Annotated in this window: 43 protein-coding genes and 1 pseudogene (1 of these 44 running past the window's edge); 37 read left to right on the forward strand and 7 right to left on the reverse strand. The window is 49.5% G+C overall.

The window, feature by feature from the left end:
• Positions 1-397: 397 nt before the first annotated feature.
• Positions 398-1,438, reverse strand: coding sequence for a LacI family DNA-binding transcriptional regulator (locus LCF57_RS26430; RefSeq protein WP_226003320.1), 1,041 nt, complete (start codon positions 1,436-1,438; stop codon positions 398-400).
• Positions 1,439-1,967: 529 nt separating this feature from the next.
• Between LCF57_RS26430 and nifB the strand changes: the two genes are divergently transcribed.
• From nifB to LCF57_RS26490, 12 genes are all read left to right on the forward strand, one after another.
• A complete protein-coding gene (nifB, locus tag LCF57_RS26435) occupies positions 1,968-3,467 on the forward strand; it encodes a nitrogenase cofactor biosynthesis protein NifB (RefSeq protein WP_226003321.1) in 1,500 nt (499 codons plus the stop codon).
• Between the two features lie 6 nt (positions 3,468-3,473).
• A complete protein-coding gene (gene nifH, locus LCF57_RS26440; RefSeq protein WP_226003322.1) occupies positions 3,474-4,340 on the forward strand; it encodes a nitrogenase iron protein in 867 nt (288 codons plus the stop codon).
• Positions 4,341-4,426: 86 nt separating this feature from the next.
• On the forward strand, positions 4,427-5,875 hold the full coding sequence (gene nifD / locus LCF57_RS26445; protein WP_226003323.1) for a nitrogenase molybdenum-iron protein alpha chain: 1,449 nt from the start codon (positions 4,427-4,429) through the stop codon (positions 5,873-5,875).
• Complete coding sequence (gene nifK / locus LCF57_RS26450) at positions 5,872-7,401, forward strand: nitrogenase molybdenum-iron protein subunit beta (RefSeq protein ID WP_226003324.1); 1,530 nt, start codon at positions 5,872-5,874, stop codon at positions 7,399-7,401. Before nifD ends, nifK begins: the two co-directional genes overlap by 4 nt.
• A gap of 77 nt (positions 7,402-7,478) precedes the next feature.
• Positions 7,479-8,840 carry a nitrogenase iron-molybdenum cofactor biosynthesis protein NifE gene (gene nifE, locus LCF57_RS26455; RefSeq protein ID WP_226003325.1) on the forward strand — a complete coding sequence of 454 codons (1,362 nt, stop codon included), beginning with the start codon at positions 7,479-7,481 and terminating at the stop codon, positions 8,838-8,840.
• Positions 8,830-10,137: a nitrogenase iron-molybdenum cofactor biosynthesis protein NifN gene (gene nifN / locus LCF57_RS26460; protein WP_226003326.1), complete on the forward strand. Its 1,308-nt coding sequence runs from the start codon at positions 8,830-8,832 to the stop codon at positions 10,135-10,137. Before nifE ends, nifN begins: the two co-directional genes overlap by 11 nt.
• Positions 10,134-10,523 carry a NifB/NifX family molybdenum-iron cluster-binding protein gene (locus LCF57_RS26465; protein WP_226003327.1) on the forward strand — a complete coding sequence of 130 codons (390 nt, stop codon included), beginning with the start codon at positions 10,134-10,136 and terminating at the stop codon, positions 10,521-10,523. Before nifN ends, LCF57_RS26465 begins: the two co-directional genes overlap by 4 nt.
• A 93-nt stretch (positions 10,524-10,616) precedes the next feature.
• Complete coding sequence (locus LCF57_RS26470) at positions 10,617-11,381, forward strand: HesA/MoeB/ThiF family protein (protein WP_226003328.1); 765 nt, start codon at positions 10,617-10,619, stop codon at positions 11,379-11,381.
• Entirely contained in the window at positions 11,359-12,495 is a 1,137-nt protein-coding gene (locus LCF57_RS26475; RefSeq protein ID WP_226003329.1) for a homocysteine methyltransferase, read from the forward strand. Before LCF57_RS26470 ends, LCF57_RS26475 begins: the two co-directional genes overlap by 23 nt.
• Positions 12,496-12,784: 289 nt before the next feature.
• Positions 12,785-14,521: an ABC transporter ATP-binding protein gene (locus LCF57_RS26480; RefSeq protein WP_226003421.1), complete on the forward strand. Its 1,737-nt coding sequence runs from the start codon at positions 12,785-12,787 to the stop codon at positions 14,519-14,521.
• A complete protein-coding gene (locus LCF57_RS26485) occupies positions 14,502-16,331 on the forward strand; it encodes an ABC transporter ATP-binding protein (RefSeq protein WP_226003330.1) in 1,830 nt (609 codons plus the stop codon). The genes LCF57_RS26480 and LCF57_RS26485 overlap by 20 nt, the downstream gene beginning before the upstream one ends.
• A gap of 280 nt (positions 16,332-16,611) precedes the next feature.
• Positions 16,612-17,268, forward strand: a complete 657-nt coding sequence (locus LCF57_RS26490) for a DJ-1/PfpI family protein (protein ID WP_226003331.1) — start codon at positions 16,612-16,614, stop codon at positions 17,266-17,268.
• 104 nt (positions 17,269-17,372) lie between these two features.
• On the opposite strand, the gene LCF57_RS26495 is transcribed toward LCF57_RS26490, so the two are convergent.
• On the reverse strand, positions 17,373-18,674 hold the full coding sequence (locus LCF57_RS26495; RefSeq protein WP_226003332.1) for a dicarboxylate/amino acid:cation symporter: 1,302 nt from the start codon (positions 18,672-18,674) through the stop codon (positions 17,373-17,375).
• Positions 18,675-18,789: 115 nt separating this feature from the next.
• Positions 18,790-19,824, reverse strand: a complete 1,035-nt coding sequence (locus tag LCF57_RS26500) for a DctP family TRAP transporter solute-binding subunit (protein WP_226003333.1) — start codon at positions 19,822-19,824, stop codon at positions 18,790-18,792.
• Positions 19,825-19,911: 87 nt separating this feature from the next.
• Here LCF57_RS26500 and LCF57_RS26505 point away from each other — a divergent pair, with 87 nt between their 5' ends.
• The 12 genes from LCF57_RS26505 (at position 19,912) to LCF57_RS26560 (ending at position 37,651) form a co-directional block, all read left to right on the forward strand.
• On the forward strand, positions 19,912-21,519 hold the full coding sequence (locus tag LCF57_RS26505; protein ID WP_226003334.1) for a sensor histidine kinase: 1,608 nt from the start codon (positions 19,912-19,914) through the stop codon (positions 21,517-21,519).
• Positions 21,503-22,258 (forward strand): response regulator, encoded by a 756-nt coding sequence (locus LCF57_RS26510; RefSeq protein WP_226003335.1) that lies wholly within the window; start codon positions 21,503-21,505, stop codon positions 22,256-22,258. The genes LCF57_RS26505 and LCF57_RS26510 overlap by 17 nt, the downstream gene beginning before the upstream one ends.
• A gap of 135 nt (positions 22,259-22,393) precedes the next feature.
• Positions 22,394-23,797, forward strand: a complete 1,404-nt coding sequence (locus LCF57_RS26515) for an NAD-dependent malic enzyme (protein ID WP_226003336.1) — start codon at positions 22,394-22,396, stop codon at positions 23,795-23,797.
• Between the two features lie 127 nt (positions 23,798-23,924).
• Positions 23,925-24,827, forward strand: a complete 903-nt coding sequence (locus LCF57_RS26520) for an AraC family transcriptional regulator (RefSeq protein ID WP_226003337.1) — start codon at positions 23,925-23,927, stop codon at positions 24,825-24,827.
• Positions 24,828-24,984: 157 nt separating this feature from the next.
• Positions 24,985-26,499 carry an alpha-glucosidase/alpha-galactosidase gene (locus LCF57_RS26525; RefSeq protein ID WP_226003338.1) on the forward strand — a complete coding sequence of 505 codons (1,515 nt, stop codon included), beginning with the start codon at positions 24,985-24,987 and terminating at the stop codon, positions 26,497-26,499.
• A gap of 603 nt (positions 26,500-27,102) precedes the next feature.
• Positions 27,103-29,274, forward strand: coding sequence for a glycoside hydrolase family 6 protein (locus tag LCF57_RS26530; protein ID WP_226003339.1), 2,172 nt, complete (start codon positions 27,103-27,105; stop codon positions 29,272-29,274).
• 172 nt (positions 29,275-29,446) lie between these two features.
• Complete coding sequence (locus LCF57_RS26535) at positions 29,447-30,382, forward strand: nucleoside hydrolase (protein WP_226003340.1); 936 nt, start codon at positions 29,447-29,449, stop codon at positions 30,380-30,382.
• A 161-nt stretch (positions 30,383-30,543) separates the two neighbouring features.
• Positions 30,544-33,183, forward strand: coding sequence for a PAS domain S-box protein (locus tag LCF57_RS26540; RefSeq protein ID WP_226003341.1), 2,640 nt, complete (start codon positions 30,544-30,546; stop codon positions 33,181-33,183).
• A 196-nt stretch (positions 33,184-33,379) separates the two neighbouring features.
• On the forward strand, positions 33,380-33,769 hold the full coding sequence (locus tag LCF57_RS26545) for a GntR family transcriptional regulator (protein ID WP_226003342.1): 390 nt from the start codon (positions 33,380-33,382) through the stop codon (positions 33,767-33,769).
• A complete protein-coding gene (locus LCF57_RS26550) occupies positions 33,762-34,664 on the forward strand; it encodes an ABC transporter ATP-binding protein (protein WP_226003343.1) in 903 nt (300 codons plus the stop codon). The genes LCF57_RS26545 and LCF57_RS26550 overlap by 8 nt, the downstream gene beginning before the upstream one ends.
• On the forward strand, positions 34,639-36,738 hold the full coding sequence (locus LCF57_RS26555; RefSeq protein WP_226003344.1) for an ABC transporter permease subunit: 2,100 nt from the start codon (positions 34,639-34,641) through the stop codon (positions 36,736-36,738). The genes LCF57_RS26550 and LCF57_RS26555 overlap by 26 nt, the downstream gene beginning before the upstream one ends.
• Before the next feature lie 148 nt (positions 36,739-36,886).
• Positions 36,887-37,651, forward strand: coding sequence for a class I SAM-dependent methyltransferase (locus LCF57_RS26560; RefSeq protein ID WP_226003345.1), 765 nt, complete (start codon positions 36,887-36,889; stop codon positions 37,649-37,651).
• Positions 37,652-37,708: 57 nt separating this feature from the next.
• Here LCF57_RS26560 and LCF57_RS26565 read toward each other — a convergent pair whose 3' ends face one another.
• Positions 37,709-37,981 carry a hypothetical protein gene (locus LCF57_RS26565; protein WP_226003346.1) on the reverse strand — a complete coding sequence of 91 codons (273 nt, stop codon included), beginning with the start codon at positions 37,979-37,981 and terminating at the stop codon, positions 37,709-37,711.
• Between the two features lie 98 nt (positions 37,982-38,079).
• Here LCF57_RS26565 and LCF57_RS26570 point away from each other — a divergent pair, with 98 nt between their 5' ends.
• The 4 genes from LCF57_RS26570 (at position 38,080) to LCF57_RS26585 (ending at position 42,442) form a co-directional block, all read left to right on the forward strand.
• A complete protein-coding gene (locus LCF57_RS26570; RefSeq protein WP_226003347.1) occupies positions 38,080-39,534 on the forward strand; it encodes a PstS family phosphate ABC transporter substrate-binding protein in 1,455 nt (484 codons plus the stop codon).
• Positions 39,535-39,690: 156 nt separating this feature from the next.
• On the forward strand, positions 39,691-40,989 hold the full coding sequence (locus LCF57_RS26575; protein WP_226003348.1) for a hypothetical protein: 1,299 nt from the start codon (positions 39,691-39,693) through the stop codon (positions 40,987-40,989).
• Between the two features lie 26 nt (positions 40,990-41,015).
• Entirely contained in the window at positions 41,016-41,891 is an 876-nt protein-coding gene (locus LCF57_RS26580; protein WP_226003349.1) for an aldo/keto reductase, read from the forward strand.
• Between the two features lie 14 nt (positions 41,892-41,905).
• Positions 41,906-42,442, forward strand: coding sequence for a mismatch-specific DNA-glycosylase (locus tag LCF57_RS26585; protein ID WP_226003350.1), 537 nt, complete (start codon positions 41,906-41,908; stop codon positions 42,440-42,442).
• Positions 42,443-42,548: 106 nt separating this feature from the next.
• On the opposite strand, the gene ald is transcribed toward LCF57_RS26585, so the two are convergent.
• Complete coding sequence (ald, locus tag LCF57_RS26590) at positions 42,549-43,679, reverse strand: alanine dehydrogenase (RefSeq protein ID WP_226003351.1); 1,131 nt, start codon at positions 43,677-43,679, stop codon at positions 42,549-42,551.
• A gap of 313 nt (positions 43,680-43,992) precedes the next feature.
• On the opposite strand from ald, the gene LCF57_RS26595 reads away from it, so the two are divergent.
• The 7 genes and pseudogenes from LCF57_RS26595 (at position 43,993) to LCF57_RS26625 (ending at position 53,870) form a co-directional block, all read left to right on the forward strand.
• Positions 43,993-45,657 (forward strand): PucR family transcriptional regulator, encoded by a 1,665-nt coding sequence (locus LCF57_RS26595; RefSeq protein ID WP_226003352.1) that lies wholly within the window; start codon positions 43,993-43,995, stop codon positions 45,655-45,657.
• Between the two features lie 101 nt (positions 45,658-45,758).
• On the forward strand, positions 45,759-47,276 hold the full coding sequence (locus LCF57_RS26600) for a copper amine oxidase N-terminal domain-containing protein (protein WP_226003353.1): 1,518 nt from the start codon (positions 45,759-45,761) through the stop codon (positions 47,274-47,276).
• A gap of 300 nt (positions 47,277-47,576) precedes the next feature.
• Positions 47,577-48,875, forward strand: coding sequence for a galactokinase (locus LCF57_RS26605; protein WP_226003354.1), 1,299 nt, complete (start codon positions 47,577-47,579; stop codon positions 48,873-48,875).
• Positions 48,876-49,043: 168 nt separating this feature from the next.
• Positions 49,044-49,961: a PD-(D/E)XK nuclease family protein gene (locus LCF57_RS26610; protein WP_226003355.1), complete on the forward strand. Its 918-nt coding sequence runs from the start codon at positions 49,044-49,046 to the stop codon at positions 49,959-49,961.
• 233 nt (positions 49,962-50,194) lie between these two features.
• Entirely contained in the window at positions 50,195-50,854 is a 660-nt protein-coding gene (locus LCF57_RS26615; protein WP_226003356.1) for an SGNH/GDSL hydrolase family protein, read from the forward strand.
• Positions 50,855-50,995: 141 nt separating this feature from the next.
• Positions 50,996-52,339 (forward strand): annotated as a pseudogene (locus LCF57_RS26620) (hemolysin family protein).
• 259 nt (positions 52,340-52,598) lie between these two features.
• Positions 52,599-53,870 (forward strand): methyl-accepting chemotaxis protein, encoded by a 1,272-nt coding sequence (locus LCF57_RS26625; protein ID WP_226003357.1) that lies wholly within the window; start codon positions 52,599-52,601, stop codon positions 53,868-53,870.
• Between the two features lie 89 nt (positions 53,871-53,959).
• Here the strand turns inward: LCF57_RS26625 and LCF57_RS26630 are convergent, their stop codons facing one another.
• The gene (locus LCF57_RS26630) at positions 53,960-54,172 is read right to left on the reverse strand and encodes a hypothetical protein (protein ID WP_226003358.1); all 213 of its coding nucleotides are present in this window, start codon (positions 54,170-54,172) and stop codon (positions 53,960-53,962) included.
• A gap of 142 nt (positions 54,173-54,314) precedes the next feature.
• Between LCF57_RS26630 and LCF57_RS26635 the strand changes: the two genes are divergently transcribed.
• Positions 54,315-55,118: a TIGR02206 family membrane protein gene (locus LCF57_RS26635; protein WP_226003359.1), complete on the forward strand. Its 804-nt coding sequence runs from the start codon at positions 54,315-54,317 to the stop codon at positions 55,116-55,118.
• A gap of 172 nt (positions 55,119-55,290) precedes the next feature.
• On the opposite strand, the gene LCF57_RS26640 is transcribed toward LCF57_RS26635, so the two are convergent.
• Positions 55,291-56,082 (reverse strand): SDR family oxidoreductase, encoded by a 792-nt coding sequence (locus LCF57_RS26640; protein WP_226003360.1) that lies wholly within the window; start codon positions 56,080-56,082, stop codon positions 55,291-55,293.
• A 210-nt stretch (positions 56,083-56,292) separates the two neighbouring features.
• Here LCF57_RS26640 and LCF57_RS26645 point away from each other — a divergent pair, with 210 nt between their 5' ends.
• On the forward strand, positions 56,293-57,671 hold the 5' portion of the coding sequence (locus tag LCF57_RS26645) for an N-acyl-D-glucosamine 2-epimerase (protein ID WP_226003422.1). Its footprint extends 55 nt past the window's final position; 1,379 of the gene's 1,434 nt are visible here — the first part of the coding sequence; its start codon is at positions 56,293-56,295; its stop codon lies beyond the right edge, outside the window.

Below are 57,671 nucleotides of genomic sequence, written 5' to 3' on the forward strand. Positions count from 1 at the left end.
ATTTCTGTCCTTTTTTAGCCATACAAATATCCCCTTCAAGTTCACTCAATCCTCATGATACCATGCGGACTTTTTTGAGTGTCTACTTGAAGGGGATAATACCACTACTTACTTAGGGGCTTGCCTTTTTGCATTTTTAGAGTCTTTCAAGCGGCTCGTACCATCCACCAGAGATAGATGTTTAATAGCTTTAGAAAAGCACTGAAAATGGGGAATCTGCTGAAAGCAGCGAGAGAGGACGGAACGATTGCGAAAAAGCGTCAGCGGTCGCCTTTGTATCCGGATTTTTACCACTAAGCCACTAAATAAAATCTGGATACAACAGCGATTGGAGCAACGTTCCGTTCGCGGAGCGTCGTCAGAACACCTTTTTTACTCCTACTCCTGCTCTTATGCACTATTGTAATATCGGAGTGGACTCTCTATATATCGGCTCTGTTTTGATATGTGTGATTTGATAAGGTCTGGAAGGATCTTTGACCCGCGCCAGTAGCATCTCAGCTGCCGTAATACCCATCTCGTTGTTGTAAATATGGACGGTAGATAGATGAGGCTCCACAATCCGGGATTCAGGAGCATTATCAAATCCAAACACGGCAATATCCGCAGGAATTTTCATGTTTTTATTTTTGAGCGCTTTCATGACACTGACGGCAATAAAATCATTGGCGCACACAAACGCAGACGGCAACTCGTTCATCCCCTCCAACTGTTTATCCATCCAATCCGACTCGGAGAAAAAATTTCGGTCGTGGTCGATGATACAACAGGATAAATCCACAGTAAGACCGGCTTCAATTAAAGCTCTGTTATATCCAACCCACCGCTCGTTGAAGCTTTTGCAATGCTTATAATCCCCAACAAAACCGATCCGCGTAAATCCGCCCTGAATCAGGCTTTTGGTAACAGAATAAACGCTATGCTCATTTTCCATCAACAATAAATCCGCTTTCAAATCAGGATAAAAAATGTCCACCGAGCAATCGATAAAGATCGTGGGCAGTCCCAAACTCGTAACGAGTTCACTATATTGTGGATCAAACATTTCAATACAAATGATTCCATCGGCCTTGGAGGCTTCAAAATTATTAGGAAGTGCTCCTGCATATAATTCATTTTCCCGCACAATATGAATCGACAGGTTATACCCTTCCGCGCTGATTCTTTTCTCCAGACCACTGATGAGCAAGGAGCCAAAATGCGAGCTGTTCGGCAGATTGCATGTGAACAGGGCGATGTTACCTTGTTTTTTCGGAATGATGCTCTCTGTTTCCACATAGGCAAATTGCTTATATTTGAGTTCTATCGCTTTTTTTATGACTTTGTTCCGAGTCTCAATCGGGACGCTGTCACTTCCATTAATTGCTTTGGAAGCAGTGTTTCGGGAGATTCCCAAAGCATCGGCGATATCTTGAATAGTAACTTTTTCTTTCCTCATGGACAGGTTCCACCTTCGCTTATATATGATTGTCGGTGAGGTACGGTCGCCTTTCCGAATTCTCGTATAGACCTAAAAATGTATCCTAAATGTATAATAGTTCGCATGAAATAGCAATGTTCGTGTTACAAATGATCAATTAATTTTTACGTTTGTAAAGTAAATTAGTAACTTCGTTTAACTCTATTGCTTTGAAAGAGGGGAGTGCAGACGGCCGATTCGAGGATTGGCAGGTGCTTGCCAAGGTTCCGAGGTTCGTTTTGCCGGAAATGTTTCATCCTCCGTCTGTGCGGACTCTCTTTTTTATGTCCTGATGTCATTGAGAAAATGAAATGTAACCGCACACATGTTAACAATGCGATATATTACCTGACGTAAAAATTGACACATATGTGAAATGAGGACAAATGTCAGAGATTTCATGGAGAAGCGAATTGACTGGATTTGCCTCTGTCTCTAAGATGTAATTATATTCCAGACCAAATTAGAGATTTGTGTAAGGGAATATAACGTGGAGAGGAGGGAATGAATGGACTCTTTAGCTGATCTCTCGGAAACCCCCTTAGCATTAGAAACTCTCAGACGACATCCCTGTTATAACGAAGAGGCACATCGCTATTTTGCGCGCATTCATCTTCCGGTAGCTCCGGCATGCAATATTCAGTGCCATTATTGCAACCGCAAATTCGATTGCGTCAATGAAAGCCGTCCCGGCGTGGTCAGTGAACTGCTCACGCCGGAGCAGGCGGCACGCAAGACCTATGGCGTAGCGGCTCAGCTCATGCAGCTGTCCGTTGTCGGCATAGCGGGACCTGGAGATCCGCTGGCCAATGCAGACGCAACCTTCGATACCTTCCGCCGGGTCCGTGAGACAGTTAAGGATGTCATATTCTGTCTCAGTACGAATGGACTTACCTTGATCAAGCATGTCGACAGGATTGTAGAGTTGGGTATTTCGCATGTCACGATCACGATCAATGCTGTAGATCCAGTCGTGGGAAGCCGCATTTATGGATGGGTCCACGATGAAGGAAAACGTTATACCGGAGAGGAGGGCGCGCGGCTGTTGATTGACCGCCAGCTTGCAGGCTTGAAGATGCTGGCTTCAAGAGGCGTATTGTGCAAGGTGAACTCGGTACTGATTCCCGAAGTCAACGATGCCCATCTGCCGGAGGTAGCCAGGGTGGTCAAGGAGCATGGCGCAGTGATTCACAACATTATGCCGCTCATCATCGCTCCCGGCAGCCGGTATGAGCAGGAAGGGATGCAGGCCCCTCGTCCCCGTCTGGTGCGGCAGCTGCAGGAGCAATGTGCTGACGCGGGAGCCGTTATTATGCGCCATTGCCGTCAGTGCAGGGCGGATGCAATCGGCCTGCTGGGCGAGGATCGCAATCAGGATTTTACATGGGAGAACATAGCGGCCGCTCCTCCCATGGATGAAGGGGCAAGGGCACAATTTCAGAAAGAACTGGATGAGAAGGTGAGAGTAAGGATGGAACGCAAGGAGGGACAATCGCACCCCAAACAATCGTCAACCGCGGCTGGCTGTAGCTGTCCGTTATCGGGAGGTGAGCCTGAATCAAGCTTTACCTCAAAACCGGTCCTGATCGCTGTGGCCAGTCGTGGCGGAGGAAAGGTGAATCAGCATTTCGGCCGTGCCAAGGAGTTCATGATCTATGAAAGCGACGGGACGATTGTCAATTTCGTAGGCATCCGCAAGGTGCAATCCTACTGTCACGGGAAAGCCGATTGCAATGGGGATAAGGCCGAGACGATGAAGGAGATCCTTTCCATGGTGCATGACTGTGCATTGCTGCTGTCGGCCGGCATAGGTGAGGCCCCCAAAGAGGCATTGCAGGAAGCTGGCGTGCTGCCTATTGTATGCGGCGGGGATATTGAGGAATCCGTTCTGGAATATGTAAAATTTCTGCGTTATATGTATCCTGTGCAGAGCAGTGAGGGAAGTAAGCGCAATAAGAGAGCTAAGGGCATTCATTCAGATTCACCCATTGAACATTTTGGAGGCTGAGAAGATATGAGACAAATAGCGTTTTACGGTAAGGGCGGTATTGGCAAATCGACGACCTCGCAGAATACATTGGCTCAGCTCGCGACCAAATTCAAACAAAAAATTATGATCGTAGGCTGTGATCCCAAGGCAGACTCCACCCGTCTAATTCTGAATACGAAGGCCCAGCAGACAGTACTGCATCTGGCGGCTGAAAGGGGTACGGTGGAGGATTTGGAGCTGGAGGATGTTGTCCAGAAGGGCTTCGGTGACATCCTGAATGTGGAATGCGGCGGGCCAGAGCCCGGTGTCGGCTGTGCAGGGCGCGGAATTATCACAGCCATTAATTTTTTGGAGGAAGAGGGAGCCTACGAAGGGCTGGATTTTGTGTCCTACGATGTACTGGGGGACGTAGTGTGCGGAGGCTTCGCTATGCCGATCCGGGAGAAGAAGGCTCAGGAAATCTATATTGTATGCTCAGGTGAAATGATGGCCATGTACGCTGCCAACAATATTGCGCGCGGGATCTTAAAGTACGCCAACAGCGGCGGGGTGCGTTTGGGCGGCTTAATCTGCAACAGTCGGAATACGGACCGGGAAGCAGATTTGATTACAGAGCTTGCAAGAAGACTGAATACGCAGATGATCCACTTTTTGCCGCGTGATAATGTTGTGCAGCATGCTGAGCTGCGCCGTATGACCGTTACTCAATACAGCCCGGACCATAAGCAGGCTGCGGAGTATGAAGAGCTGGCAGGTAAAATTTTGAATAACGATATGCTAACGGTTCCCACTCCCATTTCCATGGAAGAGCTGGAGGAGCTGTTGATGGAATTCGGCATTATTGAGGATGAAGAGACCGCAATTAAAAAAGCTGAGGCGTCAGGGCAGTAGACCGCAGCCAGAAGGCTTAATGACGGAAACATCGGATGATGGTGGGGAGCTGAACGCGCAGCTTGCAGGAGGGAGGAATAGGCCAAATGAGCAGTATTGTGGATAAGGGAAAGCAGATCGTAGAGGAGATACTGGAGGTATATCCCCAGAAGTCAAAGAAGGACCGGACCAAGCATTTTGAGATCGCGGATGAGGAGCTTGTGAACTGCGGAACCTGTTCCATCAAGTCCAACATGAAATCACGACCCGGCGTCATGACGGCGAGGGGCTGCGCTTATGCAGGGTCCAAGGGTGTGGTATGGGGCCCGATTAAAGACATGGTGCACATTAGCCATGGTCCCATCGGCTGCGGACAATACAGCTGGGGTACCCGACGCAATTATGCGAATGGGGTATTGGGAATCAATAATTTTACCGCTATGCAGATTACAAGCAATTTTCAGGAAAAGGATATCGTGTTTGGCGGAGATAAGAAACTGGAGGTGATCTGCAGGGAAATTAAGGAGATGTTCCCGCTGGCTAAGGGCATCTCCGTACAATCTGAATGTCCGGTTGGACTGATTGGTGATGATATCGGGGCTGTGGCCAAGAAGATGACAGAGGAGCTGGGCATTCCAGTCATTCCTGTACGCTGTGAGGGCTTTCGCGGGGTGAGTCAGTCTCTGGGCCATCACATTGCCAATGATGCTATCCGCGATTTTCTGATGGGTCGCCGCGAGCTGAAGGAGTGCGGGCCTTATGATGTCTCCATTATCGGGGACTATAATATTGGCGGAGATGCCTGGGCCTCACGCATTTTGCTGGAGGAAATGGGACTGCGGGTCATAGCGCAGTGGTCGGGTGACGGCACGATCAATGAGCTGGGCATTGCCCATAAATCCAAGCTCAACCTGATCCATTGTCATCGTTCAATGAATTATATGTGTACAACGATGGAGCAGGAATACGGAATTCCCTGGATGGAATATAACTTCTTTGGCCCGACCAAGACGGTGGAGAGCCTAAGGGCGATTGCCGCCCGCTTTGACGAAACGATTCAGGAGAAATGTGAGCAGGTCATCGCCCAATATATGCCGCAGATGGAGGAGGTCATCCGTAAATATCGCCCCCGGCTGGAAGGTAAAAAGGTGATGCTTCTGATTGGCGGGCTGCGGGCAAGGCATACCATCGGTGCCTATGAGGATCTGGGTATGGAAATTGTGGCTACTGGCTATGAATTTGCCCATAAGGATGATTACGAAAAAACGTTTCCCGATGTAAAGGAAGGCACGATTTTGTACGATGATCCAACGGCCTATGAACTGGAGGAATTGGCCCAGCGACTGAATATTGACTTGATGGGCGCCGGAGTCAAGGAGAAATATGTGTATCACAAAATGGGCATTCCCTTCCGCCAAATGCACTCCTGGGATTACAGCGGGCCTTATCATGGCTTTGACGGCTTCAAGATTTTTGCACGTGATATGGATATGACCATTAACAGTCCAGTATGGAGCCTGCTGCCGTCCCGGCAAATTGCGGAGGTGTCGATATGAGCGAGCGTCTGAATATTGTCGATCACAATCAGCTGTTTCGGCAGGATAAATATGTGCGCCAGCGTGAGGGAAAACGAGCCTTCGAGGCCCCTTGCTCGCCGGAGGAGGTTACCGCCACCCTGGAGTACACCAAGACGACGGAATACAAGGACAAGAATTTCGCCCGTACAGCCGTAGTCGTGAACCCGGCCAAGGCTTGTCAGCCGCTGGGAGCGATCATGGCTGCGCTGGGCTTCGAAAAAACGCTCCCGTTCATTCATGGCTCACAGGGCTGCACGGCCTATTTCCGCAGCCATCTTGCCCGCCACTTTAAAGAGCCAGTTCCTGCTGTATCCACCTCGATGACCGAGGATGCCGCCGTATTCGGCGGCATGCGCAACCTGATTGACGGTATGGAGAACTGCATCGCCTTGTATAAGCCGGAGATGATTGCCGTATGCACGACCTGTATGGCAGAGGTGATCGGGGATGATCTGTCCGCCTTCCTGGCCAATGCCCGTCAGGAGGGAGCCCTTCCCGAGGATATGCCTGTTCCTTTTGCCAATACCCCCAGCTTTTCCGGTTCACACATTACAGGCTATGATGCCATGCTGCGCTCTGTACTGGAGACGCTGTATAGCAAGTCAGGCCGGACGCCGCAGCCTGGTCATGAATTGAAGCTGAATGTACTGCTTGGGTTTGAGGGGTATACGGGCAATTTTGCAGAAATGCGGCGTATACTGGGATTGTTTGGCGTACCGTATACCATTCTGGGCGACCACAGCAGTAATTTTGATTCAGGCGCTGCTGGGGAGTACAGCTACTATTATGGGGGAACGCCGCTTGAGGATGTAACCAAAGCCGCAGACGCTGCCGGTACGTTGGCGATCCAGCAGCACTCTCTTCGTAAAACATTGGGTTATATAAAGCGAACCTGGGGGCAACAGGTGTCCTCCATCTCCACTCCGCTGGGCATCCGCGCTACAGATCGCTTGCTTGAAGAGATCAGCCGGCTGTCCGGAATCGAAATTCCCGAGGCATTGAAGCAGGAGCGCGCCCGAACTCTCGATGCCATGATGGATTCGCATGCTTATCTGCACGGCAAACGTGTGGCTATGGCGGGAGACCCGGATACGCTCATCGGCTTAATTGGCTTTTGTCTGGAGCTGGGCATGGAGCCGGTGCACATTGTCTGTTCCAATGGGGACCGGAAATTTGAGAAGGAAGCAGAGCGTCTGCTGAAGTCCAGTCCCTACGGTGCAGAAGCAAAGGTGCATTGCGGTCAGGATTTGTGGCATATGCGTTCGCTGCTGTTCGAGGACCCGGTGGACCTGGCTATTGGCAGCTCTCATTTGAAGTTTGCGGCCAAAGAGGCGAACATTCCTCTGCTGCGTGTGGGCTTCCCGATCTTCGACAGACATCATATGCATCGTTATCCGATTATCGGCTATCAGGGGGCGTTGAATCTGCTTACCCAATTCGTAAATACCGTACTGGATGTCATGGAGGAGCAGGCTCCGGATCACAGCTTTGATCTGGTACGCTAATCGGTGTAGCGCGTAGATGGAAGTTGGTTGCTGGACTTGTGACAATGGATTCTATCTGAAATAAGGGGGTTGTGCTGATGGAGGCGGCTGTGTCTAACGGAAGGCTGGAGGTATCCTGCGGCAACAAAATTCCCAAAAGCACGCCCTGTCCCCGGCCTGTGCCGGGGGAGGCTTCGGGTGGCTGCTCCTTTGACGGGGCCCAGATTACACTGATCCCCATTGCAGATGCGGCTCATTTGGTGCATGGACCGATTGCGTGTCTCGGCAACAGCTGGGAGAGCAGAGGCAGCTTGTCCAGCGGTCCGGAGCTGTCGGCGTATGGCTTCACTACGGATCTTGGAGAACAGGACATCATTTTTGGTGGTGAACAGAAGCTGCATGAATCGATTCGCTACATTGTCAGACGTTTTGCGCCTCCGGCAGTGTTCGTCTATACAACATGCGTCACAGCCCTCACCGGTGAAGATATCGAGGGGGTATGCAAGGCTGAATCGGAGCGGCTGGGAACGCCGATCATTCCGGTGAACAGCCCGGGATTTGTGGGCAGCAAGAATCTCGGGACCCGGCTGGCCGGAGATGTGCTGCTCCAGCATGTTATCGGCAGCACCGAGCCGGAACAGACGACCTCCCATGATGTCAATCTCATCGGGGAATACAATATAGCGGGCGAGATGTGGCATATCGAGCGGCTGATGCAGCAGACGGGAATGAGTATTCTGTCCCGAATTACCGGGGACGGCCGATTCCGTGAGGTGGGCTGGGCGCACCGCGCCAAGGTCAATATGGTCGTATGCAGCCGGGCTTTGCTGGGTCTGGCGGTGCAAATGGAGCGCAAATACGGCATTCCTTATTTTGAGGGTTCATTTTACGGAGCAAAGGAAACGAGTTATTCCTTGCGGCAGATGGCCTACCTGACCGGAGATCGTGAAGTGGAACGACGAGTGGATAAGCTGGCCGCACGGGAGGAAATGAGGCTCTCGCTGGAGCTAGAGCCCTACCGCAAGCAGCTGAAAGGTAAGCGGGCAGTGCTCTATACCGGAGGTGTGAAGAGCTGGTCTGTCATTACGGCTTTGCAGGAGCTGGGCATTAAGGTGGTTGGGGTAGGGACGAATAAGAGCACTGCCGAGGATGTATCCCGGATTGCTGCCCGTATCGGGGATGATGCGGAATACATCCCGGAAGGCGGCGCCCGGCAGATCCTCAAGACCGTACGGAGCCGCAAGGCCGACATGGTCATTGCCGGGGGACGGAACATGTATATGGCGATTAAGGAACAGATTCCTTTTGTGGACATCAATCAGGAGCGGCACAAGGCTTATGCGGGCTATGATGGGCTATTGTCCCTGGCGAAACAGCTTGTACATACGCTGCAGCATCCGGTATGGGAGCTGACCGCCAAATTGGCTCCATGGGAGGAGGAGACGGAATTTGCCGATTAAATCCGCCACGAAGCCTGTGAGTGTCAACCCGCTCAAGGTAGGACAGCCTTTGGGCGGCGTGCTGGCTCTGCAGGGGATATATCGCTCAATGCCTTTGCTGCACGGCGCTCAGGGCTGCTCGGCCTTCTCCAAGGCGCTGCTGACCCGCCATTTTCGAGAGCCGATCGCCGTTCAGACCTCGGCGCTGCAAGAGATGGACGTTATATTTGACGCAGACCGGAATCTGGAGGAGGCGCTGGATCATATCTGGTCCAAGCACCACCCGGATGTCATCGGCGTTATCAGCACGGCCCTTACCGAGGTGGCCGGCGTTGATTTTCAATCCAGAGTAAAGGCATTCAAGCGAGAACGGGCATTGAAGGACAGTCTGTTGTTTTCTGTATCTCTGCCTGATTTTCACGGTTCCCTGGAGACGGGCTACAGCAGTACAGTAGAAGCGCTAATGGATGCCGTACTCGGATTGGCCGGAGGAAAGTCTCCCAAAAAACAGCGCCGGACGCAGGTCAATCTGCTGCCGGCTTCTTATCTGACTGCCGGAGATGTCATGGAAATCAAGGATATTATCGCTTCCTTCGGCCTGGAGGTTATTTCGCTCCCTGATATCTCTACTTCCTTGTCCGGTCACCTGCTGACAGGCTTTTCCCCTTTGACAAGAGGGGGAACTCCGCTGGATTCAGCCTGCCAGATGCTGGAGTCTTCCTGCACTATTGCCATTGGCGCAAGCATGGAGCGTCCGGCACGCAGGCTGACTCATGCCGCAGGCATTCCCTATCACTTGTTCGATGGTCTGTCTGGCTTGGCTGCGAGCGATGCGTTCATACATTTCCTGCAGAAGATCAGTCGCGAGCCAGCCCCCGTCCGTTTCCGCTGGCAGCGTGAAAATCTGTTGGACAGCATGCTGGATGCCCATTTCTATTATTCCGGCGCTTCGGCTGTAGTGGCGCTTGAACCGGATCATATGCTGTCGACCGCAGCCTGGCTAGAGGAGATGGGAGTGGAACTGAAGCGGCTAGTTACAACCTGCAGCACGCCCGCTTTGCTGAAGACAGAACGGGAAATCTGGATCGGTGATCTGGATGATGCAGAGGAGAGCGCGCAGGGCGTGGATTTGTGGATCAGCAATTCGCATGGAAGAAAGGGAGCGGTACGGGCCGGCGCCTCATTCGTACCGGCAGGCTTGCCGGTGTATGACGAGCTGGGCGCCCATACATCCGTAAGCGTCGGATACCGTGGAACCATGGAGTGGGTGAACAAGGTGGGCAATGTATTGCTTGCCGAAAGGGGGAAGGGAGGATGAAGGTTGCATTTGCGACGGAAGACGGGGTGCTTGTGAATGCTCATTTTGGGCAGAGCCCCATGTTCACTGTTTTCGAAATTCGGCTCTCAGGCGTCCAGTTCCTGGAGCATCGGCAGTTAGCCCCTGGCAGCGATGAGAACGAAGCGGGCAAAATCGCCAGCCGAATTGGCTTGATCGAGGACTGTGCCCTGATCTTCCTGGTACAGATCGGCGCTTCGGCCGCTGCACAGGTTACCAAACGGACCATTATGCCTGTAAAGGTAGCCTACGGCAGCTCCATTGAGGAGCAGGTCCAGCGTCTCCAAAATATGCTGGCTCGCAATCCGCCCATGTGGCTTGCCAAAATCTTGCATGCTGAGGAGGGCAGCGGCAAGGTCGAATCATAAGCCTTCTGTAAGAAAGAGCGACGATATGTAGTGTCAAGATCATGCGGAACGAATATCTTTAAGGCGGGAGTCGCACATGGAGGGGGTGGACGAATGGTACGGCTGCTGGAAGACAGCAGATACGGACGCCAGTTGAAGCTGCTGGGAATGGAAGGTCAGAACAGACTAAAGCAGGCCACTGTCATGGTTGCAGGCATTGGAGGATTGGGAGGGACAGCGGCCATGTACCTGGCCGCTGCCGGAGTAGGAAAGCTGATATTGGCCCATGAGGGCGTAATTCATCTGCCCGATATGAATCGGCAGGTGCTGATGGACAGCGGACGAATCGGCGAGGAACGGATGGAGACAGCATTGCAGCATTTGCATCGTATCAATCCGGAGACCGAGCTTGTGGGCCACGCCCACAGAATCACGGAGAAATTCTCCGGGCCATGGGTAGAGGCGGCAGATCTCGTGATTGATGCGCGATATGACTTTCCCGAAAGATATACGCTGAACAGGCTGTGTGTTCGATATGACAGACCGATGATAGAAGCCGCCATGTACGGCTATGAAGTATCGTTGATGACCATTATTCCCGGCAGGACGGCATGCCTGGAATGTCTCTACCCGGAAGGAGGGCAGCCTTGGGAGCCTCTGGGATTCCCGGTCCTGGGAGCCACCTCCGGCTTGATTGGCTGCATGGCCGCACTGGAAGCAGTCAAATGGATTACAGATGCGGGCAATCTGTTTACTGACCGCATGCACCGTATGAATGTGCTGGATATGAGCAGCTGCAGCATAGCCGTCAAGCGCAATCCGCGTTGTCCGTGCTGCGGAACAGGAGGGGATACAGATGAGTCAATTGCACATTTGTGATACGACGCTTCGTGACGGAGAACAGGCTCCGGGCGTTGCCTTTTCGGCGAAGGAGAAAGCAGAAATTGCCATCATGCTGGATCTGGCGGGGGTGGAGCAGGCTGAGATCGGAATTCCGGCAATGGGGGAGGCAGAGTGCAGGTCTATTGCCAGGATTGCCGCTCTCGGACTTCAGATGAAGCTAATGACCTGGAACCGCGCAGTGTTCTCGGATATTGATGCAGCGCAATCGACGGGTGTCGACTGGGCCCATATTTCGGTTCCCGTATCGACGGTGCAGATGAAGGCCAAGCTGGGTATGACTCCTGTGCAGGTGACAGAGCTGATCCGCAAGTCTGTCGATTACGGTCTGTGTAAAGGATTGACTGTCTCCGTAGGCTTTGAGGATGCTTCAAGGGCAGATGATCTGTTCCTGGAGCAGCTGGCGAATCAGCTCTACAGGGATGGTATCCGGCGGTTCAGATATGCCGATACGCTGTCCGTTCACCATCCCGATGCCATAGCGGCCCGCATAGGCAGGCTTGTATCGCGTGTCCCGCAGGATGTGGAGCTCGAGATCCACTGCCATAACGATTATGGCCTAGCGCTTGCCAATACCCTGGCAGCTTTGCAGGCGGGAGCTGTCTGGGCCAGTACCACGGTGTCTGGCCTTGGGGAAAGGGCAGGCAATACGGCGCTGGAGGAGGTAGTGATGTCATGGAGGGACTTATATGAGGGAACCTGCAGCGTTCGCCCCGAGCTGCTGAACCCGCTGGCTGCACTGGTGTCCAAAGCCTCCAACCGAGTCATTCCCGAGGGCAAGCCAATTGTAGGAGATATGGTATTCGCTCATGAATCCGGCATACATATCAATGGTCTGTTGAAGGAGCGTTCCGCCTACCAGGCCCTTGATCCGACCGAGCTGGGTACTGACCATTCGTTCGTGCTCGGCAAGCATTCGGGCAGAAGTGCAGTTCAATATATGCTGGAGCAGGAGGGAATCAAGGCAGGCTCCGATGAAATCCAATTCCTGCTGGAGCGGCTTCGCCTGGTCGGTGAAGACCCGAAGCGGGTCATCTACAGCAAGGACTTAAAGCACTGGCTGGAGCATTATCCGGCAGAACTGTCGAACTAATCAAAAAGCGTTTCTGTCCGGTGAGTGTGCCGTGACTGGAACGCTTTCTTTCATATAACCTCCAACGCCAATGGAGGTTTATTCGTTCTGTTGTTTTTTACATATCATGTTATGGCTGCAAGCGAAGTCTCGAATTTGCTGGTTAAACGAAGTCGTTCAGAGGGGTATAATACAATATAGTGCTGTATAAAGTTCGTATAAATGGTTTTGCGGCAGGTTCGATTCATATGACGATTAGATGCTGATCTGGAAGGACGGCTGCCTGGCAATTGGAGGAATGCTTGTGAGGATGATGTTTTCTTTTCTAAAAAAATATCGGGTTCCAGCTATCGCAGCGCTCGTGATGATGCTGCTGGAACTGACGGTGGAGTTATCGCAGCCATATTTGATCTCCAAAATCATTGATGAGGGTATCCGGCAGCAGGATTTGTCCATTGTCTGGTTATGGGGCGGTGTGCTGGTAGGGAGTGCCGTTATCGCCTTTATGGCGGGCATTGCCAGCTCCTTTTTTGCTTCACATGCAAGTCAGGGCTTTGGCTATGATTTACGGGAAACGCTGTACCGCAAGGTCCAGTCCTTTTCCTATCCGGTGTTTAAGCGTTTTGCCACCTCATCGCTGATTACACGTTTGACGGGGGATGTTACGCAAGTACAGGATACGGTGTTTATGAGCCTGCGGTTTATGACACGGGTTCCGCTGGTGGTCATCGGCAGTATTGTGATGGCATTGGTCGTACATTTCAGGCTTGGTTTGCTGCTGGCGATTATGGCGCCGGTGCTATTTGTGTTTGTGTTAGTGATGATGCGGCGGACGATCACTTTGTTTAAAGGCGTTCAGCGTCGTCTGGATGATGTGAACGGGGTGATTCAGGAGAATCTGACCGGGATTCGGCTGATTCGGGTGTTTGTGCGGATGCGGCATGAAATCGAGCGTTTTGCCCATTATGGAAGCGAATTGATGAAAGGGACGGTATCTGCTCTACGCTGGACAGAAACGACGATGCCGTTCATTTTGTTTACGATGAACGTGGGAATTATCGCGGTGCTTTGGTTTGGAAGAGGACAAATTTCCACAGGGGATGCGAGTGTAGGACAGGTAGTCGCAGTCGTCAATTATTCCTTGCGGACGATTGGGGCTTTGTCTGCCTTGTCCGGCATCGTGGTCGTGTTTTCCCGGGCGACCGCATCTACGGGACGGATTCGAGAGGTACTGGAAACACATCATGAAGAATATGGAGCGGGTGCGTCTACTCCAACACATAATACGCCAATTGAGGGACAGGTGGAATTGGAACGGGTGAGCTTTCATTATCCGGGCAGCGATTTGGCCGTACTAAAGGATGTTACTTTTAAGGCTGGGCCAGGTGAGCGTATAGCTATTATGGGGGCGACGGGCTCGGGTAAGTCCTCGCTTGTGCAGCTGATTACACGTCTGTATGAAGAAGATGCCGGTCATGTGCGCTTTGACGGAAAGGATGCGCATGAGCTGGACGCTTCCATACTGCGTGAGGCCATTGGCTATGTACCGCAGGAGGTGCTGTTATTCACCGGGTCGATTCGCGACAATATTGCTTGGGGGCTGGAGAATGCCAGCCTGGAGCAGATTCAGGAGGCCGCCCGGATGGCGCAAATTCATGATACGATTGAACGCCTGCCGCAAGGCTATGATACCTTGCTCGGGCAGCGCGGCGTCAATCTGTCCGGCGGTCAGAAGCAGCGGCTATCCATTGCCCGTGCGCTGGTGCGCCGTCCGGCGATACTTATTCTGGACGACAGCACGAGTGCGCTGGATGTTCGAACCGAAGCAGCGCTGCTGAAAGCGCTGGATGGCCTGTCCTGCACGACATTTCTCATTACACAGAAGATCAGCTCGACCGCATCGGCGGATCAGATTTTACTGCTGGATGAGGGTCGTCTAATCGCGAGCGGAAGTCATGAGCATCTCATGAATAGCTCAGAACTGTATCGACGCATCTATGAATCGCAATACGGAAAGGAGGAGTCGCATGCTCAAGGAACTCATTGATCCGTTCCGTCAGCCGACACCATCGTCTGGTGTACTGCGTAATCCGGCAGGCGCCGAAGGACGCCGCAAGGCCAAGGCGAAGAACTGGTCCGGTACGCTAGGTCGGATATGGGCTTATCTGGCCCGCCGCAAGGCCAAGCTGATGCTGGTGCTGTTTATGGTCATGCTCAGCTCGGGGCTGGCTCTATTGGGTCCGTATTTGGTCGGCGTAGCGGTGGATGATTTTCTCGAAGGTCCGGGTGGACGCACGTGGATTTATTTTCTGATTGGATTAGCGACTGTATATCTGCTCAACTCGCTGACCTCCTGGCTGCAAAATATCTGGATGATTGAAATCGCCCAAGAGACTGTATACCGGATGCGTTTTGATCTGTTTTCGCATTTGCATCGGCTGCCGATTCCTTTTTACGGCAAACGTCAACAGGGAGAGATCATGAGCCGCCTGACCAATGATATCGAAAATGTCAGTTCTACGCTGAACAGCTCGGCTATTCAAATTTTTTCGAGCATATTGACGCTGGTCGGTACCCTTGCAGTCATGCTGTGGTTAAGTCCTTTGATGACACTGCTGACCTTTATCGTAGTGCCGCTAATGGCGTCCGGGATGCGTTGGATTACACGCCGGACCGGGCCTTTATATAAGGAACGCCAGAACAACCTGGGCGAACTGAATGGTTATATTGAAGAAACGCTGTCCGGGCAGCAGATTATTAAAGCATTTTCACAGGAAAAGAGAGTCATCCACGGTTTTGGTGAGCGGAGTAATCGCATTCGTCTGTCGGGCTTCTGGGCGCAAACCATCTCCGGCTTTATCCCCAAGCTGATGAACGGACTGAACAACCTCAGCTTTGCCATTGTAGCGGGGATCGGCGGGATTTTGGCGATTCACGGCTCCATTACCATAGGTACGATTATTGTATTCGTAGAGTATGCCCGCCAGTTCACCAGACCGCTAAACGATTTGGCTAACCAGTGGAACACACTGTTGTCTGCCATTGCCGGAGCTGAGCGTGTATTTGAAATATTGGATGAGGATGAAGAGTCCAAGGACGAGCAAGGTGCAATGGCTCTGAAGCATGTAGAAGGAGCCGTACGATTTACCGATGTTTCCTTCGGCTATGATGCAGGGAGCGATACGCTGGAGGGTATTTCCTTTGAAGCCAAGCCTGGCGAAATGATCGCGCTGGTCGGTCCAACCGGGGCTGGAAAAACAACGCTGATTCAGCTGATTTCCAGGTTCTACACTCCTGATAAGGGAACGATTACGTTGGACGGGCGCGACATTACGACCATACAGCGTGAAAGCTTGCGCTCCCATATGGCGTTTGTGTTGCAGGATTCCTTCCTATTTCAGGGAACAATCCGTGACAACATCCGCTTTGGCAGGCTGGATGCCACGGACGAGGAGGTTGAGGAGGCATCCAGGCTGGCGAATGCTCATTCCTTTATCATGCGGATGAAGGACGGGTACAACAAGGTATTGGAGGCCAACGGTAGCGGCATCAGCCAAGGACAAAAACAGCTGCTGGCTATCGCCCGCGCTATTTTGGCGAATCCTGCAATTCTTGTCCTCGACGAGGCAACCAGCAGCATTGATACCATTACCGAGATCAAAATACAAGAAGGACTGGAGCGGCTCATGCAGGGTCGAACAAGTTTCGTCATCGCGCATCGGCTGAATACCATTCGTCAGGCTGATCGGATTTTGGTCTTGAAGGATGGTCGTCTGGAGGAACAGGGCTCTCATGATGAGCTGCTGACCCATAAAGGCTTTTACAGCGACTTATATTATGGTCAGTTGAGAAAGTAAAGCTCTTAAGCTGGCTCTCGATAAACAGATTTGCAGGCATGATGGAGTTAGCTTTTATGATGCTAAAAAGGACTACCCTGGGGGTAGCCCTTTTTAAGTGCGCCTTTTTACAGGTATGTACTATTAAAGGTTTACATGGGCATTTCTCAATCAATATTTGTGACAAGAGGCGTTTGAAATTAAGATACTGCTTTCGCAATATTTAATATACCCATACCCCGTATATGTATGATAGTATTGGTGTGCAAGAATAAAATCCCACTTCAAAGGAGAGATCATCATGAAAATCGCAATCATGCTTTTCGATGGAATCACCGCATTAGATGCAATTGGTCCATACGATGTATTTGCTGCTACACTGAAATGTGAAGTGAAGTTTGTCGCTAAGAAAAAAGGGTTAATCAAACTGGATTCAAATATGGGATATTTGCATGCCGATTATAGTTTTTCTGAAGTTACTTCAGCTGATATTCTTGTTGTTCCAGGTTGCAGTCCGCCAAATTATAAAACTCCAATGAATGACGAAGAAACGTTAAATTGGATTCGCCAAATACATGAAACTACGAAATGGACCACATCGGTTTGTAACGGCTCTCTGATTTTGAGCGCCGCAGGCTTGTTAAATGGAACCGTAGCCACCAGTCATTGGGGTTCCTTAGACCTGCTCCAATCTCTTGGAACCATTCCAACAGATGAGAGAGTGGTTCGTCAGGGCAAAATCGTCACAGCAGCCGGTGTCTCCTCTGGTATTGATATGGCACTCCAGCTAATAGCATGGGAATTGGGAGAAGATATGAGTAAAGGAGTCCAGTTGATTTTGGAATACGATCCTCAGCCTCCGTTTGACACGGGTTCACCAAAGAAAGCACCTGCTTTATTGGTAGAACAAATAAGAGGTATGTTACAAGAGTTTGCAAAACGGGAGCCAAATGTGTAAATCAAGAATACTGGAAAGCATTTTGTCCTTTCCTCTGTTAAAACCTTGTTCCGTTGAACGTAAAAAAGAGCCGTAAACCGGCTCTATCATAAAGCATTGCCTTATTATACAGATTTCGTAATCGGGCTGTTCAAGGGACGGGCTTCAAGCTCAGCCGACGCTGGGGCCATCTCCGCCTGTCTGCCCGGATGAAACTCATTTTCTGATTTGGCGACAATGACGGTAGCGACTCCGTTACCAATCAGATTGGTGATGGCGCGTGCTTCTGACATGAAGCGGTCCACTCCGAGCAGCAGCGCCATTCCCGCCAGCGGAATGGAAGGGAACGCCGCGAGTGTGGCTGCCAGCGTGATAAATCCGGAGCCCGTAACGCCCGCTGCTCCCTTTGAGGTCAGCATAAGGATGCCGAGCAGTGTCAGCTGCTGCCATAGGGTCATATCCACGCCGGAGGCCTGGGCTACGAAAATGGCGGCCATGGACAAATAGATTGCCGTACCATCTAGGTTAAACGAGTAGCCTGTTGGAATGACCAGGCCGACCACCGATTTGGAGCAGCCGTATTTCTCCATTTTGTCCATCATCCGTGGCAGAGCCGACTCGGAGGAGGAAGTACCGAGTACAAGTAATATTTCTTCTTTGATATAAGCGATAAACTTGAAAATACTGAAACCGTACATGCGAGCAATCAGACCGAGCACAATGATTATAAACAGAGCCATGGTCAGGTAAACGGAGCCCATCAGCTTGCCGAGAGAGGTTAACGACCCGATGCCGAATTTACCAATGGTGTATGACATGGCACCAAATGCGGCGATTGGCGATAATTTCATGACCATATTGACGATACCGAAGAAGGCGTGAGACAGCTTGTCGAACAGGACAATGACGGGTTTAGCTTGCTCTCCCATGGCCGTCAGTGACAGCCCGAAGAGGATGGCAAAGAACAGGATAGGCAGTAATTCTCCACCTGCCATAGCGCTTACTACATTTTCAGGTATAATGCCAACGATGAAATCAACGAATCCATGACTTGATTCCGCTGCTTTTTGAGCATATTGAGATACGTCTCCGGTTGCCTTGCTCACATCAATACCGGCGCCCGGTCTTACGAGGTTAACCACGAGCAGACCAATGGCTAGCGCAATTGTGGTAACGATTTCAAAATAGAGAAGCGCCTTTCCGCCAATACGACCGACCTTTTTCATGTCCCCCATGCTGGCAATTCCGTGCACAACCGTAAAAAATACAATGGGAGCGATGACCATTTTAATGAGCTTAATAAAGGCGTCTCCGAGCACTTTTAGCTTTTCGCCTGTTGTAGGAAAAAAGTGACCCAGAAGAATGCCCAGAACAATAGCGATAACGACCTGAACCGTCAAGTTTTTTAAATTAATTCTCAGTCTCATAGGGATACGCTCTCGCTTTCTTTTTGTTTTTTGAAAACGCTTTATTTTCGTACCCCCAGTGTAAAAGCTACGTTCTTGGCAAACAAGAATACGGTCATAACGTTCTTTTTGGTCTTTAAGGTCCCTGAATCATATCCATCAGATCCGACCCAATGACGGGCGTGAACTCCGGATAGAGTACACGCAGACGCTCCCTCCACAGCTTGCGCTCATCGTCGGACAGATAGGTAATTTGGATGTCTCCAGTCTGTTGCAGCTGATTAAGCCGATTGGCATTTTCATCGGTTTTCTGCTTGTTCCAACGCGTCGTTTCCTCAAGTGCCTCTTGCAGCACCAGCTTAGCGTCACTTGGGAGGCGATCCCAATAGGATTTGTTAAATATGACGGCATATCCCAGATAGCTGTGGTTGCTAATGGTCATATAGTGTTGTACCTGGTAAAATCGTTTGGTAAAAATATTGGATATCGTGTTCTCCTGTCCGTCTGCCGTTCGCGTTTCTAGGCTGTGGTATATTTCATTGAAAGGAGTGCTAATGGTTGATGCACCAAGCGCTTCAAACTGACGTTGCAACACCTGGCTTGGCTGGATACGGAATTTCAAGCCCGCAAAGTCTGCGGGTTTGCCAATTGGACGGGCGTTATTCGTGATCTGTCGAAAGCCATTGGACCAGAAGGCAACGCCTTTCATGCCATAGGGGTCAAGTGTTTGCGATAACCGCTTGCCCAATTCTCCGTTCAGTGCCTGATCGACTTCAGCCTGATCCTCAAAGGCAAACGGAAGATCCATCACCAGCCAGGCTGGGTCAATCGCGTTCAAATTGGAAAACGAAGGAGCGATCATCTGGATTTCTCCTCGCTGAAGTGCGGCAACTTCCGTGGTTTCTGAATAGCGCATCCCATTGGGGAACACTTGAATCTCAATCCGATCGTTGGATTTTTCTTTCACCCGCTGTGCAAAATAAGCGGCGGCCAGCCCTTTGGGCGAGTTTTCAGCTACCACATGACTAAATTTGATTACGATCCGATCTTTAAGACCGGTAAATTCATTATCATAAGGGAGCTCTTCGTTAAAATTTTTTTGAAAACCAATTACATAAGCCGTTAGGATACCCAGTACGAGCAAAACACCAAATCCAGCAGCTCTTTTCACAAAGTAACCTCCCATCTGTTGCTATTTTAGACCCATTATTCCACAATGATATTCAAAGGTAAACGGTTTAAAGGGAAGGTGAAGAGGATGAACAGACTTCGCATATACTGGAAAATAATGATACTTTCATTTGGAGTCGTTCTTTTTTCTCTTTTGATCGGCGGTCTTTTTCTGTTTGGCAGTGCCACCCGGCTCAAGGAAGAAGAACTCAAACAACGGCTTACGATTACGGCCCAGACGGTTGCAAACCTGCCGGACGTAGTGAATAGAATTAACGACCCGAATGCTTCTGACGTGATTGCACCTATGGCGGACAAAATTCGGATATTAAACGATGCGGCTTATATCGTCGTGCTCGATATGAACCGCAAACGGTTGTCTCATCCGCTTTGGGAGCGAATCGGCGGAACGTTTGAGGCTCGGGATGATGATGCTGCATTTGCTGAACATACGTATGTCTCCAAAGTACGCAGTGAAGCAGGCATTGGCTTGCGTTCCTTTGTGCCGATTATGAATGCTTCCTCGGAGCAGGTGGGCGTCGTCGTGGCGGGCGGCCTGCTGCCAGGCGTGACAGAGATTATCCGTCAGGAGAAGCAATCCATCCTCATCACTTCGTTGCTGTCGCTGATGTTTGGTGTGATTGGCTCCGCATTGCTGGCCCGTCATATTAAGCTGCAAATGTTCAACCTCGAGCCGCAGGAGATTGCGAGAATGTTTCGCGAGCGAAGCGCTGCCTTTCAGGCGATGCACGAGGGTGTCATTGCCATTGACCGCAACTGCATGATTACCATTTTCAACGAACGAGCCAAGCAAATCTTCCACGTACACCGTGATGTAGTGGGCTTGCCGATCCGTGAGGTCATCCCGGATACCCGTTTGCCGGAGGTGCTGGATGCGGGAGTTGCTATTCTGAGCCAGGAGCTAAAAATTGGCGGAACCATTATTTGGAGCAATCGGATTCCCATTCGCGAACAGGGAATTACGATGGGGGCAATCTCCATATTTCAGGACAAGACCGAGGTGACGAGAATGGCCGAGGAGCTCACAGGTGTCAAAGAGTTTGTTCATGCGCTTCGTGCACAAAATCATGAGCATATGAACAAAATGCATACCGTCGCCGGCTTACTTCAGCTTGGGCAGCAGAATGAGGCTTTGAGCTATCTGTTTGAGGTAACCGAGCAACAGGAGGAGATTACACGCTTCCTTCAACGGCATTTCGACGATGACGGAGTTGCAGGTCTGCTATTGGGTAAAATTAGCCGTGGTAAAGAGCTTGGCATTGATATTAGGATTGATCCTGACAGCAGGATGAATCAATTTCCCCGGCTGATTGACCGACATGATTTTGTGCTGTTACTCGGAAATTTGATTGAAAATGCCTTTGATGCACTGGCGGATACAGAAGTAGGCTCCAAGGAGATTTATATCAGCATCCAGCAGGATGACGAATATATGTCCATATTGGTCGAGGATAATGGCTGTGGAATGTCGGAGACGACGAAGGAACGAATGCTCGAACGTGGATTTACGACCAAGGACGGAGAGAGCCGCGGCATGGGGCTGCATTTACTGAGCGGGATTGTCACCAAGGGGAACGGTCGCCTGACATGCGAATCTTCACTTGGCTTGGGAACTTCGATCGAGATTCTATTCCCGTTGAAGGAGAGAGGGAACGACAATGAGCAAACAGATTAAATCACTTTTTCGTGTGCTGCTGGTCGAGGATGACCCGATGGTACAAGAGGTGAATCGGCTTTTTATCGAACAGGTTGACGGGTTTAAGGTTGTAGGTCTGGCTTCCAATGGGCTTCGCGGATTAGAGCTGATTGAGGAGCTAAAGCCTGATCTGATTTTTCTGGACGTGTTCATGCCATCGCTCGATGGGATAGCGACCTTACAGCGTATCCGTTCCATGGCATTGCCTGTAGACGTAGTTGTCGTGACGGCTGCGAAGGATACGGAGACGATCCGCGAAATGATGCGAAACGGAGCGTTCGATTATATCATTAAGCCGTTCAAGGTAGAGCGTATCCATCATACACTGGAGCGTTACCGGGTACAGCAGGCTGGATTATGGGCGGAAGAAGTAGGAACCCAGGAAGAGCTGGACCTCATTATGCAAAATAGAGAAGCCGCCAAGGAAGCCGTAGTGCCTGCTCCTGTATATGAGGAATGGGCGATGTCTTACGATGAGCTGCCAAAGGGCTTGAATGCAGCTACCCTGAAGCAGGTGCTTGCGGTCATGGAGCAGCATGGTGGCAAGCTATCTGCTGAAGATACCGCGGAGGGAGTAGGGATTGCCCGTGTAACGGCAAGAAGATATCTGGATTATCTGGAGAAAAGAGGGATCGTACGCCTTGTTGTGCATTATGGCGGGGTCGGTCGTCCCGTTAATCGGTATGAGCTGCTACGTGAACAAAATGACCATAAGTAACAATATGGACAAAAGCTTCCCAACGCTTTTATGAAAGCGATACCATGTAACAGCAAGGGAACTGGATAAAGCTTCAATACACGTGTCTGTCTTTGGACCGCACATGTGCTATGAATAGAATAGGAGCGGATGTACATGGCCTTTAATAGTCTGATTCTTCGATTGGAGCTCGTTCATTCTAAAGTAAACTTTGGTGAGGTCGCATCAGCCATCAGCCGTGCTGGGGGAGACATTACTTCCATTGATGTTATTCGTCCCGGACAGGATTCGTCCGTTCGTGACATCACAGTTCACGTCGCTGAAATAGCAGAGGCATCGCTAATCGAATCACTCAAGTCGTTAGCAGGCATTCAACTCATTAACGTTTCTGACCGCACGTTTCTCGCGCACCTGGGAGGGAAAATATCAGTCCAGCCCAATTTGCCGATTAAAAATCGGGATGATCTGTCGCGGGTATATACGCCGGGAGTGGCCCGAGTCTGTACGTCCATTCATGAAAATCCGAAAAAAGCGTACTCCCTGACCATCAAACGAAATACTGTCGCGGTTGTCACCGATGGCACCGCTGTGCTTGGGCTTGGCGATATCGGCCCACATGCGGCTGCACCCGTGATGGAAGGCAAAGCGATGCTGTTCAAGCAGCTGGCGGGAGTCGATGCATTCCCCATTTGTCTGGACACGAAGGATACGGAGGAAATCATTCGTACGATTAAGGCGATCAGCCCAATTTTCGGAGGAATTAATTTAGAGGACATCAGTTCTCCACGTTGTTTCGAGATCGAAACCCGTCTGGCTGAAGAATTAGATATTCCGGTTTTCCACGACGATCAGCATGGGACGGCGGTGGTTGTGATTGCCGGGCTGCTGAATGCACTGAAGGTGGTCGGTAAGCGGATCGAAAATGTTCGGGTCGTTGTGAACGGAATAGGAGCCGCAGGCGTGTCCATATGTAAAATGCTGCTCGCCGCAGGGGTGAGCCGCCTTGTTCCGGTAGACCGGGATGGAGCCATTATAAGAGGTGGAACCTATCCATATCCAATGTGGCAGTGGCTGGCAGATCAGCCTCAAGTAGAGTCACAGTCAGGCACATTAAAGGAGGTTATTCGGGACGCGGATGTGTTCATCGGCGTGTCGCGAGCGAATCTGCTGAATGCCTTGGATGTACAGCGTATGGCGGCGAACAGCATTGTTTTTGCTATGGCTAATCCGCAACCGGAAATTGCTCCCGAGGAAGCCATTCCCCATGTCCGTGTATTTGCAACGGGGCGTAGCGACTATCCCAACCAGATCAACAATGTGCTGGTGTTTCCGGGGATATTCAGAGGAGCGCTTGATTGCCGGGCGCGCCACATCAACGAGCCGATGAAATTAGCCGCCGCCCGTGCCATTGCTTCCGTCGTGAGTGAACGGGAATTAAACGAGCAGTACATTATTCCAAGCATTTTCAATGAACAAGTTGTTACCGAGGTGAGGAAGTCTGTGATTGAAGCGGCTATTCTGACGGGAACGGCCCGGCGTATTCCACCGGATTTCAGATAGGCAAAGGATTTTAGATAGTCCGGTGGAGCAAAATAGAATAACACGGCTGGGTCTGTTAAACTGTGAAAATAGAGCTGTTGCAGATACGCTGTCGTGTTGAGTTTATCTATTTTGTGGAGGTATGGGGATGAACGGAAGTCTGTTTGAGCTGCGTTTGCGGGACGGGGATTATACTCCCCGTTTTTTTGCTTATTATTATAAGCAATGGCATGACTATACGATGCCGTACCACGATCATCATTCCACAGAAATTATGTACATGATTTCCGGTCTGTGTCGGGTGGATGTGCAAACGGGAGAGAAGGCGGATGAAAGCATTACGCTGCGTAAAGGCGAGTTTATCATGCTGGACGCAGGCGTACCACACCGACTGGTGGTGGAAGGAGAACAATCTTGCCGGATGCTGAATGTGGAGTTTGGTTTTACGGAGGGGATGAGTGTAGGACCGTCCATCCGGCAAATGGCAGCGGAGGAGCAGGAGATCACAGCCTTCATGTCGCGTCCATTCCCGTATCTGGTGTTGTCGGACCCGGAAGAGGTATATTTTACGCTGAAAAGTCTCGTGTTGGAGCTGGATCAACGAAAAGAACATCCGGGTGCAATGGCAGAACTGCTTTTTATGCAATTGCTGGTGCGAATTGCGCGTCTACGGGCAGAGGCAGAGCGCAGCAACACGCAGCAAACGGACATGTACATCAAACGCTGCCTTGAATTTCTCCATCTCAACTATGACCGGGATATTGTGGTCAAGGATATGGCAGCAGCTGTGAATCTGCATCCAGGGTATTTGCACCGTATTTTCAAGAAACATACCGGACAAACACTTACTGCTTATTTGACCATGCTGCGAATGGACAAGGCCCGGATGCTGCTTCAGCAAACGGACATTCCCATTCAGGAAATTGCCGATTACGTAGGTGTAGGCAGCAGACAATATTTTCATATGTTGTTCAAAAAGCATACAGGTAAGACGCCAGTCGAATACCGTTCTGCTGTGGAACGCCATGTATGGAACTATGCGGAGGAGTAAAGTGGAAATTAGAAGAAGTTAAGTAGCTTCTGACGCTATGAAAGTTAGAATTTTTGACACCTATATACGAATCTGGTCATGATTTTGATAACGCTTTCCACAGGCATGTTGCTACAATGACGGTATATTACAATTCTAATCCCGGAGGTTGATTGCCGTGTCATTTAAAGTAGCTTTTATTGGAGCGGGAAGCATTGGTTTTACACGTGGAATTTTGCGAGATTTGTTATCGGTGCCGGAATTTAATGAGATCGAAGTGGCTTTTACAGACATAAGTCAGCACAATCTGGACATGGTCACTGAGCTGTGCCAGCGGGATATCCGGGAAAACGGGTTGTCCATACAAATACAGTCCTCTACGGATCGAAAGGTAGCTTTAAAGGATGCCAAATACGTCATTTGTACGATCCGGGTCGGCGGTCTGGAAGGCTTTGCGACCGATGTAGATATTCCGTTGAAATACGGCGTGGATCAATGCGTAGGAGATACGCTGTGTGCGGGAGGCATTATGTACGGGCAGCGGGGGATCGCTGAAATGCTGGACATTTGCAAGGACATCCGCGAGCTAAGTGCACCGGATGTGCTGCTGCTGAACTACTCGAACCCGATGGCGATGATTACGTGGGCCTGCAACAAGTACAGCGGCGTGCGTACGATTGGTCTATGTCACGGCGTCCAGCACGGGCATCACCAAATTGCCGAGGTGTATGGTCTGGAGAAGCAGGATGTGGACATTGTGTGTGCCGGAATCAATCACCAGACGTGGTACATCCAGGCATCCCATCAAGGAAAGGATCTGACGGCAGGACTGCTGGAGGCTTTTGAAAAGCACCCTGAATATAGCCGCACCGAGAAGGTACGGATCGACATGCTTCGCCGTTTTGGCTACTACAGCACAGAATCTAACGGTCATTTAAGTGAATATGTTCCCTGGTACCGGAAGCGTCCGGATGAAATTCTCGACTGGATTGATCTGGGCAGCTGGATCAATGGAGAAACAGGAGGCTATCTGCGCGTATGTACGGAAGGACGCAACTGGTTCGAGACGGATTTCCCCAACTGGATGAAAGAAGACCCAATGGAGTACAAAGCGGAGAATCGTGGTGAGGAGCACGGCTCATATATTATTGAAGGGTTAGAAACTGGACGTGTATACCGAGGGCATTTTAATGTCGTTAATAACGGAGTAATCTCCAATCTGCCGGACGATGCGATCATTGAAGCACCCGGATATGTGGATCGGAACGGCATTTCCATGCCGAATGTTGGCGAGCTTCCGCTTGGTCCTGCGGCCGTCTGCAATGTAAGTATTTCCATCCAGCGTTTGGCTGTCGAAGCGGCTGTGCATGGGGACGATAAGCTGCTGCGTCAGGCGTTTATGATGGACCCGCTGGTGGGTGCGGTTTGTAACCCGCAAGAAATTTGGCAGATGGTCGATGAAATGCTGGTAGCGCAGGAAGCGTGGCTTCCACAGTATGGGGCAGCGATTGCCGAGGCACGTCAACGTCTGGCTGCGGGCGATCTGATCCCAACCCGTCCTTATGAGGGAGCAGCAAGGCTGAAGGTTAAGACGATTGAGGAAATGCAGCTGGACCGGGAGGCGGCAAACAAAAATGCCGGCGAATCCGACAAAGGCAAGGAACGTGAAAAGGTGCAGCCCAGCAAGGCCTAGCCAGCTTGGTACAATTGCATTTTAGCACTGACTGCATGTACATGTGTGATGAATGACCGTGAGGCTAGACAACGATAACTACACAATGATAAAAGGGTGTTTTCATGGCCATGAGGGCCTGGAAATGCCCTTTTATCGTTAATAGATTTAACAATTTGGTATGGATCGCAGTTTGAAGTTTATTATTGTCGATTTGAGGTGACGGAAATTAAAGTAAATACCCTTGTTTTTTCAAAATTCGGCTTCTTTGGTGTCGAGCCCGAATCTTAGGAGAGCTTGTCACAGCAGGGTTAATTCATCATACGAAGGCCTCGGCGCTTCGGAAATGGGGAGACCGACAAGACTGGCGGTGTGGCAATTCATGTGCCTAATTAATAATGTAGTCCTTAATTTATTCAATTTACAGCAGATTTCCAGCTCACTATAATCTAACATAGGAGGTGACAAAAAGGGGAAAATGTGAGCGCGCGAAAAAGTAGAAAGCGCTTACCATTACAGCTATGAACGCCGCCTTTTTTGGAGAAAGATGGCGTAACTCACACATAATCATGTAACAATCAGGTGCCGACATAGGAAGATTCAACAAAATCTACGGAAAGATAGGTGAAGCAATTGAAAACCAAGCAAGTGCTTCGTAAAGGTATGCTTCTTAAAAGCGTTAAGTATGCTTTTGCGCTATCACTCGTCGCGAGCAGCTTTCTACCAGGTGCAGGATTTACGGATAAAATACATGCAGAATCCCATGTGGACAATCCTTATATAGGGGCAACCAAATATGTTAGTCCTGATTATGCCGCAAGCGTCGATACGTCGATTGCCAAGGTTACGGATTCTACACTGAAAGCAAAAATGCAAACGGTCAAAACGTTCCCGACAGCCGTATGGCTCGATCGCATCGCTGCCATTAACGGCGGTGGAGGCAAGCTTGGCCTGGAGGCACATTTGGATCAAGTATTGGCGCAAAAGAAAGGCAGCACACCAATTACGGCAGAGTTTATTGTATATGATCTGCCTGGACGGGATTGCCATGCGTTGGCTTCCAACGGTGAACTGCCGTTGACCCAGGCGGGTTTGGAAACGTATAAAAAGGATTATATCGACAAAATTGCTGCGATCTTTGCCAACCCCAAATATAAGGATATTCGCATCGTAGCAATCATTGAACCGGACAGCTTACCCAACCTGGTAACCAATCTGGATGATCCCAAATGTGCACAAGCCAAATCTACAGGGATTTATGAAGCTGGCGTTAAGTATACTATGAATAAGCTGAACGAGATTCCTAATGTCTACAAATATGTAGATATCGGTCACTCCGGTTGGCTAGGTTGGGATAACAACCGTTCAGCAACCGTTACACTGTTCACGAATATTTTCAAAGATACTAGTAAAGGACTGGCCAGCGTGGACGGCTTTATCACGAATACAGCCAACACTTCACCGCTGACAGAACCTAATCTGCCCGATCCAAACCTGAATATCGGCGGACAGCCGATCAAATCATCCAAATACTATGAATGGAATCCTAACTTTGATGAACTGGATTTCTCAGAGTCCTTGCATAGAGATTTTGTCAATGCAGGCTGGCCAAGCTCACTCGGGATGTTAATTGACACAGGCCGTAATGGATGGGGAGGACCTAACCGTCCAACTACCGCAGTCGGCAATGATATTAACTCCTATGTAAATTCAGGCCGTGTAGACAAACGCTCGCACCGTGGTAATTGGTGTAATAACAGCGGAGCGGGTATGGGTACGCCACCGCAAACAGCTCCAGCTTCCCATGTCGATGCCTATGTATGGGCGAAGCCTCCGGGGGATTCCGATGGTTCCAGCTCACTCATTCCGAACGATGAAGGTAAAGGCTTTGACCGTATGTGTGATCCTACCTACACCACCAAGGATGGCACATTAACAGATGCTTTACCGAATGCACCAATTTCAGGAGCCTGGTTCCATGATCAATTCGTTATGCTGGTACAAAATGCGTATCCTGCAATTGTACCTTCCACGGGTGGTGTGGACCCAACAACTCCTACAGCTCCAGCCGCACCTTCAGGCTTAAAGGCCGTAGCAGGCAATGCTCAAGTGACGCTGACCTGGAATGCGTCCACTGGGGCCGACAGCTACACAGTAAAGCGGGCAACGAGCGAAGCAGGTCCTTTTACAGCCGTTGCGCCTCTTGTTACTGAGAAAGAGTACACGGATAAAGGGCTGACCAACGGAACAACTTATTTCTATGTTGTAAGTGCTACGAATTCGACTGGAACAAGTAAGGATTCCGCTGCGGTAAGTGCTGAGCCAAAAGGCACACCGACTGATCCGACAGAACCGACAGATCCAACCGGTGATCTGGTTGTGATGTATCGGGCTGGTGACACCGATCCAGCTAATAACGCAGTCAAGCCTTTCTTTAATCTGAAAAATAAAGGTACAACACCCGTGAAGCTGAGTGAACTGAAAATCCGTTACTATTTCACGAAAGATGGCAGCCAGGAGCTGCAATCTGCTGTAGATTATGCGCAAGTAGGTAATGATAACGTGCTGCGTACCATTACAGACAACTATATTGAAATTGGTTTCAGTGCTGCTGCCGGCACACTTGCTGCTGGAGCACAAACAGGTGATATTCAGATCCGCATGAACAAAAGCGACTGGTCTAATCTGGACGAATCCAATGACTATTCCTTCGATCCAACCAAAACCTCTTATGCAGAATGGAACAAAGTAACGCTGTTCCATAATGATAAGCTGGTGTGGGGAATCGAGCCTTAGGATTGGAACAGAAGATGTGCGCTTAAGTAATGGAAGAGCCCCGAAGAAAAGCTACGGCACAACTGCCGTAGCTTTTTTTGATCGTCTTCAGATAAAGAACCTCCTGACCAAGGGAATAAATATTCAAATTGTGTATAATGAAAAAGAATGCTGTTCAACTGTGGAGGTCATCATGAGTAAAAAGTTAATTTTAGATGTAGATACGGGTATCGACGACGCACTTGCCATTGCGTACGCTGTCCATTCGCCGGAATTGGAACTGCTAGGCATTACAACTACCTTTGGCAATATCTCGGTGGATGAGGCGACACGCAACTCATTGATCCTGCTGGAAAAGCTGGGTGTAGAGGCTCCGGTCGTGTCCGGCGCTCACAAGCCGTATGCCCGTGAGCTGTTCAAGCCGTATTCCCGCCATATTCATGGTGAAGACGGTATTGGCAACCAACTGAAAGGAGCTCCGTCCCGTCAGGCAGCGTCTGGGGATGCGGCTGATTTTATGATCGGACAGGCTCGTCGCTATGAAGGCAAGCTTACCCTGGTAGCTGTGGGACCGCTGACCAACCTTGCGATTGCACTGGATCGCTGCCCCGAATTGCCCAAATTGCTTGACCGCCTGATCATTATGGGCGGTGCGGTTACGGTGAGAGGGAATGTAACCGAGGCCGCTGAAGCGAATATTTACGCCGATCCGGAAGCGGCAGCCTATGTGCTGGGAGCGGGCTTCCCGCTGACACTTGTAGGGCTGGACGTCACCATGCAGACGCTGCTTCCCCAGCAGGATGTGGACAAATGGCGTGAGCAAGGAACCGAACTGGGCGCGTTTATGGCCAATATGACGGACTTTTATATGGAAGCCTATCGTAATTTCAGACCTGGGATTGCAGGCTGTGCTTTACATGATCCACTAGCTGTAGGATTAGCCATAGATTCCAGTTTTGTAGAGACGCGTCCAATGCGCATTGCTGTTGAGGTGGGGGATTCCCTTGAAGTCGGTCGCACCCGTGAAGTACAAAACGAGAGCGAAGCTCAAGCGCTGACAACCGTTGATGTAGCACTTGAGGTGGATGCGGAGCGATTTTTGCGTCATTTTCTTAGCCGGGTGGTATAAACAAATAGTTCTAGGATTGCCGATGAAACCGCATCGGCAATCTTTTGTGCATACATGTTTAAACGACGCCTCACACTTAGAGACAAGCGTTCCCTATGAACATCCCATATCATATTAGATTATTGTGTAAGGCTGCCGGCCCCCAAAGGAGGAGATTCATCGTGTTTTCTGCTGCTCAACGACTGCCTATGCTGGAACATATGTATAACCATGCCCCGACAGGGATTGCCATTTTGTCGAGGGAAGGGAAATGCTTGTACGTTAATCCCGCTTTTTGCCAAATGGTTGGATACGAGCAGGAGGAATTGCGGGACACCCAATATTACCGACTGTTGTATGAAGAAGCTCAGGATCAGCAAGGGCTGAGAGATGCCTATATCGGCTGGCTGGGGGCCAAGGATCAAGTGTACAAGGCAGAACTGCGTTTAAAACATAAGCGGGGAACAGCTGTCTGGCTGTCGCTGGAATTAACAATATTTGAGGATGAGGCTAGCGGACAATCGTATCTGATTGCCTACGCAACGGACATAACGGAGAAAAAAGATATACAGCAGGTGCTCTCGGACAACGAGGATTTATACATGCTGATTACGGAAAATACACCGGATGTGATCTCATTCAGCACGCCGGATGGCAGGCTTGAGTATGTTTCTCCCTCGGTAGAAAAGCTTTTAGGTTATACCAGGCAGGAGATGCTCGGCAAAAAACGACTCGATTTTTATCATACAGAAGATGCTGATTATATGCGGGTACATGGAAGCTTCAAGGAAACAGGTATCATGAAGCAACGTGTACGCCATAAGGACGGGCATTATTTGTGGATGGAAGTGTCGTTCCGCATTATTCGGGATGAAAGCGGCCAGATCAAACGCATTTTGGCCATAGGTCGTAATATTACAGAGCGCCAGAAGAGTGAGGAAAATTTGGCAAAGGCTCAGCAGCTGGCAATGTTCGGCTCATGGGACTGGGATCTGGTCAACAATGTTATGCACTTTTCCAAAGAATTTCGCAGCATTTTTGGATATCGTGTCAAGTCGGTTGAAACGAGTATTGACGCCTTCATGGAGGCTGTTCACCCAGAGGATACAGAGCGGATGAAGCAGATTATTACGAACGTCATATTAAAGGGAATCCGCGAAGAGACCTTTTACCGAATTGTGCTGCCTAATGGTGAACAAAAAGTGCTGCGTTCGATCTGGGAAGCCGAATTGGATGAGCATGCAAGCAAGCCCATTCAAATTGTGGGTATGGTACAGGATGTTACGGAGCATCAGGAAATGGAGCAGCGTCTTCGGGAAAGTGAAAATCGTTATAAGTCGCTGTTTCAACATAACCCGCTCGGTATATGCGCCATGAATATGGAGGGACAAATCCTGAGCGTGAATCCAAGTTTGGAGGAGCTGACTGGCTATACAAGGGAAGAATTGCTTGGAGCTGAGGTACTTACAATGGCTTCCGCTGAGGAGCAGGACAAGATCAGGCGCCACATGGAGTTGGCTAAGCAGGGAGAGACGCAAACCTATGAATCGGAATTCATACATAAAAAGGGGGAGCGTCTGTTCATTAAGGTGACCAATATCCCTATCTTTGTGCAAGAGGAAATTGTGGGCTGCTACGGAATTATTGAAAATGTTACCCCTCTTAAAAGCTACATTGCACAAATTGAAAAGCTCAGCAATGAGCATTCGCTCATTTTGAACGCGGTCTCCGAAGGTATTGTGGGTCTAAGCACCGAAGGACACGTGCGCTTTATGAATCCGGCGGCTGCCGAGATGTTTGGCGTGGAGCTGGAAAATATGCTGGATGATGCATGTATAGGCATCATACGACATGCTGATGAGATTGGGAGTCATTATCCGGATGAGCAGTCTTCTATTCTTCAGGCGATTCGAAGCGGTGCTTCTTATCAAGCAGAGGAAGCTGTTTTTTGGAAAAAGGATGGGTCCAGCTTTCTTGCCTCTTATCGAATCAGTCCCCTGATGGATAATGGTGAGCGAAAAGGGGCCGTGATGGTTTTTGTCGACATCACGAACGAAAAGGAAATCATTCGCGCCAAGGAATCTGCTGAGCGCGCTGATCGGGCCAAATCAGAGTTTCTTTCCGTGATGAGCCATGAGCTTCGGACACCGATGAATGGGATTATCGGCATGGCGGGGCTGCTCGCCGATACCGAATTGGATGAGGAACAGCGGAGCTATATTGATATTATTATCAGCAGTAGCTCTGCTTTAATGCAGATCCTCAATGAGATCCTGGATTTGAGCAAAATCGAAGCTGGTAAAATGGCGCTGCTGCACGAGCCTTTTGAACTTGAAAATGTGATGGGCAGTGTGGCGGATTTATTTCTAAGGCAGGCTATGGAAAAAGGTATCCAACTGGAGTGGCACGTGGATCAGGAGCTGCCGGGGGTTCTTGTCGGTGACCATGTGCGTATCCGGCAGGTGCTAGTGAATTTGGTGAGCAATGCGATCAAATTTACGGAGCGAGGACGTATAAACATCTTTGCCGAGAGCAAGGCTTACAGCCGCCGTAAAAAGAAATGCTTGATTGAGTTCAGTGTAACCGATACAGGCATCGGTATTCCCACCGATCGCCAGCATCTATTGTTTCAGCCCTTTTCCCAGCTCCATCCGGCACTGAACCGGAAATATGGAGGCACAGGTCTGGGGTTGTCCATCTGCAAAAACCTGGTTAGCCTGATGGGCGGTTCCATTGGTGTGGATAGTGAGGAGGCCAAGGGCTCGACGTTCCGGTTCCAGCTGGATCTTAGGCTGCCGGAAGAGGAAGCGTTGGCGAAGTGAGGCACGGAGAGTCTTATGAATCGAAGAATTGCTAAAAGAAATAGCCGTGATGCATCATGCATCACGGCTATTTTTTGTAATAAATGACCAAACAAACGATTGACAAACCGTACTAACTGTACTATTAATTATAGTACAGTTAGTACGGTTTGAAATATGTATATAAATCGGACCAAGTCTTGAAAGGAGGAAGTCCATGTTCGAGCTGGATATCCGCAGCCGCAAGCCGATCTACGAACAGCTAATGGACAGAGTGAAGGAAATGATCGTGTACGGATCACTTCAGTCGGATGAGCAATTGCCTTCCGTGCGGGCACTGTCCGCTCAGCTTACAGTGAATCCGAATACGATTCAGAAGGCGTATCGTGAGCTGGAACGCGAAGGATATATCTATTCCGTCCAAGGCAAGGGCAGCTTTGTCACACCTGCCCGGCAGCAGCCGCAGCAAATGAAGCGGGATGAGATTCGGGCAGCACTGTTAAAGCAGATGATCGAAGCCGTCCATTTCGGTTTTACGCAGCTGGAAGTGGACGCCATATACGTGGAAGCTATGCAATTGAAGGAAAGGGGGATGTCCCTTGATTGAATTAAGGGAAGTCACAAAGACATTTGCAGAGGAAAAGGCAGTGGATCAACTCGCCCTCACGGTGAAAAAGGGCTCCATTTTTGGATTGCTGGGCTCGAACGGGGCAGGTAAAACGACACTGCTCAAAATGATCGCCGGAATCTATCGACCGGATGCAGGGAAGGTGCTAATTGGGGGACAAACTGTGTATGAGCAGCCAGAAGTCAAGCAGCACATTCTGTTTATGCCGGACACACCCTATTTTTTTCCGCAAGCGACGATTCAACAGATGGCCCGTTTCTATCGCTCTATTTATCCAAGCTGGAGTGAGGAGCGCTACATACAGCTTACAGATATTTTCAAGCTGGACCCCAAACGTAAACTTCATCGTTTTTCCAAAGGAATGAAGCGTCAGGCCGCATTTTTACTTGCCTTGAGCTGTATGCCTGAACTGTTGATTTTGGATGAGCCGATTGATGGACTTGACCCCGTGATGCGACGGATGATCAAAAATCTGCTATTCCAGGAAACCGCTGCGCGCGAGCTGACTGTCGTGATTTCATCCCATAATTTGCGTGAGATAGAAGACATGTGTGATCACGTCGGTATTATGCACCAGGGACGTATGCTGCTGGAAAAGGAAGTCGACGACCTCAAGTCCGATACGCATAAGGTGCAGGTTGCTTTTCGTGAAAGTGCGCATGAGGAAGGCGTATGCAAGCAACTTTCGGTTGTACATAAGGAACGGAGAGGCAGTGTTCTGCTGCTTATTATCCGGGGGGAACGAGAGCGGATTGCAGAAACGATTCAGGTGTATGAGCCACATGTGTTCGATTTGCTGCCGTTGACGCTGGAGGAAATTTTCATTTATGAAATGGAGGACGCAGGTTATGACATCCAACCGATTCTTCTGTAGCGGCGGCGTGATTCGCCAAAGCCTGAGACAGCATGGCTGGATCGGTCTGTTGTACTTGGCGGGATTATTATTTACGGTACCGCTACCGTTATTTATGAGTATCGGAAACGACCGAGTGCCTACGGTTTTGAGAAGCCTGTTCGATAGTACAAACTCAGGCAATGAATCGCAAAATATCATTTTTTTGACCATACCTGTGCTGGCGGGTGTGATGCTAATTCGTTTTATTCAGCAGAAGGGTTCATCGGATTTATACCACAGTCTTCCTTTGCGCAGAGAGCAGCTGTTAACGGCACATTTAATTAGTGGTCTTATCCTTTTGCTCGTACCTATATGGCTGACTGCGGGAGTAACTGCCCTGTTAAACGTGTCAGTTGAGCTGCCTTTTATTTTCCATATCAATGATATTGGATCATGGGCTTTGGTCGTATCGGTTGTTACGATTTTCTTTTTTGCCTTTACCGTGTTTGTGGGCATTTGTGTAGGACAATCGCTGCTGCAGGCTGTAGTAGTGTATGCTTTGCTGCTGCTGCCCTTTTTTTTGTACAACATGATTAGTCGTTTTCTAGGACACAATCTATATGGTTACGCTCAGATTTCGGGAACCATTGTTCAAAATAGTAATGGCGTGGGGTTGCGTAGCAGCAATAATATTTGGCATAGTTTATCGCCGTTCGTCCGGATTATGGATTCGTTGAGTAGCGCATTTTCATATGTGGAGCTGCTTATTTATGTTGGTGTTTCCTTGCTGTTTGTGATTTTAAGCTATGTGTTATATCGCAAACGGCTTGTAGAGAAGGCAACGCAGGCAATGGCCTTTACTTTCTTCCAACCCTTTTTTAAGGCAGGAGTCATGTTATGTGCCATGTTGCTGATAGGAGAATATTTTTATAGCACAGGAGGCCAGGGGAGAGACTGGTCGATCTTCGGGTATGTGCTTGGAGCTATTTTGGGCTATATTGCTGTGGAGATGGTAATCCGCAAGACATGGCAAATTGTACGTATTCGTGCTTTGCTGGAGTTGGTCGCATACGGTGCAATTTTGGGTCTGGCAATGTACATCCCCACGTCTAGTTGGATAGGCTACGAGGAACGGATTCCGACCGCGCATTCCGTCGAGCAAGTCTATGCTGGGCCAAATTTGTATCTGGACGGGGGATCAACACAAAAAAATCTTTATTTTTCGCAAGATAAAGCTTTTATCGCCGCTGTGTTGAATTTACAGCGTGAGCTTGTGAGAGCACATTCAGCTGGAGAGACGTCCGGGTCCAATAAAGAACCTCAACAAATGATATCTATTGCCTATCGTTTGGATAATGGTACCATTATGACTCGTAGCTATACTTTTCCTGAGCGGCCTTTCCGGGCAGCGCTGGCGAAAGTGATGCTATCTGAGCCGTACAAAACAGTAAGCTACTCACTTGATAAGCTGTATGGTAAAGCGGAGACAATCAGCATTCAATCGGCAGATGATAATGAACGACGGATCGTTCTGACCGATCCGAAAGATATTCGTGAATTTGAAGCTGTACTGAAAGAAGAAGTATTAGACATGAGCTATAGTGAAATGCAGGCAGGCTCTTATGCGTTGGGGAATATTGATATTTTGAACAAACCTTCATCTATTTCAGCAGAAGAACCAGAATGGACTCGCAGCGTCTCCTATAATTGGCGCTTATCCTTCCACAAGCTGAATGCTTGGCTGGAACGCAAAGGATACGCCGACAAGGTGATTATCACGTCGAAAGACATTATATCGGTTCGAGCTATTCCAATGGTTTCTCAAGAGAAGGAGCCGTATCAACAACCCGGTAAGTATATTGAAGCAGCGAATTTATTCAGGATATTACAGCAGAAGTATAAAGTCACCACAATTGCAGATCCAAAACTTTGGAATACTGTGCTGGATAACCGGAATGATTACAGCTATGGTCCACAAGTGGAGAAAGGCACGTATCTGTTCCAAGTCAAAATCAAGTCCATCAGCGGTTCCGGCTTTCATACGGTTTATTACTTATTAACTCCAAAAGGCATCACATCTGAGCTTGCGAAGGCTTTACCGACAGCTCCTTAAGCGAGACAGAGAAGTACAAAAGCTCTCCCACATTTGGACTGACGTAATTAGAGGCATAGAGAGATATAACGTAGAACATCAAAGAGAGAAGAGTTCAATAATGTACAGATTAATTACGTACAGGCCAATTGTGGAGGAGTAGCAAGATATGAAATATACAGAAGATCATGAGTTTCTACAGCTATTAAAGCATCATGAAGAGTCCTTTTCCGGATGGGATTTCTCATTTATCTCGGATACAGGCCGGGTCGCAAGCGAGCCTTTGAAATGGTCTTATGTCAGCAAGGCTATGACGTTTATCCATACATCCAAGGCGATGCTGGATATGGGGACGGGTGGGGGAGAGCTATTGTCCGGTTTGCGCCCTTTTCCAGAGCTTGTATGTGCGACAGAGGCGTATGCACCGAATGTTCCAATTGCTAAAAAACGACTGGAGCCGCTGGGCGTACGTGTTATCGCTATAGATGACGACGACTCTCTTCCGTTTGACGATGCCGGGTTCGATCTTGTGCTGAATAAGCATGAGTCATTTTCGCCAGCGGAAGTGCGCCGTATTTTGCGTCCAGGCGGGACGTTCTTGACCCAACAGGTGGGGGGCCTGGATTGTGCGGGCATTAACGAACACTTGGGAGCGCCTGATTACGAGTATGCGGACTGGACCCTTTCTCAAGCGCTTGCAGGTCTGAAAAGCAACGGCTTCGAAATCGTGGACCAGCAGGAACAGTTTCCGATACAGCGGTTTTACGATATCGGCGCGCTCGTCTATTATTTAAAAGCAATTGAATGGCAGATTGCAGACTTTCAGCCACAGAAATATATAGAACAGCTGTATGGTCTGTATTTGGACATCCAACGTGATGGATATTGGGACGTGAAGCAGCACCGTTTTTTGATCCATGCTAGAGCGATATAAAAAAGATTCGATACCAAAAAGGCCTTTCCCCCAGGGAAGGCCTTTTTCCCATACGCATTAGGGTAAGAACAAAATCAGAAGCCACATGGCAGTTGGCAGTGAAATACCGACGGCGATGGCTATATAGGGCAAGGGGGTTCTGAAGTAGCTTTTCCAGTCCGCCTCCTTGTCCTTTTTTTCATGATAGAACGCTACCTGTGTTGCAAAGCTGTGAAGCAGCTTGAGTGCCTCATCGTTCGGAATATGCTGTAAGGAATACCATAGATCATCGTGTGCTTTTCGGAGCAAGGTTACATCGGAGGTATGATCCTGATGATCGAATAAGGACATTTTACCATCTCCTCGTATACTAATCTTTACCATAATTGTACAATGAAGAAGCAATTGCTTACAGTCTCATTTCATATAAAAGGTATAGGGGGATGCACATGTCTGATCCAAAGGGAGTTATAGCTGATACGGAGAAAGGCGCTTCTATGCGGACAGCATGGTTTTGGCCATGGCTGGGCGGTACGTTTATGTTTGGATTGTTTTCAGTCATGTTTAATGTAATTTGGAGTATAGCTGTGGCATCCAATGTGCAGTTTCTGCTGAGGCATGAAGGTGTGACAGATACAGCCGTGATTGTAATGATAGTGCTGTATGCCTGGATTGTCGGCTTAATTTTTGCGGCTTACGGTGCCTTGAGTGCGCGCATTTCCAGCATGCGTAAGCTTCCATTAATGCTGACCGGGCTGTTATCATTATTGTGCGGGCTGGGGCTGTGGATTGTGGGGCTACAGGGATCTGGCGGTCAACCAGCCGAGGTATGGGGAGGCTCGTGGGAGCTCTTTTCACTTTATCACGCTTGGGCGGAGCCTGTGCTGGAGGTATTACAGCCGTATACACAGCATAGTGAAATCTGGTTTCTGTTGACAGCACTGCTGCCGATAGCCGGCATGGTGATAGGTGTCGGGGTAGATCGTTATCCAGCGGTGACAGGCAGGAACGGAAAGGTGGATCATAGATGGCAATGGGTTGTTGCCGCGATATCCGCTGCACTCGTCATTGTCCTGACGATTACACTGATGCTTCCTCAACGTCCATACATTGCGGAGAGGGATTTTCCGGTCGTCGACGGAGCTACAGCGGCTATCCCGTTCGCGCAGGATATGCTGCATGAATTGACCGGAATGAGCAGAGCGCGTGCGGCGCACGAGCTGAAATTCAATACGACGCATCAGGCGTATGTAAATTTGATTGAAAAGAAGGCGGATCTGATTCTGGTGGCCGGACCATCCGATGCAGAGCTGCATCTGGCAAAAAGTCGAGGGGTGCAAATGAAGCTGACACCAATTGGGCGTGATGCGTTTATTTTTCTCGTCCACAAAGGCAATCCGGTTGAGGGGCTTTCTGCGGGGCAGGTTCGCCGTATATATGAAGGGGCTATTCACAATTGGTATGAAGTGGGGGGAAAGGATCAGCCGATCATTGCTTATCAACGGGAAGAAAATTCAGGAAGCCAGACATATATGCAAAAGAAAGTAATGGCAGGCCATGAGATGGCTGAACCTCCCCGGGAACTCCGAATTGGCATTATGGGTGAGATGATTAATGCAGTCGCAGATTTTAACAAGGATCACAACGCGCTGGGCTATTCATTTTATTATTTTGCAAATGTGATGCATAATCGTCAAGAGGTCAAATTTCTATCCATTGATGGAGTGGAGCCGAACAAAGAACATATTCGTTCGGGGCAATATCCATTCACGGCTCAATTATTTGTGGTCACACGGGAAGGCGAGAAGCCACGCCCTTCGATGCAGCGATTACTCGAATGGCTGCAAAGCGAAGAAGGAACCCGGGCCATTGAAAGAGGGGGCTTTGTTGCTCTGGGCTCGTAAATCTGCCATGATGATTCGCATACAGTTGATTTCCGTATCTTCACCCGTAAGAGTGAAACGAAGACAGCAGGGTAATACATAGAATATGCCCTGCTGTGATTACGATACCTGCACAGCATTAGCATGGATATCAACAACATAAGGGGATGAACGAAAATGAAGAAAAAAACATCGGCCTGGCTGCTTTTGCTCGCCGTAGCCATCATGGCGGCGGGATGTGAAACAGGCGCACAAACCGGATCGAAAGAACCGGCTGGGCAAGTGGCTCAGCATGAGCAGCAAGGTTCAACGTCGGCACAAGCGGACGGTTCGGGAGCAGGTGTACATACACCGGAACAGCAGACTGCTTCTGACGGAAGTAATACTACATCATCCACCACCTCGGGGACAGGAGGACAAGCATCTACGGACGGTCATGTAGCGAAGGTCCGCATGGATAATATTACTGCACTGCGTCTGATCGACGGTCAATCCGGCTGGATCGGCGGAAATGGCTGGATTGCCCGGACAGACGCGGGACCATCCGGCTCAGTCGGATCGGCTTGGAATGTGCAATATCAAGGCCAAGGTACGGTGCAGCAGATTTTTGCCTTGAATGGTCATCAGGCCTGGGCTGCTATGGCAGATAGCGGCTCGCTGCTGGCAACGCGCGACGGCGGCAAACGCTGGGAGGCTGTAGGGACAGTACCTAAGGAAGGAACAGCAGGCTTTTTACATTTTGTATCATCCAACGAAGGATTCAGCGGTAACCAATATACGAAGGACGGCGGACAAAGCTGGTCAGCGCTTCCTGTGCCTGATCATATGGTGGGACAGCCCTATTTTCATGATCGGCAAAACGGCTGGGTGGTAACGCAGGCCACAGACCGCTCGTTCCAGATTGTACACACCGTTAACGGAGGGCAAAAGTGGACCCCCGTCATGTCACGGACAACCGAAGAGCCTCTGAACGGGGCCATTATCCGCTCGGTGGAACGGGGCAACGCATGGATTGAGCTGATTGGGGGTACGGGGATGAATCAGACTTCGTATTCGCTTTGGCATACGGCCGACAGCGGTCAAAGCTGGCGAGCTGTAGTGGCGAATGCCACGGCTGGCGGCGGTCCCGCGCCCGGTATTAGCCAGAAAGACAATCAGGTTTCCAAAAATGAAGGGGTGGCACCGGGGATGCTCTATGCGGTGAATAGCAATACCGCATTGATGGGCGGCTACTGCGCACCGTGCGACAAGTCCAATACGATCGGCTGGACGAATGACGGCGGCAAGACGTGGAACAATGGCAAGCAAAGCTTTGACGGTTATGGCAGCCAGCAAATCGGGATGGCGAATGCCAAGGAAGGCTGGGCTATTTTCTCGGATTCGGAGCAGGCACCTGTGATGTATACCACCTCGGATGGTGGAGAGCATTGGACTCAGAGCCATGTCTTTGACAAGCCTGCGGCATCAGGCCACTGAATCGGTATAAAAGGAGGGGAAAGCACATGAGCCAACAAAAGAGCCAACAAGAGAAAAGTGTACTTACATGGACTGACGGGCGTGAAGTGCCGCTAATTGGGCAGGGCACATGGCATATGGGCGAAAAGGCTTCGCTCCGTCAAGAGGAGGTGCGTGCGCTTCAACTTGGTTTGGAACTGGGCATGACGCTGATTGACACGGCTGAAATGTACGCGGAGGGTAGAGCGGAAGAGATCGTCGGGGAGGCCATTCAGGGCCGCCGGGAAGATGTATATCTCGTTAGCAAGGCTTACCCTCATCATGCAAACCGCCAAGGGCTGATCCATGCATGTGAAGCGAGCCTAACCCGCATGGGAACAGAGTACATGGACATGTATCTGTTGCATTGGCGTGGGAACATTCCGCTGGAAGAGACGATACAAGGCATGGAAAAGCTGCGTGAGCAGGGTAAAATCCGCAACTGGGGAGTGTCCAATCTGGACAAATCTGATATGGAGGAGCTATGGAGCCTGAATGGAGGCGATGCCTGCACAGTTAACCAGGTGCTGTATCATGTAGCTTCGCGAGGCATTGAATACGATCTGCTCTCATGGAGCCGTACGCACGGGGTGCCTGTAATGGCCTATTGCCCGATTGCCCAAGGTGGAAGCCTGCGACAGGGACTGCTGGAGCATCCCGTTATGGTAGATATCGCTGCCAGCCACGGGGTAACTCCATCCCAAATCGCGCTCGCGTGGGTTATACGGGACGGCGATGTCTGGGCAATTCCCAAAGCGGTACAGGAATCGCACGTACGGGAAAATGCAGCGGCAGCCCATATCCGGCTTACCCCTGAGCAGCTTCTACGAATAGACGAAGCTTTTCCTTCGCCAACGCGGAAGCAGCCGCTGGATATCGTTTAAGAAAGGGGAGGCCCATGTCAGAGCAGGAGACAGAGCTGAATGAGGTAGATGATCACTTGGATTATGGATTATCCGTCGTATTCATTGGTTTTAATCCCAGCTTGAAATCAGGCGAAATCGGCCATCATTATGCGAATCCGCGCAACCGTTTTTGGCGCATACTGGAGGGGGCGGGCTTGACGCCTCGCTTGTACGATCCATCGGAAGATCGGGAGCTGCTTAAGCTTGGCTACGGTTTTACGAATATCGTTTCCCGCCCTACCAGGGGTGTGGAGGACATTACGCGTGAGGAATATGCCAAAGGACGTCTGGAGCTGCATGCGAAGCTAAAGGAATATCGTCCGAAGGTCGCTTGCTTTGTCGGCAAAGGCGTATACACCGAATACAGTAAAAAATCCAAAGTAAATTGGGGATTTCAGCCTGAACCGCTCATCCCCGAGATGCATGAATTTGTGGCACCCTCGTCAAGTGGACTTGTGCGTATGTCGTTGGAAGAGATCACGGATATTTACCGCCATCTGCAGACGTTCCTTTCGTCAGAAATCGTCTGAAAACGTATGAATACATCGAATACATGAGATACACTAAACAGAAAAAGAACCACACGTCTTCATCCCTCAGGGAAAAGGAGGTGTGGTTCTTTGAGTTGTTGTTATTCTAGTGCAAGGCTTTCGCCTGCCATGCCTGTTCTACCGGAACGTAAGGATACCCCAGATCGCGGGCGACTGCTTCGTAGGTGATATGTCCGTTCAGGACATTGGTACCGCTAAGCAGCGGCTTGCTTCTGCGAAGCGCCTCCTGCACACCCAGATCCGCGAGTTGGAGAGCATAGGGGAGCGTGGCGTTCGTCAGTGCAAGCGTCGAGGTTTGCGGTACCGCCCCCGGCATGTTCGCTACCGCGTAGTGAATGACGCCATGCTTCACATAGGTCGGCTGATCGTGTGTCGTGATGTGGTCAATCGTCTCGACAATACCACCTTGGTCGATGGCGACGTCCACAATCACAGAACCAGGCTGCATTGTCTGTACCATGGCCTCCGTGACAAGCCGCGGGGCCTTGGCACCAGTGATCAGGACGGCCCCGATCAGCAAATCGCTTTGTGCGACGGCTTCAGCAATGTTAGAAGGGGTGGACACCAGCGTATGGAGCTGGTTGCCAAAAATATCATCCAGCTGGCGCAACCGTTGCAGGCTCAGGTCGATCAGGGTTACATCTGCGCCAAGACCGATGGCGACCTTGGCTGCGTTCGTGCCGACGACCCCTCCACCAATAATAGTCACTTTGCCGCGTTTGACCCCCGGTACGCCTGCCAGCAGGATGCCTTTGCCGCCCTTTGGCTTTTCCAGCAGCTGCGCTCCAATTTGTACAGCCATTCGACCTGCAACCTCGCTCATCGGAGTGAGCAGCGGAAGGCTTCCTTCGACGTCTAGTGTTTCATAGGAAATGGCGGTTACACCGTTGTCCGTTAACGCCTGGGCCAGCGCTGGCTCAGCAGCCAGGTGCAGATAGGTGAACAGAATCAATCCTTGTCGAAAATATCCGTATTCCGAGGCTAGGGGCTCCTTCACCTTAATGATCAGATCAGCCTGGGACCACACATCGGCAGCTTGCTGCACAATGGTTGCACCCGCAGTGGCATAATCCCCATCGGTAAATCCGCTTTCTATCCCTGCATGACTCTCTACAAACACGTGATGTCCGTGTTGAAGCATTTGAGCTGCACCTGCAGGGGTCAAAGCCACACGATTTTCATTGTTTTTAATCTCTTTCGGAACCCCAATTTTCATTTCGTTCACCTCTCCTAAACATAATAGTTATCAACGGAAAATCATTGTTACTCAGGACAGCTATGCTGTTATACTGCTGTTTGCTGGTATTAAATATTACAAAAATTGCATTATCATTTTTGTGCAGGCTGCCGATTAGTTATATGGATTCAAGCTGATAAATGCAATTCATGTTAGATTAGGTACAGTTTACAGGGGGATAAGCTCCTTGGCATCATACATTTTGTCGGATTATCTGACTTGAAGGCTCGACTTTTTGATGAATATGTGTCATATAATATGACACAAAGACATATACATAAGGAGAATGCTGATGAACGGTAAAAAAACATTTACCATTGCGGATGTGCTGGAACGTCCTGTTTTCCGGCGAGCCAAGTTGGCGGCCGGGGAGCAGGGCACGAACCGTCGGGTTGGTTGGGTCCATGTGTTGGAAATCACCAATGTTTCCCCGTTTGTGAGCCGCCATGACCTGATCTTGACGACTGGCCTGTGGCTAACCCGGAAGGGGGAGGAACGCGCCGAGTATATGGAGCAACTGATCCGCTCGGAAGCGGCGGGATTGTGTGTGGAGCTGGGCACAAGCATTCATGAGATCCCGCCGGAAATTCTGGAGCTGGCGGAACAACACCATTTTCCGGTCATCGTATTTGAACAGCCCGTGCGTTTTGTAGAAATTACACAAGATATTCATTCCCTTCTTATTAACCGCCATCATGAACTTCTAAAAGATCTGGAGCGATTTTCACGCCAGCTTCAGCAGGAAACGCTGCGCAGCACCGATATGAACGCTCTCTTGCGAGTGCTTCATGACTATACCGCCCGGCAGATCATCTACATGTCCTCCATAGACACCAATCGGTTCGTACCTTCCGTCCAGCCGGATTCAGCGGACCGCATTGCAGATTTTTATGCCAATGAGGTGGAATCCAGCATGACTGCTGATCGTGAGGGGCACCTGCTGTTTCAGCTGAATGACTCCACTGCCGTCTTGTTTCAGCCTGTTGTATGCTTTGGTCAGGTGTTTTCCGCTGTAGGATTGGTTCTGCAAGGTGAACCCCCGACAGAAGAAATGTCGCTGCTGCTTGATTACACAGCCAAGGCAGCCGCAACACTGGTGCTGAGGACACAGTTTCTCGAAGACCGATTATTACGCAACCAGAATGAACTGATTCAGGATGTATTGAACGGACAGCTTCCCAGCGAAGAACAGGCTCAGACCCGGATGGGGCTGCGATTGTTATCGAAGGGACAGTATTTATTTTGGGCAGGGGTTATCGAGGTGGAGCATCAGGACAAGGATGTCAGTCAGGTGCGCAAGGAATCCATCAATCAGGATGTGTTGGTGCTGCTTCGTTCTTTGTTGAAAAAAGAGACGCTGCACAATCTGTTAATGATGAAGGGCAGTCAATGCTACATCCTTTGTGCCAAGGAGGAATTAACGCTGCGTTCTGTGGCGCAAATGAAAAAAGTGCTTGCCCATACCGTACAATATATTCAGAACTATGCCGCAGGACAGCTTGACAAGGTGCGCATTCATGCAGGCTTTGGTAAAGTAAGACATCGTATGACAGGAACGGATCGCAGTTTTGAAGAGGCATATCAGGTCATTGAAGTCGCGCGAAGCGTCCCGGCCATGAAGAATCAGCTGTTTTACGACAGCATCGGAATCTATCAGTTATTGAAGGCGGCACCCAGCATTCCTTTTTTACAAGAGTTTGTACAGGACCACTTGGGTGGACTGATTGCGCATGATCGTGAGCATCATATGCAGCTGCTGGACACGCTGGATGCCTACTTTCAATGTCATGGCTCCAAGCGTGATACTGCCGGGATGTTGTACATTCACAGACAAACTCTGTATAATCGGCTGGACAAAATTAATGAAATTGTCGAGGGAAGTTTAGCAGACACGGACACACGTCGCTGTCTGGAGATGGCATTACTGGCTCACCGGATGCTGCAGGCTGAAAATTGATTCTAAATGACTAGTTCTATTTTCCAATCTGATCATTTACAATGCGTGTTAACACTGAGATAATAGAAGAGAGTACGGTAATATCTTGAAAGGGGTTTAATATGAATATAAAAAAATGGATTGCCATCCCTCTTATTCTGTTAATGGTAGCTTTGACAGGTTGTCAGGCAGTAGGTGGATTTGATGTAAGTAAAAGTCTGCTAGGGACACTTGATGTGAAATCTCAGCAGTCAACGGAGAAGATATCTCTTAAATTGACTCCGAGAGAAGGAATTACGCAAGGTGATCAGGAAATCATAGATTTGATTAATTCCATTTCGGTAACGGTGGATGAAGCCAAGGTACAATCGGAGGAAGTCGCTTCCGCCAAGGGTACATTGCACATCGACAAGTATAATTTGCCGTTTGAGCTTGCTTTGGATCGCCAAGGTATGGCTATTCAACTGGAAGGCGCCAAAAAACCTTATTACATACCTTTGAACCCGCAAGAGGGTTTAGAAGGTCTGCCTGCTGGATTTGATCCTTATGTATATTCCAAAGACGTGAGAGAGCTGACGAAAACAGCTGCGGCACTTATGCTCAAGCATGCTCCTAACCCTTCAACCATCTCTGCAACGTCTGTCACCGAAGAAGTATATGGTGAAAAGGATAAAGTGAAATTAACTCATTTGCATGCTGAACTTCGTGGCGATGAGCTGGTAGCGCTCGTGAAACCGTTCCTGACCAATCTGGCCAAGGACGAGGCTGGTTTGAAAGAACTGATCAGTCAAGCTATTGATATGACTAAAAATATCGCTTCCGGTATGAATCTTGAAGGTAGCGATAAAGTAACAGCTGAACTGAGTGCCAATAAGGAAAAGCTGGTTAATGAGGCTTATACCGAGGTTAAAAAATATTTGGATCTGGCTGTTGCGCAGTATGATGTGGGAGTTAGCACGTTGTATGCACAGTCCCCTGAAATTAAAACGGTTCTGAGTGCGAACACGGTGCTGAAAACCGACTCGTATTTTGATGAAAAAGGAAATGTTCGCAAAGCGTCTACAGACCTGACGGTTGCTTTGCCAGATGTGGAGGGTCTCCCAGTGAAGTCCTTCTCGATTGTGACTGAAGCGCAATCCTGGAACATCAATGGCAGTGTAACGGCTGACAAAGTTGATATTTCGAATGGTGTTATTGACCTGAATAAACAAGCTGAATTAACACCGGGAGCGACGCTCCGCAATTTTGATGCGAATTCTCCGATCTATAATATTTTGAAAAATGATCTGGGAATTACAAAAAAAGAAAAAACCTTTGAACAGTATTATGACTTTTTGGATAATCGTGGAGGCACAACCTTCTTTGCACTTCGTGAATTGGCAAGCGAGCTGGATGCTGAATTAAAGTGGGATGCAGCTACCAAGCAATATACAGTTGTGGATGATATAACTGGTAAGACACTCACGCTGAAAAGCGGGTCCAAACAAGCTACACTGGATGGAAGCCCGTTGACGTTGCCACAAGCTCCATATGTGGATCGTTTTGGATATCTGAATGTCCCTTTCAAAACGGTTGCCGAGGCGCTGGGCGCTACTGTAACTCGTAACAGTGATGGGGGATATACACTGAAACGCGATTAAAAGGAAATTCCACATATCTGTCTCCAGCAGCACTGCTGGTGCATAGAGGAATATGCCAGGAATGGACACAGGAACCGGCCCGTTTGAAGGGTCGGTTTCTTTTTTTGCATATCCTTACGAATCCAATCTATCGTAGGATAAGGAAACGTTCTCAGAAAACGATTTAAATAAGCGCTTACAGATTAAAATAGTACCCTATTTTTGTACAGGGAAAATTGAGATAATCATAGTGTTATTGTGCTATTTATATATTTGCGGTCAGGCGACCGGTAGAATCACCTACAATAGGGGGATATAACGATGAAAGATATGGAACTGTTGAATTCTAGTGAGGGACGAATTGTACTTGCCCGACTGTATGGTCAGGAGCAGGTTTCAGAGCAAACGACGCGATATCAATCACTTATACAAGCGTACCGTAAGCACTTCGGCGTCGGGGATATTGAATGGTTTAGTGCTCCGGGGCGATGTGAAATTGGAGGAAATCATACAGACCACAATCACGGGAAGGTGCTGGCAGGCAGTATTACACTTGATACCATCGCTGTAGCTGCTAAAGTGGAGGAGCCTGTAATTACGTTCTATTCCGAAGGTTACAAAACGAAATACGTTATTGATTTAAACGACTTGTCGCCACGACCGGAGGAGGATGATGGTACGATGCTTTTGGTCCGCGGTATTGCCGCTGGCTTGCTCGAATTTGGCTATCGTATCGGAGGATTCCAAGCTTATATATCAAGCAATGTGTTCTCTGCTTCAGGGTTAAGCTCTTCCGCTTCGTTTGAAATGCTGATATGTACTATAATCAGCCATTTTTATAATGAAGGGGCGTTGGATGCTGTCGCCAAATCCAAAATCGGTCAATACGCTGAAAATTGCTACTGGAACAAGCCGTCGGGTCTGCTTGACCAAATGGCTTGCGCATATGGGGGATTGGTTGCCATTGATTTTGTAAACCCCAAGGAACCGATCATAAATCCAGTTCATTGGAATTTTCAGCAAAACGGATATTCTCTGGTTATCGTAAATACAGGTGGAGATCATGCTGATTTAACGGATGATTACGCGGCGGTGCCCAACGAAATGCGTGCAGTGGCTCAGTCCTTAGGTGCTTCTGTTTGCCGTGATTTATCGCCAGAGGATCTGTATGCCAACCTCAAAATGGTCAGGGAAAAAGCAGGAGATCGTGCAGTGCTGCGTGCGTTGCATTTTTTTGAAGAAAATCAGCGTGTAGATGAACAGGTAAAGGCGCTGGAGGAGGGACGTTTTTCTGATTTCTTGAGGCTTGTTGCCGAGTCTGGTAATTCTTCATGGAAATGGCTTCAAAACGTATATAGAAGTGGGATTGACCGAGAACAGGACGTATCCGTTGCGCTTGCATTAACCGAAATGTATTTGAAATCAATAGATGACAGCGCATGTAGGGTACATGGTGGCGGCTTTGCTGGAGTTATTTTGACGATTCTTCCCAATGATCGTGTTGTTGATTACAAGGCGTGGATCAGCGGAATGTTGGAAACTTCAGTACTCGTTGTCAACGTTCGTGAGCATGGTGCCGTTAATGTAAGTAATTTGATTCATGCGGCGAAGAAGGATTGAAAATGAAGCCATCGTTGTTCGGACCTCAGGAGTTCTTGCGAATTATTGACTATACTAGACAGTCGAAGACTTTAGCCCATGGGTTAAAGTCTTCGTTCTTTTTGGACGATGCAGCCCAGGCTTGCGGTATAATAGAGTATGGAAGTTCTAATGAAGGAGGGCCTATTCATGGCTATGTACCCGTCCTGGTCCTATTCGCAATCTAGGGCCCAAACGTTCGATGAATGCCTACGCAAATACTATTACCATTATTACGGCTCGCATAACGGCTGGAACCCTGCACAGGGCAGTGAAGAGCAGGTTACGTTGTATCGGCTCAAGCAGCTGAGCAATTTATATATTTTATTTGGGAATATCACGCATCAAATGTGTGAATCAGTCATACGTGGTTGGATGGAAAAGGGTGCGATTCCGCGTACAGCATACCTGGAGACAGCGATGAAAAACATGCTGAATGACAGCTACAAGGAATCGCTGCAACGTGAGCTATGGCAGCAAGATCCCAAAAATCGAATCATGCTCGCTGAAATTTATTATGATGACGAAGTGCTGCCGGAACGGATTGCCCGGATTAAGGAGCGACAGCATGCGGTGGTACACAATCTGTACCGTACTGCGGTTTGGCGTGAGCTGCAGCAGGGTGAGGCTCGAATCGTTGAGGTGGAGAAGTGGGATACGATGCTGCTTCATGAGACGAAGGTATATGTCAAAATGGATTTGCTCTACCGCAGAGGGAACGGAGATATGGTTATCGTCGATTGGAAGACAGGCAAGGAAGGCGACTTCTCAGACCAGTTATTTTTGTATGCTTCCTATGTGCAGGAGCATTATCAGCTTCCTCTGGAGAAGATCGAGGTACGTGTAGAATATTTGATGACCGGAGAGCATGAAGTGTACCATCCTACACAGGAGGATATTGACAAGGTGGTTGGCAATGTCGGGCGGTACATCGAGGAAATGAAGTCCTGTCTCGATGACGATTATTATAATCGTCCGAAACCGGAGTCTTTTTTCACCCCGATGCCTTCACGCAGATCTTGTGGCGGCTGTAATTTTCGGGAGGTATGCAAGTACCGCGCGGTGTGAAATATGGTTTTTACCTGATCAGGCTCTATTCGAGAAAATCCGGGGACGGTGACGATGGGAAGCACCGTCCGCCTGCGTAGTGGCGCTATAGGTATCTTTTAGATTCAGCATATATATTAAAATTCATATGGCAAATCTACAATTCTCTCATGTTTTGAAATCGCTTTCTAATTTAGAGGATACGAGGTATGATAAGGGTATTATTGGAAAAGTTGAAGGAGGAAATTAGGGAGATGACGGGTATGGGACATACACGTGTTCTTTTTCAGGGGGATTCCATCACAGATGGAGGAAGAGGGCGGAATGAGGATGCGAACCATTGGCTGGGTCAGAGCTATGTGTATCTGATCGCAGGTGCACTGGGGAGCCGTTTGAGTGCTACGCAGCCGGAATTTGTGAACCGGGGGATTTCGGGGGATCGGGTTTCGGATTTGTATGCACGCTGGAATGAAGATACGTTTAGCCTGAAGCCGGACCTGCTCAGTATTCTGATCGGAGTGAACGATGCCTGGCGAATCGTGGAGCAGGAGCCGTCCGGTGTAACAGACCGATTTGAACGGGCCTATCGCCACATTTTGGAGGAAACGCGTGAAGTGCTGCCCGATATCGGACTGGTGCTATGTGAGCCGTTTATCTTAAAAACGGGAGCTACCGAAGCACGGTGGGACATTTGGCAGGAAAAAATAACGGGCTATCAGCGGCTCGTACGTCAGCTTGCAGACGAGTTTGGAGCCGTATTTGTGCCGCTCCAAAGCCTGTTGAATGAGGCTGCTACCAAGGCTGACGCTTCCTATTGGCTGCATGATGGGGTTCATCCGACAGCTACTGGACACCAGTTGATAGCCGATCAATGGATAGATATCGTGCAGAAGAGTTCGCTGGCGATCCGCTAATATGATGAATCATAGTCTACTCCTTGTCATTTTTGGGTAATACACGATTATGGACATACTTACTTATATTATGCTTCCATCCAAAAATGATTGCTACAAGGGGGTGCTTCTTGCTCCGGCATAGACGGGGTAAGGCAGGCTATGGAAACGATAAATATCATTCTGGTTATTTTACTTATTGCATTGACTGCTTTTTTTGTAGCTTCGGAGTATTCCATTATTCGTGTGCGGGTATCTCGTATCAATCAGCTGGCCTCCGAAGGCAACAAAAATGCGAAAGCTGTCAAAAATATTTTGTCTCGGCTGGACGAGTATTTATCCGCTTGTCAGCTCGGAACGACATTGACCTCCATGGGCGCTGGGCTGGCTGGGGGAGTCCACCGTTGAGAAGCTGCTGCATCCCCTGTTTGTACTGGCGCATATTCCGGCTGGCCTGACAGGAGTGCTGTCCTTTTTGCTGGCTTTTCTGATTTTGACCTATTTCGAGGTGGTCGTAGGAGAACTGGTGCCCAAAACATTTGCCATACAGATTGCTGAACCGATGGCTTTGTTTTTCGCCCGTCCGATTACGATATTCTATAAAATGACGTATCCCCTGAATTGGCTGCTCAGCCGTTCTTCACGTGTCATTACGGGACTTTTCGGGCTGAAAAAGGTATCTGAGGAAGATGCTGCGCTCAGTGAAGCAGACTTCGTTTGGCGTTATCCGAGGGCTTTCGTAGTGGTGAAATCACGCCCACAGAATATCGTTATCTGAACAATGTGTTTGATTTTGACGACCGTGCAGCACAGGAGATTATGGTACCGCGTATCCACATCCGCTCCATCTCTCATCAAGCAACGGTGGACGAATTTATGGAGCTGATCGAGGACAAGGTCTATAATTTTCTGCCTGTAGCTGAAAACGGGGACCGGGATCGAATTATCGGGATGATCCGCGTCAAGGAAGCTCTGCATGATTTGGCGCGAGGCCACAGCACAGGGAATACAGCAATGTCTCCCTATATTCACCCGGTGCTTCAGGTGATTGAAACGATGCAGGCCCGGGATCTGTTAATTCAGATGCAAAAACAGCGTATTCCTGTAGCGGTGCTGGTGGACGAATACGGCGGAACGTCCGGGCTGGTCACACTGGAGGATATTATGGAGGAGATTATTGGGGATATTCCTTCCTATACCGATACCGAACCCCCCGCTGCCTTAACCCCGCTCATTACCAAAACAGATGATCATCGCTACATACTCAAGTCACAGGCGCTTATTCATGAGGTCAATCGGCGTTTGGAGACTGATATTGAGGCCGGGGATGTATATACGATTGGCGGCTGGATGCTGTCCGAGCGTTTTGATATCCAGCAAGGCGAGAAGTTGACCCTTGGATTATGGGAGTTTACCGTGCTGGAAAAAAACAGTCACCAAATAGACATAATTGAAGCGGTCAAGAAAAAAGTCGCTCAACAGGAAAATGACATTAATTCCGAATAATGGAATGTTGGCCTATTGACAAATAGCTTGAATAAAATGTGACGAATAGCCTGTAAAGCAAGAAACAGCGCGATTCGTCCAGCCTTACTCCAGGCTGCTGCTCAATAACATAGTGCTTTTCGCAGTTAGAGTGAGGGTCTTAAGTCTCCCTATCTTTATGCTCATATAAATGGTTGTCTATGAAAAATACTACTAGAATTGTAGCAATTTTATGGTAAAATGGAATCAAATTTGAGTTTTTTGGGGTGGACTACAGTACATGAAGATGTCACTAGGCACGAAAATGGTTGCTGCGTTTGTCGCAATTTCTGCAATAACCTACGGAACAAGCGCTTTTTTTATTTTTGTACTCAAGGACTGGCTTGCTCAAGATGCACGAGAATGGGTATATACTTCGATCATTCTGTTATTGGGTGTGCTGTGGAGTGGCATTTTGGGCTGGTTGATCTCCAAATTACTTACACGTCCAATTGTTAGATTGGCGAAGGCGGCAGAGGAAGCTTCGGCGGGAAACCTGTCTGTTGTCATTCCGGAACGGCGTGCGGATGATGAAATCAAGGTGCTTTATGATGCATTCCGGCGTATGATGCTGAACATTAAAGATATGTTTAACGAGATTTCGTACAGCACCAAAACAACTTCGCAAAGTGCGGAAAATCTGAGTTTGGCTATTGTACAGGCTACGACTCAAATTGAGGCCATGTCTTCGGTGGTAGAAGATATTTTGAACGGTGTGGAGCAGCAAAAACAAGCTTCTTCCCAGTCCATTGAAACAGCGGATCGAATGCTGGGCGATTTTAAAATGATGCGTAGCAAATCGGGACATATGCTGGAATTGTCAAGTCACATGGAGCATTCAGTGGATTCAACGCAGAACGTATTTTCATCTCTTATGGATGGAATGGGAGAGCTGACAGCTTCACATAGTCGTTCACAGCAGGTTATTGCACGACTGGAAAAGGAAGCTTCACAAATTGAAGCGATTACAAGCACGGTGAAGGATATCGCCGAGCAGACCCATCTGCTCGCGCTGAATGCTTCTATAGAAGCGGCACGTGCGGGAGAAGAGGGTAACGGGTTTGCCGTAGTGGCTCACCAGATTCGTGCACTTGCTGCGCAAAGTACGGAGTCTGTACAGCAAATTAATGCCATCGTTAGCCGTGTGCAGTCGCAAATCGTAGAAACGGTGCAGCTGATGCATCAGCAAGCGTCGTTGGTCAGCGCTGAGGCGGAACGGACAAGCTCTGTCGATCAGACGTTGAACCGCTTGAACGCCATTGTACACGAATTTGTCGAGAGCATCCGCTTAATGGAAGAAGCCGTAACGGAGCAGACGAACCGGGTGGATCAGACCTTTGAACAAATTCGTCGTATTCAGCAAATGTCAGGAGCCTTCTCGGAAGGTGCACACAAGATTTATACAGCCGCTCATGAGGAAACTGCTATCATGCAGGAAATCTCATCTTCCTCCGAGGATTTGAAAGTGCTTACGAATAAACTCATGATGAAAACACGTGGAATTCAACTATAGCAGGAACAGCCACGAGGGATGATGTTTAAAACCATAATAGTCGCTGTACACCGGAAAACGAAGCAAAATGGTTCCCCGGTGTGTAGTGGCTATTTTTTAATTTCAAAAAATTCACATTGTTTTCTTGGATGGTAGGCCAGATCACTGACACTGGATTGCACGACGATGGTTTGATCGTCAAAACGGATGATGGTTCCGCCCGAGCCAATCAACTGGTCGTCCTGAAATATCCGGACACGAAGATGGCGCTCCAGTGCCTCGCTGAAATCCTGATCTGTAATTAATCGGCGATTAATGGGCATGAGAGATCTCCTTTGAATATGATATCTATTATCATAAAGGCTGAGGTATTGAACAAGCAAGAAAGACGGCTAGAACATATTCGGTTTTTTGGTATAAAATAGAATGCAACGAAATAGAAAAAGAGACAGAAAGGGGCTTTCTATGAACAAGCCGTGGTCAGGGTCCTGGTTCGATGCTTATGCGCCGCAAAGATTCGAGGCTTTTACGCCGTCACATGTATGGGCTGTACTGGGGCTCATTGTATGCGCTTTGCTGCTGTGGCTGACTCGAGGGTTCATTCGGTCGCATAAGCTTGTAAACGAGGCGATTCGCTGGTTTTTAATGACTGTCCTCATTCTGTCAGAGGTGACTCTAAATATATGGTACGTGACGCAGCTCATTTGGGATGCCCAGACGTCGTTGCCGTTAGAGCTGTGCAGTGTGACACTACTGCTGTCTATTCTGATGCTGTCTATTCTGATGCTGTTTTTTCGAAGTCGCTGGTTATATCCGATTATTCTTTTTGCCGGAATTGGAGGAGCGCTTCAAGCAGTACTAACGCCTAATTTGGCGTATGCTTTTCCTCATTACCGTTTTATCCATTTTTTTGTGGCCCATAGTGCTATTATTTTGGCGGCATTGTATATGACCTGGATAGAAGGACTCAAACCGACGTGGAAAAGCGTTGGAGGAGCGATGCTTTTTCTGAATGGCTTGGCGTTGATCGTATGGATCGTAGATGCTGCCCTCGGAGCAAACTATATGTTTCTTGCCGAAAAGCCGTCCACACCGTCGATATTGGATGTTTTGGGGCCATATCCTGTGTATATACTAGCGGAAGAGGCCATAGCACTACTGTTCTTTTCTTTGATGATGCTGTTGTTCGAGGTGCTACCGGGAGGCAAGCTGTATGCCCGCTTTGGCAAACAAGCTATGCAGCGAGCTGAACGATTCATGGAGGATTAGAGCATGAAGAAAAGCCAACCCTGAGTTGCCAGCAAGAAGTCAAACAGAAACAGCCTATCCCGCACAGATCGTGAGCTGGAGGCTGCTTCGTGTGAACCATACTAATAAATGGAAGGCATGGGACAAGTAGCCGTTCTAACTATGTAACCGTTAGATACAATGCAGGCGATGCTTAACGCAACAATGATTCTGCCCCGTCGACATAAATTTCCGTCCCCGACACATGTGAGGACTCGTCTGAGGCGAGGAACAGGACTAGATTGGCCACCTGCTCGGGCTCACCGGGGGCATCTTCCAGTGGGTGTTCTCCACCCTTTGGAAATTCAACAGGAATTTGTACCTTCTTCAAGTCCTCTGAGGGGTATGTGTTGTCGTCAATTTCTGTGTCGATAGCCCCAGGGCAGATCGCGTTGACCCGAATTTTGTAACGGGCCAGCTCCAGCGCAGCCATTTTCATAAAAGCGACCTGAGCTGCCTTGGTGGAAGCATAGGCTGAGAATCCAATTCCCGAAAAGGTCCGGTTACCGTTGATGGAACTGGTAATGATGATGCTGCCGCCGCGTTCTTTCAGGTAAGGAATGGCATACTTAACGGTGGCAAAGGTGCCTCGTAGATTGATGTTCATTGTGCGGTCCCACTCCTCCAGCTCGAGGGTCTCAATGGGAGCCATGGTACCGTTAATGCCTGCATTGGCGAACACCGCATCCAGCTGCCCGTATGCTTTCACGACTTTAGCGAACCCCTGCTGAATCATGTCCGGCTTGGAAATATCACATTCCAGCACCAGGGCCTCACCGCCGGCCTGCTCAATGAGTGCTTTGGTTTCCTTCGCATGTTCAGGTGTCCGATCCAGCATGACTACTTTTGCGCCTTGCTCTGCAAACCGGATCGCGGTTGCCTTGCCGATACCTGAACCTCCACCACTAACCACTGCTACCTTTCCTTGCAATCTCAGCTCTGCCATTGACTATTCCTCCTGTTCCGTTCATAAGCTAAACCTGACTCGTTATTCCAATACCTCTGTTTGTTGAGGGTGAAACAGTATCGGCTGTATTTCACCGAATTTGCGAAATATGGTAACATAGGCGAACCAGCAGGAACATATAAAAGACATATTGAAAGAAATATTAAAAGAACATTGGCGGAGAGAACGCGAGTAACGGAGGTGGATCGAATGAGCAATCACGCAAATGGTCGACCTGAATCGACAGCATCTGTAGCACTGACCGGAAAAATAAAGCCGTGGGCGCTGAGCGGCCCCAGTATTCAAATCGATCCGTTGTTTCCCTATTACGCCAACCGTTCGCGGGACAGTATAGCAGATGAAATCGCCCTTGCGGGCTACCAGACCATCCACTATTTTGTGGTACGTGAAAATGAAGTAGATGAAGCGCTTGTCACCGCTTTTCAGCGCAGAGGCATAGCGGTGTGGGCGATGGTGCTGGGCAACGGCTCTTTTGGCGTGTCACAGCTGCCGCCGGAGTGGAAAGCATGGCGCATGGAGCTTTTGCGCGAACCGGACGATGGGTTTCAGCGGCTTTCGCATTTTGCACACGAGTATGTGGAGTGGAAAAAGAAGGCTGCTGCCCGGCTCGTCACCGACATTCCGTTCGATGGGTTTGAGGTGGCGGAGCCTTATTTCCCCGAATGGAACGGGCTGCGCAGTGGAGTATACGGGGATATCGGACCGCATGCACAGCGCGCCTTCCGCAAGCGTAGCGGTGAGGACATTCCGAATTTCCGCGACAAGCATGCGCGGAATTATTACCGGAAGGTCCCGGAGCTGTACGCGCAGTGGGTCGATCTGCGCGTGGACGCCGTGAACGGGCTGATTAGCGAGTTGGTGAACGGCGCAGGCGGTGTGCGTGATGTCCGGCCGGACATCGGCGTGGCGACATGGTCGCTTGCTGTGAACGGGCGTGGCGATGTTCCCGGCCAGCTGCGGGAATGGCAGGGCCTGGACGCGGTAGCCATGATCCGGAGCGTGGCCCCGGATATGCATGTGCTCCAGACCCATTGGCCGGACTGGATGCGCCGCCGTCTGCCGCCGCATTATATCCGCGGCTATGCCCGCATTGCGCAGTCGATACGTGCCGCTTATCCGGGCCTGCCCCTCGGGGTGCAGGCGGATATCGGTTCCCTCGCGCGCATGGTTCGTGACCGCAAGTGGACGCGGCGATTTGCGGCTGCTGCGCTGGAGGGCGGTTACGCTGCCTGGACCGCCTATGAATATCATCTGGGCGGCTACATGTATGATGAGCCGCCCAGACCGCTTAGGGCAGAACGATCGGCCGCTGATGAGCTGATCGTTTCCTTCAGCAAGCGGATTGCCACGCCTTCTGTAAATGAGCTGCGTCTCTGGAGCCAGGAGGGTGCAACGGGTACAGTTGGCCATCTGAGCGGTACGGTGAGCAACGATTCACTGACACCGCTGGAGCTTGTGGATGCAGCAGCAGACGGAAACCGTCTATTGCTGCGTATACGTAATTTACCGTCAAGGGCGTTCAGCCTGAGACTTGATGGTGTGCAGGATACACCGGAACTGTGGCTGCT

The organism is Paenibacillus sp. BJ-4, from assembly GCF_020404765.1.
GTDB lineage: Bacteria > Bacillota > Bacilli > Paenibacillales > Paenibacillaceae > Paenibacillus.

Coding starts and splice junctions, on each gene's coding strand:
- LCF57_RS26430 (WP_226003320.1), bottom strand. CDS start 1,438: ATGAGGAAAGAAAAAGTTACTATTCAAGATATCGCCGATGCTTTGGGA.
- nifB (WP_226003321.1), top strand. CDS start 1,968: ATGGACTCTTTAGCTGATCTCTCGGAAACCCCCTTAGCATTAGAAACT.
- nifH (WP_226003322.1), top strand. CDS start 3,474: ATGAGACAAATAGCGTTTTACGGTAAGGGCGGTATTGGCAAATCGACG.
- nifD (WP_226003323.1), top strand. CDS start 4,427: ATGAGCAGTATTGTGGATAAGGGAAAGCAGATCGTAGAGGAGATACTG.
- nifK (WP_226003324.1), top strand. CDS start 5,872: ATGAGCGAGCGTCTGAATATTGTCGATCACAATCAGCTGTTTCGGCAG.
- nifE (WP_226003325.1), top strand. CDS start 7,479: ATGGAGGCGGCTGTGTCTAACGGAAGGCTGGAGGTATCCTGCGGCAAC.
- LCF57_RS26465 (WP_226003327.1), top strand. CDS start 10,134: ATGAAGGTTGCATTTGCGACGGAAGACGGGGTGCTTGTGAATGCTCAT.
- LCF57_RS26470 (WP_226003328.1), top strand. CDS start 10,617: ATGGTACGGCTGCTGGAAGACAGCAGATACGGACGCCAGTTGAAGCTG.
- LCF57_RS26475 (WP_226003329.1), top strand. CDS start 11,359: ATGAGTCAATTGCACATTTGTGATACGACGCTTCGTGACGGAGAACAG.
- LCF57_RS26480 (WP_226003421.1), top strand. CDS start 12,785: ATGATGTTTTCTTTTCTAAAAAAATATCGGGTTCCAGCTATCGCAGCG.
- LCF57_RS26485 (WP_226003330.1), top strand. CDS start 14,502: ATGCTCAAGGAACTCATTGATCCGTTCCGTCAGCCGACACCATCGTCT.
- LCF57_RS26490 (WP_226003331.1), top strand. CDS start 16,612: ATGAAAATCGCAATCATGCTTTTCGATGGAATCACCGCATTAGATGCA.
- LCF57_RS26495 (WP_226003332.1), bottom strand. CDS start 18,674: ATGAGACTGAGAATTAATTTAAAAAACTTGACGGTTCAGGTCGTTATC.
- LCF57_RS26505 (WP_226003334.1), top strand. CDS start 19,912: ATGAACAGACTTCGCATATACTGGAAAATAATGATACTTTCATTTGGA.
- LCF57_RS26510 (WP_226003335.1), top strand. CDS start 21,503: ATGAGCAAACAGATTAAATCACTTTTTCGTGTGCTGCTGGTCGAGGAT.
- LCF57_RS26515 (WP_226003336.1), top strand. CDS start 22,394: ATGGCCTTTAATAGTCTGATTCTTCGATTGGAGCTCGTTCATTCTAAA.
- LCF57_RS26520 (WP_226003337.1), top strand. CDS start 23,925: ATGAACGGAAGTCTGTTTGAGCTGCGTTTGCGGGACGGGGATTATACT.
- LCF57_RS26535 (WP_226003340.1), top strand. CDS start 29,447: ATGAGTAAAAAGTTAATTTTAGATGTAGATACGGGTATCGACGACGCA.
- LCF57_RS26545 (WP_226003342.1), top strand. CDS start 33,380: ATGTTCGAGCTGGATATCCGCAGCCGCAAGCCGATCTACGAACAGCTA.
- LCF57_RS26555 (WP_226003344.1), top strand. CDS start 34,639: ATGACATCCAACCGATTCTTCTGTAGCGGCGGCGTGATTCGCCAAAGC.
- LCF57_RS26560 (WP_226003345.1), top strand. CDS start 36,887: ATGAAATATACAGAAGATCATGAGTTTCTACAGCTATTAAAGCATCAT.
- LCF57_RS26565 (WP_226003346.1), bottom strand. CDS start 37,981: ATGTCCTTATTCGATCATCAGGATCATACCTCCGATGTAACCTTGCTC.
- LCF57_RS26570 (WP_226003347.1), top strand. CDS start 38,080: ATGTCTGATCCAAAGGGAGTTATAGCTGATACGGAGAAAGGCGCTTCT.
- LCF57_RS26575 (WP_226003348.1), top strand. CDS start 39,691: ATGAAGAAAAAAACATCGGCCTGGCTGCTTTTGCTCGCCGTAGCCATC.
- LCF57_RS26580 (WP_226003349.1), top strand. CDS start 41,016: ATGAGCCAACAAAAGAGCCAACAAGAGAAAAGTGTACTTACATGGACT.
- LCF57_RS26585 (WP_226003350.1), top strand. CDS start 41,906: ATGTCAGAGCAGGAGACAGAGCTGAATGAGGTAGATGATCACTTGGAT.
- ald (WP_226003351.1), bottom strand. CDS start 43,679: ATGAAAATTGGGGTTCCGAAAGAGATTAAAAACAATGAAAATCGTGTG.
- LCF57_RS26595 (WP_226003352.1), top strand. CDS start 43,993: ATGAACGGTAAAAAAACATTTACCATTGCGGATGTGCTGGAACGTCCT.
- LCF57_RS26600 (WP_226003353.1), top strand. CDS start 45,759: ATGAATATAAAAAAATGGATTGCCATCCCTCTTATTCTGTTAATGGTA.
- LCF57_RS26605 (WP_226003354.1), top strand. CDS start 47,577: ATGAAAGATATGGAACTGTTGAATTCTAGTGAGGGACGAATTGTACTT.
- LCF57_RS26610 (WP_226003355.1), top strand. CDS start 49,044: ATGGCTATGTACCCGTCCTGGTCCTATTCGCAATCTAGGGCCCAAACG.
- LCF57_RS26615 (WP_226003356.1), top strand. CDS start 50,195: ATGACGGGTATGGGACATACACGTGTTCTTTTTCAGGGGGATTCCATC.
- LCF57_RS26625 (WP_226003357.1), top strand. CDS start 52,599: ATGAAGATGTCACTAGGCACGAAAATGGTTGCTGCGTTTGTCGCAATT.
- LCF57_RS26630 (WP_226003358.1), bottom strand. CDS start 54,172: ATGCCCATTAATCGCCGATTAATTACAGATCAGGATTTCAGCGAGGCA.
- LCF57_RS26635 (WP_226003359.1), top strand. CDS start 54,315: ATGAACAAGCCGTGGTCAGGGTCCTGGTTCGATGCTTATGCGCCGCAA.
- LCF57_RS26640 (WP_226003360.1), bottom strand. CDS start 56,082: ATGGCAGAGCTGAGATTGCAAGGAAAGGTAGCAGTGGTTAGTGGTGGA.